The organism is Bradyrhizobium sp. ORS 278 (assembly GCF_000026145.1).
In the GTDB taxonomy this organism is placed as follows: Bacteria; Pseudomonadota; Alphaproteobacteria; order Rhizobiales; family Xanthobacteraceae; genus Bradyrhizobium.
This window is the reverse complement of the sequence record NC_009445.1, coordinates 4227632-4284475: the sequence shown is the minus strand read 5'-3', so window position 1 is coordinate 4284475 and position 56844 is coordinate 4227632. Positions and strand designations below refer to the sequence as shown.

Genomic DNA, 56844 nt, shown 5'->3' with positions numbered 1-56844 from the left:
GATGGCCTACAAGGCCGGCTACACGGCCGTGATGTCGCATCGCTCGGGCGAGACCGAGGATTCGACCATCGCCGACCTCGCGGTCGCGACCAATTGCGGACAGATCAAGACCGGCTCGCTGGCGCGCTCCGACCGCACCGCCAAGTACAACCAGCTGTTGCGCATCGAGCAGGAGCTGGACGCGCAGGCCAAATATGCCGGTCGGGCGGCGCTGAAGGCGCTGGCCTGAGCCGACGGCAAGACAAGCAACAGGGGAGGCACGCATGAGCGTCGAGACACAAGGCCTGCAGCTGCGGACGCTGATCAAGCGCAGCGGCGAGCTTGAGCTGTCGCTCGTGGATGTGCCGACGCCGGAGCCGGGGCCGGACGAGGTCGTGGTGCGCATCGAGGCGGCGCCGATCAATCCGTCCGATCTCGGCCTGCTCGTCGGCGCCGCTGATCTCTCGACCATGCAGGCATCCGGCAGCAAGGACCGCCCCGTAATCACGGCCAGCGTGCCGGAGGCGGGGATGCGGGCGATGGCCGGGCGGCTCGATGAGTCCCTGCCGATCGGTAACGAGGGCGCGGGTGTCGTGGTCAAGACGGGATCGTCGGACGCCGCCAAGGCGCTGATGGGCCGCACGGTCGCCGCGATCGGCGCCGCGATGTACAGCCAGTATCGCTGCCTGAAGATCTCCGAATGCCTGCCGCTGCCGGCCGGCACCACGCCGGAAGAGGGCGCCTCCTGCTTCGTCAATCCGCTGACCTCGCTCGGCATGACCGAGACCATGAAGCGCGAGGGCCATACCGCGCTGGTGCACACCGCAGCGGCGTCCAACCTCGGGCAGATGTTGAACAAGATCTGCCTCAAGGACGGCATTCCGCTGGTCAACATCGTGCGAAGCTCAGCGCAGGCCGAGCTGCTGCGCGGCATTGGCGCGAAGTACGTGGTGGATTCGACCTCGCCCGCCTTCATGGACGAGCTGATCGCGGCGCTGGTCGAGACCGGCGCGACCATCGCCTTCGATGCAATCGGCGGTGGCAAGCTCGCGGGCCAGATCCTCAATGCCATGGAGGCGGCGATCAACAAATCGGGCAAGCATCCCTACAGCCGCTACGGCTCGGCCGTGCACAAGCAGGTCTACATCTACGGCAGCCTGGATACGCGTCCGACCGAGATCACGCGCGGCTTCGGCATGACCTGGAGCGTGGGCGGCTGGCTGCTGTTTCCGTTCCTGATGAAGATCGGCCGGGCCGATAGCGAGCGGCTGCGCCAGCGCGTCGTCGACGAGCTCAAGACGACGTTCGCGAGCCGCTACACCAAGGTCGTCTCGCTGGCCGAGGCGCTCGATCCGGCGAACCTCGCCGTGTACGCCAAACGGGCCACTGGCGAAAAATTCCTTATCGACCCCAACAAAGATAAGTGACCTGACGCCGCTCCCCGGACGTTGCTGATGGGCTTGCGTTTGGCCCGCGGCTGGAGACAATCCGCCCCCGTTTCGTGGGGGCGGTGTCGGCCGCTGTTAGCACTGAGGAGAGACTTGTGATGAGCCAATTGGATCGCCGTCGATTTCTGGCCGGTGCGGCGCTTGCCGGCGCGGCGAGCACCCTGCCTTCGCTGACCGGCGGCCAGGCCCGGGCGGCCGTGGCGCCGGCCGGCGCTCAGGCGCCCGGCTTCTACCGCTACAAGGTCGGCGACTACGAATGCACATCGATCAACGACGGCGCGCGCACCTTCCCGATGCCGGACAAGTTCGTCGTCAACACGGCCAAGGACGACGCGCTGGCGGCGGCGGAAAGCGCCTACATGCCGAAGGGCATGATCACGATTCCCTTCAACCCGCAGCTGATCAACACCGGCTCCAAGCTGATCCTGATCGACACCGGCAACGGCGCTGGCGCGTTCGAGGCCAGCAAGGGCGCGGTCGGCCGCACGCTGCAGAACCTCGCCGCCGCCGGCGTTGATCCGAAGAGCATCGACGTCGTGGTGCTGTCGCACATGCATGGCGACCACATCAACGGCCTCAAGCTCGCCGACGGCTCGCTGGCGTTCCCGAACGCCGAGATCAAGGTGCCGTCGGTGGAGTGGGCGTTCTGGAACAGCGACGAGAACGCCGCCAAGGCGCAATCCGAGCTGATGAAGGGCAACTTCGCCAACTTCAAGAAGGTGTTCGGCGGGCTGGAGAGCAAGGTCACGCAGTACGATTGGGACAAGGAGGTCGCGCCCGGGATCACCGCGCTGTCGACCCCCGGTCACACGCCGGGCCACACCTCGTTCGCCGTCGCCTCGGGCAACGCGAAGGTCTTCATCCAGTCGGACGTCACCAACGTGCCGGAGCTGTTCCTGCGCAATCCCGACTGGCACGTGATGTTCGACACCGATGCGGCGCAGGCCCAGGAGACCCGGCACAAATTCTACGACATGGTCGCTGCGGAAAAGGCCAAGGTGATCGGCTTCCACTTCTCGTTCCCCTCGGTGGGCTATGTCGAGAAGGACGGCGCCAAGTACCGGCTGATCCCGGCGCCTTGGAATCCGGTGCTCTAGACGAGCGCGTCCTTGGAGCCGGCGGTGTTTCCGGGGCAGCTTTCGCCGAGTCCACTGCCGTCATGCTCCGCGAAAGCGGGGCATCCCGTACTCCGCAGCAGCAGAGATTGAACCGAGGTGTCACGGCGTACTGGATCGTCCGCCTTCGCGGACGATGACAGCCGGGTCTATATGTCCGGCGTGCCGTGATGCAGGAGAAATTGTGCCAGGCCGCCTCCGGGCGGCCTGTTCGTTTTTGCATACGCGAAATGCCGGCCTTTCCCCCGCTGCCGTGAACGCCTATGTCGGACGCCTCGCAATCCGCAGGGCTCCGCATGTCGACCGATCCGTCTCCCTCCAGCGCCGATCTCTCGAACTGGCGCAGCGCGCCGTTCAGCCGCTGGGCCTTTCACAACATCCGGTCCATCCTGCCGGTGGCCGGCGTCGCGAGCGCGCCGGGCAGCGCCTGGCCGCTGCCGGCGAGCCCGGTCTCGTTCGCGGATTTCAGCCTGAAGCTGCCGAAGGGCGGCACGCTCGATCTCGATGGTTTCCTGAGAGCGACCGCGACCGATGGGCTGCTGATCCTGCACGACGGCCGCATCGTGTTCGAGGCTTACGACGGCGGCACCGATCGCGACACGCCGCACATCCTGATGTCGGCGACCAAATCGATCACCGGCCTGATGCTCGGCATTCTCGCCGGTCGCGGCGAGATCAATCTCGACGCCGAGGTCACGCGCTACGTGCCGGAGGTAGCCGAGACCGCGTATCAGGGCGCCACGATCCGGCAGCTGACGGACATGCGCGCCGGCATCGTGTTCGACGCCGCGGGGCTGCAGGCCTACGCCGACGCCGCGGGCTGGGAGCCGGTGGCACCGGGCACGACGCCGAACCTGCACGACTTCTTCGCGACGATGCGCGCGCAGGCCAGGCCGCATGGCGGGCCGTTCAGCTACGTCTCGTCCAACACCGATCTGATCGGCTGGGCGATCGAGCGCGCCACCGGCCGCAGCTTTGCGAGCCTGGTCGGCACCCTGCTGTGGCAGCCGATGGGCGCGAGCGGCGAGGCCTTCATCACGCTCGACCGCAAGGGCGCGCCGCGCTGCACCGGCGGCTTCTGCGCGACGTTGCGCGATTTCGCCCGGCTGGGCCAGCTCGTGCTGTCGGGCGGACGCCGCGGCTCGCATGCGATCATTCCGCAAGCCTGGCTCGACGACATCAGGCAGAACGGCGACGCCGAGGCGTGGCGCGACGGCCAATGGCGCGACAGCTTTGCAGCCATCAGCCGCAACATGCACTACCGCGGCGGATGGTACGTCATCAACGACCAGCCGCAGCTGATGTTCGCGATGGGCATCCACGGCCAGAACCTGTTCATCGATGCCGCCAACGCGATCGTGATCGCCAAGGTCTCATCCTGGCCGCAGCCGGTCGACGGCCAGGCGATCTGGCTGACGCATCAGGCGGTGGCCGAATTCACCCGCTGCATCAGGGCGGCGCGCTGATCTCCGCGCGCGCGGCGAGGCGCGGCAACGTGCCGGCCTGTCCCGCCGTGAAACGCTGAGTTTCGCATCCCGCTATTTTCATGCACTTGCATGTTTCCGGCGGAGCGGTCTAACTGCCGCGCACACGTTCCCCTGCAAAGGATCTCCCCATGCCCGCCCCATATTCCATCGTCGCGCTCGTCGGCAGCCTCCGCAAGGAGAGCTTCACGCTCAAGATCGCCAAGGCGATGGCCAAGCTCGCTCCCGCCAGCCTCAAGATCGAGGTCGTGACGCCCGAAGGCCTGTCGTTCTTCAACCAGGACGTCGAGGCCAATCCCCCGGCCGAGTGGCTCGCCTTCCGCGACAAGCTCAGGGCTTCGAACGGTGTTTTGATCCTGACGCCGGAATACAACCGGTCGATCCCGGGCGTGCTGAAGAATGCCATCGACATCGCCTCGCGCCCTTACGGCCAGAGCTCGTTCCTCGGCAAACCGATCGGACTGATCTCCAACTCGCCAGGTCCGCTCGGCGGCGTCGCCGCGGCGAAGCACCTGCAGAACATCATGCCGGGCATCTCCGGTCCGGTGATGGGCCATCCGGAAATCTATCTGAACGGCGTCGGCGACGCCTTCGACGAGAAGGGCGAGCTGGTGAAGGACTCGCTCAAGACCGTGCTCCAGCAATATCTGGACGCGTTCGCGGCCTTCGTCGCCAAGCAGAACGGCTGACGAGTCTCTGCGCGACGGCCCGGCCCGGTCGTCTGCGGCATAACGGATATAGCGGGCAAGGCGTTGACGCGCCTTGCCCGATCGTTTTCAAGGCGTGTTCGGACATCTGCGCCCCGCTGCGCGACCCCAGGAAACCGCAATGGCCCACGCCTTCACGCCCGACAGCACGTCGACGTTGGGAGCGAACCAGCCGACGCTCGACTCGGAGGCGGTCTGGCAGGCCCGCGTCGATCTGGCCGCCTGCTTCCGCATGGCGGCGCGGCACGGGCTGGAGGAGGGCATCTGCAACCACTTCTCGGCGCTGGTGCCCGGCTATGACGACCTCTTCATCGTCAACCCCTATGGCTACGCCTTCCGCGAGCTGACCGCCTCGCGCCTGCTGGTGTGCGACTTCGACGGCAACGTCATCGCCGGCGAGGGCCGTCCGGAGGCCACCGCGTTCTACATCCACGCGCGCATCCACAAGGCGCTGCCGCGCGCCAAGGTCGCCTTCCACACCCACATGCCCTATGCCACCGCGCTGTCGATGACCGAGGGACCGCCGCTGATCTTCGCCGGCCAGACTGCTCTGAAGTTCTACGGCCGCACCGCCGTCGACGAGAACTATAACGGGCTGGCGCTCGACACGGCCGAGGGCGATCGCATCGCCGGCGCCGTCGGCGATGCCGACATCGTCTTCATGAAGCATCACGGCGTCATGGTGCTGGCGCCGAGCATCGCGGAAGCCTGGGACGATCTGTATTATCTGGAGCGTGCGTGCGAGGTGCAGTGCCTGGCGCTGTCGACCGGGCGCAAGGTTGTCCCGGTCGCGCCTGATATCGCCGAGGCGGCCTATCGACAGATGCGCGAGGGGGACGCGGAATCGGCGCGGCTGCATCTGGAGGCGATCAAGCGGACGCTGGATGCGGAGGAGCCCGCGTACCGGACGTGAGCGCGTCGCGGTCGGACGCGCAGGGTTAGCGATTCCTTAACCGGAGCGCCGCATCTTCCCCGTCATGGTCTCCCGCGCACGCCTGAAATCGTTCCTCACCGGGCTCGCCCTCTATACGATGGCGGCGGCCATCATCGGCTATTTCGGCATCAACGCCTACACCGGCCGCTACGGCCTCAACGCCCGGCAGGAGCTCGACCAGGAGATCGTGGCGTTGACGTCGGAGCTGGTGCGGCTGAAGCAGGAGCGGGCCGAGGGCGAGAAGCGGGTGTCGCTGCTGCGTTCCGACCGGGTCGATCCCGACATGCTCGACGAGCGCGCGCGCTTCCAGCTCGGCTATGCCAATCCGCACGATCTGATCCGGATCAATCGCCCGTAGTGAGGCGCAGGCGATGCGTCGTGGCGCGAGCGAGACCTGCCTAAAGTTTGGCTCTCGAGCCGCTTCGAGAATTTCAAAATCCCTCCTTCTCGCATTCGATTATTTCGCACGTTGCACTGCGGCAAAAGCAAAGTGAACCGCGGTTCACGGGGTCCTTTTACGTGCCGTGGAGTTGAGCTACAGAAAGCTACTTTTTCTCTCATCCGGAATTGCCATGGCCGCACCGAAGAAGACCGCCGCAAAGGAACAAGGGCAGGACAAGGACAACGGCCCGCCGCCGGAATTCACCAAGGAGCAAGAACTCGCAGCGCTGCGCGACATGCTGCTGATCCGCCGCTTTGAGGAAAAGGCGGGTCAGCTTTATGGCATGGGTGCGATCGGCGGCTTCTGCCATCTCTACATCGGCCAGGAGGCCGTGGTGGTCGGCATGCAGATGGCGCTGAAGCAGGGCGACCAGGTCATCACCGGCTATCGCGATCACGGCCACATGCTGGCGACCGGCATGGATGCCAAGGGCGTCATGGCCGAGCTCACCGGACGCCGCGGCGGTTACTCCAAGGGCAAGGGCGGCTCCATGCACATGTTCAGCATGGAGAAGAACTTCTTCGGCGGCCACGGCATCGTCGGCGCGCAGGTCTCCCTCGGCACGGGGCTCGCGCTCGCCAACCGCTATCGCGGCAATGATTCGGTCAGCGTCGCCTATTTCGGTGACGGCGCGGCCAACCAGGGCCAGGTCTATGAGAGCTTCAACATGGCGGAGCTCTGGAAGCTGCCGGTGATCTACGTGATCGAGAACAACCGCTATGCGATGGGCACGGCGGTGTCGCGCGCCTCGGCGCAGACCGACTTCTCCAAGCGCGGCCTCTCCTTCAACATTCCCGGCGAGCAGGTCGACGGCATGGACGTCCGCGCCGTGAAGGCCGCCGGCGAGAAGGCCGTGGCGTGGTGCCGCGAGGGCAAGGGGCCTTTCATCCTGGAAATGCAGACCTACCGCTATCGCGGCCATTCAATGTCGGATCCGGCGAAGTACCGCACCCGCGAGGAGGTCGAGAAGGTCCGCCACGACCAGGATCCGATCGAGCAGGTGCGCAACCGCCTGCTGGCGGCCAAGGTCAGCGAGCAGGATCTCAAGGCGATCGATGCCGACGTGCGCAAGATCGTCAACGAGGCCGCCGATTTCGCGCAGGCCGATCCCGAGCCGGATCCCGCCGAGCTCTACACCGACGTCTATCGCTAATCGCGCGCGCAAGCTGATTTCCCTGGAGCTGATATGCCTATTCAAGTTTTGATGCCTGCGCTGTCGCCCACGATGGAGAAGGGCAACCTCGCCAAATGGCTGAAGAAGGAAGGCGAGGCGATCAAGTCGGGTGACGTGATCGCCGAGATCGAGACCGACAAGGCGACGATGGAGGTCGAGGCGACCGACGAGGGCACGCTCGGCAAGATCCTGATCCCCGAAGGCACAGCCGACGTTGCGGTCAACACGCCGATCGCCACGATTCTCGCGGATGGCGAAACGGCGGCCGACCTCGGCAAGGCCTCGGCGCCCGCCGCCGAGATGAAGGCCGCGCAGTCGGCGCCGCCGGCTGACGCTGGTGTCTCCGTGCAGGCCTCGCCCGCGCCGACCGGCGTAGCGGCGCCGCAGAGCGTCGCCGAGCCCGATCCGGAAGTCCCCGCCGGCACCGAGATGGTGACGCAGACCATCCGCGAGGCGCTGCGCGACGCGATGGCCGAGGAGATGCGCCGCGACGGCGACGTCTTCATCTTGGGCGAGGAAGTCGCCGAATATCAGGGCGCCTACAAGGTGACCCAGGGCCTGTTGCAGGAGTTCGGCGCCCGCCGCGTGATGGACACGCCGATCACCGAGCACGGCTTCGCCGGCATCGGTGTCGGCGCGGCGATGGCCGGCCTGAAGCCGATCGTCGAGTTCATGACCTTCAACTTCGCCATGCAGGCGATCGACCAGATCATCAACTCCGCGGCCAAAACCTTGTACATGTCCGGCGGCCAGATGGGCTGCTCGATCGTGTTCCGCGGGCCTAACGGCGCCGCCGCCCGCGTCGCCGCGCAGCACAGCCAGGACTACTCGTCGTGGTATTCGCACATCCCCGGCCTCAAGGTCGTCGCGCCGTATTCCGCGGCCGATGCCAAAGGCTTGTTGAAGGCCGCGATCCGCGATCCCAACCCGGTGATCTTCCTCGAGAACGAGGTGCTGTATGGTCACTCCGGCGAGGTGCCGAAGCTCGACGACTACATCATCCCGATCGGCAAGGCGCGTATCGCCCGCACCGGCAAGGACGTCACGATCATCTCCTGGTCGAACGGCATGACCTACGCCTTGAAGGCCGCCGATGAGCTCGCCAAGGAGGGCATCGAGGCCGAGGTGATCGACCTGCGCACCCTGCGTCCGATGGACACCGACACCATCATCGCCTCGGTCAAGAAGACCGGGCGCGCGGTGACGGTGGAAGAGGGCTGGGCGCAGAGCGGCGTCGGCGCCGAGATCGCCGCGCGCATCATGGAGCACGCCTTCGACTATCTCGATGCGCCGGTCACGCGCGTGTCGGGCAAGGACGTGCCGATGCCGTATGCCGCGAACCTCGAGAAGCTCGCGCTGCCGTCGGCTGCGGAGGTCGTGCAGGCCGCCAAGTCCGTCTGCTACCGCTAAGGAAATCCCAGATGGCCGGACCCAAGGAGCAGCCGCTGCCGCCCGACGTCGTCGGCCGCGAGGACGCCACCGAAGTGTTGCGCGCCTTCGTGCTCGACGGCGGGCTCTCGATCGCCTTCCAGCGCGCGTTCGAGGAGCCCGACGTGTGGGGGCTGCTCCTGGTCGACGTCGCCCGACATGCTGCGCGCGCCTATGCGCGCGAGAGCGATTATTCCGAAGACGAGGCGCTGCAGCGCATCGTCGAGATGTTCGAAGCCGAGCTGGCTCGGCCGACTGATATGGGCACCACCAGCCCCAGGTCGAAACAAGGTCACTGATCATGCCGATCAACATTCTGATGCCCGCGCTGTCGCCGACGATGGAGAAGGGCAACCTCGCTCGTTGGCTCAAGAAGGAAGGCGACCAGGTCAAGTCGGGCGAGGTCATCGCCGAGATCGAGACCGACAAGGCCACGATGGAAGTCGAGGCGGTCGACGAAGGCACGCTCGCCAAGATCCTGGTGCCCGAGGGCACGCAGGACGTGCCGGTCAACGACGTGATCGCCGTGCTCGCCGGGGAGGGTGAGGACGTCAAGGCGGCGGGCAGCGCGCCGGCGACTGCTGCGCCGAAGGCTGAAGCCAAGCCGACGGCTTCTGCGGCTCCCGCTGCTGCGCCAGCGCCTGCTGCCGCGCCCGCGCCGAAGCCGGCTGCGGCTCCCGCACCGTCCGCTCCTGCGGCCGCTGCACCCCAGGTCAACGGCCACGCCCGCATCTTCTCGTCGCCGCTGGCGCGGCGCCTCGCCAAGGACGCCGGCATCGATCTCGGCCGTATCACTGGCACCGGCCCGCATGGCCGCGTCGTCGCCCGCGACGTCGAGGAGGCCAAGTCCGGCAAGGGCCTGAAGGCCGCGCCGTCGGCCGCTCCCGCTGCCGCAGGCGCGCCGGCCGTGGCGCCGTCGATGTCCGACAAGCAGATCCTCGCGCTGTTCGAGCCCGGCTCCTACGAAGTCATCCCGCATGACGGCATGCGTCGCACCATCGCGCAGCGCCTGACCGCCGCCACGCAGACCGTCCCGCATTTCTATCTCACGATCGACTGCGACATCGGCAAGCTCTTGGCCGCGCGCGAGGAGATCAATGCGGCAGCTCCAAAGGACAAGGAGAAGAAGCCGCTCTACAAGCTCTCGGTGAACGACTTCGTCATCAAGGCGATGGCGGTGGCGCTGCAGAAGATCCCCAACTGCAACGTCAGCTGGACTGAAGGCGGCATGGTCAAGCACAAGCATTCCGACGTCGGCGTTGCGGTTGCGATGCCGGGCGGACTGATCACCCCGATCATCCGCAAGGCCGAGACGAAGACGCTGTCGGCGATCTCGGGCGAGATGAAGGATTTTGCCGCGCGCGCCCGCTCCCGCAAGCTGAAGCCGGAGGAATATCAGGGCGGCACGACCGCCGTGTCGAACCTCGGCATGTACGGCATCACGCACTTCACGGCGGTGATCAATCCGCCGCATGCGACGATTCTGGCGGTCGGCACATCAGAAGAGCGGCCGGTCGTGCGCAACGGCAAGATCGAGATCGCCAGCATGATGAGCGTGACCCTGTCGTGCGACCACCGCGCCATCGACGGCGCGCTCGGCGCCGAGCTGATCGGCGCCTTCAAGCAGCTGATCGAGAACCCCGTGATGATGATGGTGTGAGCCGAAGGGCTCATGCCCGTCATCCCAATCGAACACTTGTAGGGTGGGCAAAGCGCAGCGTGCCCACCGACCACATCGCAAGCTCGTGAGACGGTGGGCACGGCGCTCCGCGCCTTTGCCCACCCTACGAGATGACAACTAAGTTGAGATCGGAGCCGTCATGGCCGACACATCCTTCGACGTCATCATCATCGGCTCGGGCCCGGGCGGCTACGTCACCGCGATCCGCGCCGCCCAGCTCGGCTTCAAGACCGCGATCATCGAGAAGACGCATCTCGGCGGCATCTGCCTGAACTGGGGCTGCATCCCGACCAAGGCGCTCCTACGCTCGGCCGAGATCTATCACTACATGCAGCATGCCAAGGACTACGGTCTCTCTGCTGAGAAGATCTCCTACGATCCGAAGGCGGTGGTGCAGCGCTCGCGCGGCGTGTCCAAGCGGCTTGCCGATGGCGTCGGCTTCCTCATGAAGAAGAACAAGGTGCAGGTGATCTGGGGCCGCGCCAACATCGATGCGCCAGGCAAGATCTCCGTGACCAAGGCCGACGTCGAGGCGCCGAAGGGCGCGCTGGGCGAGGGGAGCTACCAGGCCAAGCACATCATCGTCGCGACCGGCGCGCGGCCGCGCGTGCTGCCGGGCCTGGAGCCGGACAAGAAGCTGGTCTGGACCTATTTCGAGGCGATGGTGCCGGACAGGATGCCGAAGTCGCTGCTCGTCGTCGGCTCCGGCGCGATCGGCATCGAGTTCGCCTCGTTCTTCCGCACCATGGGGTCGGAGGTGACGGTGGTCGAGGTGCTGCCGCAGATCCTGCCCGTCGAGGACGCCGAGATCGCCGGCATTGCCCGCAAGCAGCTGGAAAAGCAGGGCCTCAAGATCATGACCGGCGCCAAGGTCACCAAGCTCGACAAGAAGAGCGACAGCGTGGTGGCGACGATCGACGACGGCAAGGGCAAGATCGAGACGACCGAGTTCGACCGCGTGATCTCCGCGGTCGGCGTGGTCGGCAACATCGAGAATCTCGGGCTCGAGAAGCTCGGGGTGAAGACCGACCGCGGCTGCATCGTGATCGACGGCTACGGCAAGACCAACGTGCCCGGCCTCTACGCGATCGGCGACGTCGCGGGACCGCCGATGCTCGCGCACAAGGCCGAGCATGAGGGCGTGGTCTGCATCGAGGCGATCAAGGGCCTGCATCCGCATCCGATGGACAAGAGCCTGATCCCGGGCTGCACCTATTGCCACCCGCAGGTCGCCTCCGTCGGCCTCACCGAAGCCAAGGCGAAGGAGCAGGGGCGAGACATCCGCGTCGGCCGCTTCCCCTTCGTCGGCAACGGCAAGGCGATCGCGCTCGGCGAGGACCAGGGCCTGGTCAAGGTGATCTTCGACAAGAAGACCGGCCAGCTGATCGGCGCGCACATGGTCGGCGCCGAAGTCACCGAATTGATCCAGGGCTATGTCGTCGCGATGAACCTCGAGACGACCGAGGAAGAGCTGATGCACACCATCTTCCCGCATCCGACGCTGTCGGAGATGATGAAGGAAGCCGTGCTCGACGCCTATGGGCGTGTGCTGAACATGTAGTTGCCCCGCCGTCATTGCGAGCGAAGCGAAGCAATCCAGGGGCCCAGGGTGAGACTCTGGATTGCTTCGTCGCTTCGCTCCTCGCAATGACGAACAACAAACTCCGATCGCTGCAGGAAAGAACAACAACATGAAATCCAGCGACAATCTCACCACCGAGCGCCCGACCTTCGTCACCCATCTCGAATGCGCGATGGTCGGCGACCATTATCCGGCGGACCAGGTCCACAACCTCTCAAAGGCCGGCAAGCCGCTGCTGGTGCGCTACGATCTCGCGGGCGTGAAACAGGCGCTGACCAAGGACGCGCTGGCGCAGCGGCCCGCGGACATGTGGCGCTATCGCGAGCTGCTGCCGGTGCGCAAATGCCAGGACATCGTCAGCCTCGGCGAGGTCATGACGCCGCTGATCAATCTGCCGAAGCTGGCGAAGACACTCGGCGGCGGCGAGATCATCGTCAAGGATGAGGGGCGGCTGCCGACCGGCTCGTTCAAGGCGCGCGGCCTCGTGATGGCGGTGTCGATGGGCAAGGCGCTCGGCATCACCCACATGGCGATGCCGACCAACGGCAATGCGGGGGCAGCGCTCGCGGCCTACGCGACGTCCTGCGGCATCAAGACCACGATCTTTTGCCCGGCCGATACGCCGGAGGTGAACGTCAGCGAGATCGAGCTGCAGGGCGCGACCGTCTATCGCGTCAACGGCCTCATTGATGATTGCGGCAAGATCGTCGGGGAGGGGAAGGCCAAGGTCGGCTGGTTCGATACCTCGACCCTGAAGGAGCCGTACCGGATCGAAGGCAAGAAGACGATGGGCCTGGAGCTCGCCGAGCAGCTCGGCTGGGACGTGCCCGACGTGATCTTCTATCCGACCGGCGGCGGCACCGGCCTGATCGGCATGTGGAAGGGGTTCGACGAGCTGGAGAAGATCGGCTTCATCGGTTCGAAGCGCCCGCGCATGGTCGCGGTGCAAGCCTCCGGCTGCGCGCCGATGGTGCGCGCCTACGAAGCCGGCGTCGAGCACGCGACGCGCTGGGAGGATGCGCATACGATCGCCTCGGGAATCCGCGTGCCGCAGGCGGTCGGCGACTTCCTCATCCTACGCGCCGTACGCGAGAGCGGCGGCTTTGCCATTGCGGTCGATGACGACGCGATTTCGGCCGGTCTCAACGAGGTCGCGCGCGAGGAGGGGCTGCTGCTCTGCCCCGAGGGCGCTGCGACCTACGCGGCCTACAAGCAGAGCCTCGCCGACGGGCGCGTGACGAAGACCGACCGCGTCATGCTGTTCAACTGCGCCACCGGACTCAAATATCCGCTGCCGAAGGTCGAGCGCACGCTCGATCGCCACCAGCCGATCGACTACACTCAGTTCTGACCGGACGGTCGGCATTGCGGCCTGGCGCCTGATCGTCTGACAACAAGGATCAGGCCGCGCGGGGAGGACGTCATGCGACGCCTGTTCGGCGCTGTGGCGATAGCGCTTGCCTTGCTTGTGGGATCCGCTGCCGCGGAAACCTATCCCTCGCGCGCCATCACGGTGATCGTGCCGTTCGCGGCCGGCGGTCCATCGGATGCGATGATGCGCATCCTCGCCGAGCACATGAAGCAGACGCTCGGCCAGCCCGTGCTGGTCGAGAACGTCACCGGTGCGGGTGGATCGATCGGCGTCGGGCGCGCGGTGCGCTCCAAACCGGATGGCTACACGATCAGCTTCGGTCATCTCGGTACTCACGTGGCCAACGGCGCGGTGTATCGGCTCGGCTATGATCTCGTCGCCGATCTCGAGCCTGTCGTGCTGCTGCCGAGCAACCCGATGATCATCGTCAGCAGGAGCAATGTGCCGGCGAAGTCGTTGTCCGAGCTCCTGGCCTGGCTGAAGGCACAGCCGAATCCTGCGTCCGCCGGCACGGCCGGTAATGGCTCCGGGAGCCACATCGCCGGGCTCTATTTCGCACAGGTCACCGGCATCAAGCTGCAATTCGTGCCTTATCGCGGCACGGGCCCCGCGATGAACGACCTTGTCGGCGGCCAGATCGATCTCATCGTCGACCAGACCTCGAACGCCATCAACCAGGTCCGCGCCGGCACGATTCGCGCCTACGCCGTCACCGACTCCAAACGACTCGATAGCGCGCCGGACATTCCGACGACCGACGAGGCAGGCCTCCCGGGCTTCCACATGACGCTCTGGTCGGGCCTCTGGCTGCCGAAAGGAGCACCGAAAGAGATCGGCGATACGCTCAATGCGGCCGCAGTCGCCGCCCTGCGGAACCCGAGTGTGGCGAATCAGTTGAGCAATCTTGGATTGCAGATCCCGGAGCCGGATCAGCAGACTCCGCAGGCGCTCGGAACCCTTCAACGGGCCGAAATCGCCAAATGGTGGCCGATGATCCGCGGGGCAGGAGTGGTGCCCGAGTAAGCGGGCGGTATAAATTTCCCACTCAAATGGTTGCGCAACGGCCACGAATGTTGCGGGCTCGCCACAGTTTACGAAGTTTTGGTAACAATCTCGGGCGCTCCGCAAACGCGCCGCTTTTTGGCCACACCGCGTCGTGAAATAGTTTGAACAGAAGAGTACCAGTGCGTGTGAGGTTGCCAGGAATCCACTTTCAGGATTTTAGCGTTCTCCGCAGCACCGGGAGGCCAGAACAGCGATGGACGCGAAGACCGACATCAAGCGCAGGCTGCCCAGCCGTCATGTGACGGAAGGGCCGGAGCGTGCGCCTCATCGGTCGTATCTCTACGCGATGGGCCTGACCACGGCCCAAATCCATCAGCCCTTCGTCGGCGTCGCCTCGTGCTGGAACGAGGCCGCGCCCTGCAACATCGCGCTGATGCGGCAGGCGCAAGCCGTGAAGAAGGGCGTGGCCCACGCCGGCGGCACGCCGCGCGAATTCTGCACCATCACCGTGACCGACGGCATCGCCATGGGCCATGACGGCATGCGCTCGTCGCTGCCGTCGCGCGAGGCGATTGCCGATTCGGTCGAGCTGACGATTCGCGGTCATGCCTACGACGCGCTGGTTGGCCTCGCCGGCTGCGATAAATCGCTGCCGGGCATGATGATGGCGATGGTCCGGCTCAACGTGCCGTCGATCTTCATTTATGGAGGCTCGATCCTGCCCGGCAATTTCCGCGGCCAGCAGGTCACCGTGCAGGACATGTTCGAGGCGGTCGGCAAGCATTCGGTCGGCGCGATGTCGGATGAGGATCTCGACGAGCTCGAGCGCGTCGCCTGTCCGTCGGCCGGTGCGTGCGGTGCTCAGTTCACGGCCAACACGATGGCGACCGTCTCCGAGGCGATCGGCCTGGCGCTGCCGTACTCGGCTGGCGCGCCCGCACCTTACGAGATCCGCGATTCCTTCTGCATGACCGCCGGCGAGAAGGTCATGGAGCTGATATCAGCCAACATCCGGCCGCGCGACATCGTGACGCGAGCAGCACTCGAGAATGCCGCTGCGGTTGTGGCGGCCTCCGGCGGCTCGACCAACGCGGCCCTGCATCTACCAGCGATTGCACACGAGGCCGGCATCAAGTTCGACTTATTCGATGTCGCCGAAATCTTCAAAAAGACACCTTATATCGCGGATTTGAAGCCGGGTGGCCGCTATGTCGCCAAAGACATGTTCGAGGCTGGTGGCATTCCGCTCTTGATGAAGACGTTGCTCGACCATGGCTATTTGAACGGCGACTGCCTCACAGTCACCGGCCGGACGATCGCCGAAAACCTCAAAGGCGTGAAGTGGAATCCGCACCAGGACGTGGTGAGGCCGGCCGACCAGCCGATCACTGCAACCGGAGGTGTCGTTGGTTTGAAAGGCAATCTCGCGCCAGAGGGTGCGATCGTGAAAGTCGCGGGCATGTCGAACTTGAAATTCACTGGGCCGGCCCGCTGCTTCGATCGGGAAGAGGATGCCTTTGAAGCCGTTCAGAAGCGGTCCTATCGCGAGGGCGAGGTCATCGTCATCCGCTATGAGGGCCCGCGCGGCGGTCCCGGCATGCGGGAAATGCTGCAGACCACGGCGGCGCTGACGGGGCAGGGCATGGGCGGCAAGATCGCGCTCATCACCGATGGCCGGTTCTCGGGCGCGACGCGCGGCTTCTGCATCGGCCATATCGGGCCGGAGGCGGCGGTCGGCGGACCGATCGCGCTGGTCGAGGATGGCGACATCATCGAGATCGACGCCGAGGCGGGCATCCTGAACGTCAAGTTGAGCGATGCCGAACTGACACAACGCAAGACCAAGTGGACGCCGCGTGAAACGCATCACACGTCAGGTGCACTTTGGAAATATGCCCAGCAGGTGGGACCCGCCGTGGCGGGGGCCGTCACCCACCCAGGTGGTGCGCAAGAGAAGTATTGCTATGCGGACATCTGATCGGATCATTTTCGCACTGTTGCTGGGGGTTGCCCCGCTCGCGCTGCCGACGCCGTCGTTCGCGTTCGATGGCGCGCCGGTCAACCAGGAGCCGGCGATCCCTGTGGCTGGCCCGCAGGCGGGTGCGGGCGCACTGCGCAAATCCGTGCCTGCGACCACGGCTGCGACCAACCCCACGCAGTCCCTCACCGCGCTGCAATATGCGGCGGAGGAGGGCCACCCGGTCGCGCAGTTCAAGCTCGGGCGCATGTATGCCGCCGGCGACGGCGTCGCGCGCGACGACATGCGCGCGTTCGACTATTTCAGCCGCATCGCCAATGCGCATGCCGAGGACAGCCCGTCGGCGCCGCAGGCCCAGATCGTCGCCAATGCCTTCGTCGCGCTCGGCCGCTATTATCTGAGCGGGATCCCGAACACGAAGGTGAAGGCGGATCCGGACCGCGCCCGCGAGATGTTCTCCTACGCGGCGTCCTATTTCGGCAATGCCGACGCCCAGTACGATCTGGCGCGGATGTATCTGAAGACGGCCGACGCCTCGCGCGACGATTTCCGCTATGGTGCGCGCTGGCTCGGGCTCGCCGCCCAGAAGGGCCAGCATCAGGCCCAGGCCTTGCTTGGCCAGATGCTGTTCAACGGTGACCGCCTGCCCCGGCAGCCGGCCCGCGGCTTGATGTGGCTCACCTTGGCGCGCGACAGCGCCGGTCCGGACGAAGCGTGGATCAAGGAGAGCTACAACCGCGCCTTTGCCAAGGCGTCGGACGACGACCGCGCCACCGCGCTGCAGATGCTCGAGAGCTGGGTGCAGGGCAAGCGCGAGTAAGCGGAGCGGAATGCATCGCGTTCCCTCCGCGCGACGGAGGGATTGAGATGATCATTCGCGATGCGACCCGCGACGACGCTTCGGCCGCCTGTGCCGTGCTACGCGCCTCCATCATCGAATTGTGCGAGGCGGATCACCGCGGCCATCCGGACATCCTCGGCCGTTGGCTCGCCAACAAGACACCGGAGATCGTTGCAAGCTGGGCCGACGGGCAGCGCCGTTCGCTGCTGGTCGCGGTCGAGGAGGGGACGATCCTCGCCGTCGGCGGGCTCGCTCATCCCGGCGAGATCACGGCGAACTACGTGTCGCCGCAGGCGCGCTTCCGCGGCGTGAGCTCGGCCATGGTGGCTGTGCTGGAGCAGCGCGCTGCCGCCCTCGGCGCCCGTGAGATCGAGCTGCTGAGCACCGAGACGGCGCACCGATTCTATCTTGCCCGCGGCTATCTCGACGTCGGCCCGCCCACGGGCAAGTTCGGCACCGCCGCATCCTATCCGATGCGCAAGATCCTGGCGGCCCCTTGAGTCGCGGCACTTCGCCGGCGGATCTCGGAAGGGCCGCTACGTCTGCCCAATGAATGGGCGAACGTCAGCTGATATTTTGATCAACGGCAGGCGCGCCGCTCCAAATCTGCGACATCTCGTGCACAAACGACGGCCCCGAGCCCGAATCGCGCTTGGCACGATTCGTGAGTGCAAAAGCCCGGCGACAGCAGAGGCGGCACGTTTGCGCAGCGTTCGGATCGGCCTGATCATTCCTCAGTGCGGCTCGGCAGGGTTGTGGGCACCCTCCGCCGAAGCCTGCGGTCGGCTCGCCGTGAGCGAGCTGAACCAGGCTGCGGGAATCCGCCGCAGGCCGGTGGAGCTGGTCGTCATCGATGCCGGCGCGAGCGGCGTCAGCGCGGCCCGGGCGGCGGCCGAGGCGGTCGACGAGCTCGCGGTCGACGGTCTCATCGGCATGTTGCCGAGCTATGCGCGCGATCCCGTCGCGGAGGCTGCGCGCGGCCGCGTGCCGTTCCTCTACACGCCGCAATTCGAGGGTCTGTCGCCGAGCAGCGACGTGATGACCACCGGCGAGACCGCGCCCGAACTGCTGGCGCCGGCGATCCAGTGGCTGTCGGACTGCAAGCGCGCCCGGCGCTTCTTCCTGTGCGGCAACGACTACATCTGGCCGCGCTCCTCGCTCGGCATCGCCAGGCGGCTGATCGCCCGGTTCGGCGGCGTCGTCACCGGCGAGCACTACGTGCCTGTGGGCGTGCACGATTTCGACGAGATGCTCGAGCGCATCAAGTCGACGCGCAGCGACGTCGTGCTGCCGGTGTTCCTCGGCTCCGACTGCATCGCTTTCAACCGCGCCTTTTGCGCCGCGGGCCTCAGCCGGCACGTGCTGCGGTTCTCCTCGGCGTTCGACGAGACCATCGTCTACGGCCTCGACAGCAGCGAAACCGAGAACGTCTACGTCGCCTCCAGCTACTTCGCCGCGCTGCGCTCGCGCAACAACGGCGCGTTTCTGGAGCGCTACTATACCGCCTATGGCGACAATCCGCCGCCGCCGAACGGCTATGGCGAGTCCTGCTACGAAGGCATTCATGCGCTCGCCGCGCTGATCGAGCGGGCCGAGAGTTTCGACGCGCGCGACATCAGGCGCGTCTTCGGGCGCACGCTGCAGGGCCGCACCGCGCGCGGCAACGAGGCGCAGCCGGTGGTCGGCGGCCGCCATCCGATTCATCTGGCGGAGCTCGACGGCTATGATTTCGCCGTGGTCGCGTCGCGCTAGAGCGGCCCGTCAAAAAGTACTTGCTTTTTCAAATATTGTAAATTTAAACTTCGCGCGGCTCGTGAACCAAGCATCACCAACCCATGGGGACCCCTAATGACTCTTTCCCGCCGTCGTTTCCTGCAACGCTCGGCCATCGCGACCTCGACGCTGATCGCGTCACCTGCCGTGTTCCGCGCGGGTGCGTTCGCGGCTGAGAACCCGATCACGGTCGGCAGCCTGCACGACCAGTCCGGTCCGATCGGCACCTCCGGCACGCCGATGGTCTATGCGCTGCAGCTCGCCGTCGACGAGATCAACGCCGCGGGCGGCCTGCTCGGACGTCCCTTGAAGGTGATCCATTACGACACCCAGTCGAACATCCAGCTGTACTCGCAATACGCCCAGCAGCTGGCGGTGAAGGACAAGGTCGACGTCGTGCATGGCGGCATCACCTCGGCCTCGCGCGAGGCGATCCGGCCGACCTTCGACCGCTTCAAGGTGCTGTACTTCTACAACACGCTGTACGAAGGCGGCGTCTGCGACCGCAACACCTTCTGCACCGGCACCACCCCGGCCCAGACGGTGGAGAAGCTGGTCCCGAGCGCGATGAAGAAGTCGGGCAAGAAGGCCTACATCATCGCCGCCGACTACAATTACGGTCAGATCACCGCGAAGTGGATGACGAAGTACTGCAAGGACAATGGCGGCGAGATTCTCTCGACCGACTTCTTCCCGCTCGACGTCACCAATTTCGGCTCCACCATCTCCAAGATCCAGGCGGCCAAGCCCGACCTCATCCTGTCGGCGCTGGTCGGCGGCAACCACACCGCCTTTTACCGGCAGTGGACCGCAGCCGGCATGAAATCGAAGATCCCGATCGCCTCGACCACTTTCGGTCTCGTCAACGAGCCTTCGACGCTGGACGCGGCGGAGAGCGATGCGGTCATCGGCGCCTACGGCTATTTCGAGGAGCTGACCACGCCGGCCTCCAAGAGCTTCGTCGAGAAGATCAAGAAGGCGCATCCGGACTCGCCCTATATCAGCGAGCTCGCCTCGTGCACCTATGAGGGCGTGATGCTCTGGGCCGAGGGCGTCAAGAAGGCCGGCAGCATCGACCGCATGAAGGTGATCGAGGCGCTGGAAAGCGGCCTCGTGTTCGACGGTCCGAGCGGCAAGGTCTCGCTGGACAAGCAGACCCATCACACCGTCCGCAACGCGTTCCTCGCCGAGGTGAAGGACCGCAAATGGTCGGTGCTGGAGACCTACACCGACGCCAAGCCGGCGGACACCGCGAGCGTCTGCGACCTCGTCAAGAACCCGAACGACGTCAAGCAGTACATCATCAATCTCTGACGCCTGCCGGGTCCCGCCATCCGGCGGGACCCGGATTCATTGGACTGCCCTGAAAGACCTGACGCATGGCGATCTACGTCATTCTCGCGCTCGACGTTCTCAACGGAATCTCCTCGCTGTTCCTGCTGTGCCTGGGACTGGCGATCATCTTCGGCATGATGAAGATCATCAACCTCGCCCATGGCGAGTTCATCATGCTCGGAGCCTATGCGACGGTGATCTCGGCCAATGCCGGGGTGAACATCTGGATCGCGATGCTGATCATCGCGCCCCTGTTCGTCGGCATCGTCGGTCTCGTTATCGAACGCTGCCTGATCCGCTTCCTGTACGGCCGCCTGGTCGATTCGATGCTCGCGACCTGGGGCCTGAGCCTCCTCATCATCGGCATCATCACCACGATCTACGGCAACACCCAGCAGGGCGTGCCGACACCGCTCGGCGGCTTCTCGATAGGGTCATACCAATCGAGTTACTATACGCTGTTCCTCGCCCTGATGGCGGCGGTCATGATGGCGATCATCTACGGCGTGATGCGCTACACCCGCTTCGGCCTGGTCGCCCGCGCCACGATGCAGAACCCGGCGATGGCCGCCACGCTCGGTGTCAACCCGGCCCGCGTCTACATGAGCACCTTCGCGCTCGGTGCGGCGGTCACGGGCCTCGCCGGCGGCCTGCTGGCGCCAGTGTCGGGCATCACCCCCGTGATGGGCGGCGCCTATGTCGCCAAGGCGTTCATGACGGTGGTCGGCGGCGGCGCAGCGATCCTCTCGGGTACGCTGTCGGCAGCGAGCCTGTTCGGCTCGGTCAATCAGGTCGGCGCCTATTTCACCACGCCTGTCTACGGCGAGGTTATCGTCTTCACCACCGCGATCGTGCTCATCCGTCTGCTGCCGCAGGGCATCTCCGGGCGCTTCTTCAAGGGGAACCTGTGATGGACAAGCGCCTTCGTCTCGCGCTCCAGGCCGCCGGAACCGTCGTTGCCGTCGGCGTCATTGCGATCGTGCCGAGCGTGATCGAGCTGTTCGGCCTGATGCAGCTGACCTTGTTCGCCGCGATGTCGGTGCTGGCCTTGAGCCTCGCCTTCATCTGGGGCTATGGCGGCATTCTCTCCTTCGGCCAGACCGCCTTCTTCGGCCTCGGCGGCTACGCCTATGCCATTGCCGCCGTGAACTTTCAGGACTCGACCCCGGCGATCCTGCTGGCGATCGTCGTCCCCGCGCTGTTCGCGGCCATCCTCGGCTATTTCATCTTCTTCGGCCGCATCTCCGACGTCTATCTCGGCGTCATCACGCTGACTGTCACTTTGATCCTGTTCAACTCGGTCAACTCGACCTCCGGCGACGCCTACAAGATCGGCAAAGCCTTGCTCGGCGGCTTCAACGGCATGCCGGCGGTGCCGACATTCAACGTGCCGTTCGATCCGTCGACCGTACTGTCGCCGGAACAGTCGTGGTGGACGACGGCCTATGTGCTGCTCGGGGTGTTCCTGCTGCTGCGGCTCCTGCTGGCGCTGCCCGCCGGGCGCATCATCGTCGCCGTGCGCGAGAACGAAGTTCGCGCGTCCCTGCTCGGCTACGATCCGCGGCTCGTGAAGTGCCTGACCTTCATCCTCGGCGGCGCCATCGCCGGTCTCGCCGGGGCGCTTTATGTCAACTGGGGCGCCTTCGTCAGCCCGACCATCTTCAGCCTGTCGCTGTCGGCGGAGATCATCATCTGGATCACGGTCGGCGGCCTCGGCACCTTGCTCGGGCCGATCATCGGCTGCGTCGTGATCGAATACATCGTCGCCTACATCGGCTCGCAGCAGCTCCTGAACTCCAATCTCGTGCTCGGCGGCGTGCTGGTGGTGTTCGTGCTCCTGCTGCCGAAGGGCATAGTGCCGACCGCGCGTGATCTCGTGATGCGGCTGATCCCGGACAGGAAGAAGACCAACGACCAGCCGGTGCAGTCAGCGGCGGCGCCGCATCCCGCAGGAGCCGAATGACATGGCGGACCTCGTTCCTCTGCTCAAGGCCGAGCACCTGACGATGCGTTTCGGCGGCGTGGTCGCCAACGACGACATCACCTTCACCCTCCAGGAGATGGAGCTGCGCTGCCTGATCGGCCCCAACGGCGCCGGCAAGAGCACCTTCTTCAAGACGCTCACCGGCCAGCTCGTACCGACCTCCGGCACCATCTCCTTCCGCGGCATGCCGATCGCGGGGAAGGCGTCGCACGAGATCGCGCGCATGGGCATCGGCATCAAGACCCAGGTCCCGAACGTCTTCAACGGCCTTTCGGTGCGCGAGAACATCTGGCTCGCCGTGCGCCGCAAGGCGACGCCGCGCCAGCAGGGCCCGGCCGTCGACGCCGTGCTGGAGATGATCCGGTTGACTGACTACGCCGACAGCATCGTCGCGACGCTCTCGCACGGCCAGCGGCAATGGGTCGAGATCGGCATGGTGCTCGCCGCCGAGCCGGAGCTAATCCTGCTCGACGAGCCCGCCGCGGGAATGACCGACGAGGAGACGTTCCATACGGCCGCGATCATCCGCGAGATCAACCAGACCCGCGCCATCGTCGTCGTCGAGCACGACATGGAGTTCATCAAGCAGATCGCCAAGCGCGTGACCGTGTTCCACCAGGGCCGCGTGCTGGTCGAGGACACCGTCGACAAGGTGCTCGCCGACCAGCGCGTGCGCGACGTCTATCTCGGCAAGAAGGTGGCGGCATGAGCACGCTTCTCGAGGTCAAGGGGCTCAAATCCGGCTATGGCCGGATCCCGATCCTGTTCGGCGTCGATCTCACCGTCGGCGATGGCGAGTATCTCGGCATCCTCGGCCATAACGGCATGGGCAAGACCACGGCGCTGCGCACCTTGATGGGACATCTGCCGACCACGGACGGCTCGGTCGTGTTCGCCGGCAAGACCATCACACATCTCAAGCCGCACGAGCGCTCGCGGCTCGGCATTGGCCTAGTGCCGCAGGGCCGTGAGATCTTTCCGGATCTGTCGGTGATGGAAAATCTCCGCATGGGCCTCGCCGCGGCGCCGAAGGAGGACCGCAGCGTCATCGAGGCCGTGTTGCAGGATTTCCCGCGCCTGGTGCGGCTGCTCGACCGTCGCGGCGGCGCGCTGTCCGGCGGCGAGCAGCAACTGCTGGCGCTCGCCCGCTGCCTCTGCACCAAGCCGAAGCTGATCCTGCTGGACGAGCCCACCGAAGGCATTCAGCCGTCGATCATCGAGGAGATCATCGAGACCCTGCTGGCGCTGAAGACGCGCTGGAAGATGTCCCTGATCGTCGTCGAGCAGAACCTGGAATTCATCACGTCGTTATCGGACCGCATCCTGCACATCCAGAAGGGACGCATCACCGAGGAACTCGACCGTGAGACGCTGCTCGCCCGGGAAGGTCAGATGGTCCCGAGCTAGACGAATTCCGGCGCGGCTGCGCCGGCGCAACTGAACTGCACACTCTTAGTCTCTGCTCCAGCTTGTCCTCACAAGAAAGGATGACTCATGTCAATCAAACGCCCGAATGCCGAGGAAGTCGCCGATCTCGCCGCCAGCCTGCACATGAATATGACGGTCGAGGAGGCCGCCGAATATCTGTCGCTGATGGGCGGCATGTTCGATCAATACGACATCATCGATGAACTGCCGAACCCGCTGCCGCCGGTGAAATATCCGCGCACGCCCGGCTATAAGCCGATGCCCAAGGAGAACAAGTACAACGCCTGGGCGATCAAGACCGAGGTCAAGGGCGCGTCCTCCGGCAAGCTCGCCGGCCGCACCGTCGTGCTGAAGGACAACGTCGCGCTCGCCGGCGTTCCGATGATGAACGGCTCGACCACGCTCGAAGGCTTCATCCCCGCCGCGGACGCGACCATCGTCACCCGCATCCTCGATGCCGGCGGTACCATCGTCGGCAAGGCCGTGTGCGAGCACTTCTGCCTCTCCGGCGGCAGCCACACCTCCGATCCGGCACCGGTGCACAATCCCCTGAAGATGGGCTACTCGGCCGGCGGCTCGTCCTCGGGCAGCGCCGCCCTCGTGGCGGCCGGCGAGGTCGATATGTCCATCGGCGGCGACCAGGGCGGCTCGATCCGCATCCCCGCGTCCTATTGCGGCATCTACGGCATGAAGGCGACGCACGGCCTCGTGCCCTACACCGGTGTGATGCCGATCGAGTCGACGATCGACCACACCGGCCCGATGACGGCCAACGTCAAGGACAACGCGCTGCTGCTCGAAGTGCTGGCCGGCGCCGACGGCCTCGATCCGCGGCAATACGCGCCGAAGGTCGCGGCCTACACCGAGTCGCTCGGCAAGGGCGTCAAGGGCCTGAAGATCGGTGTGCTCAAGGAAGGCTTCAGCGCGCCGAACATGGAACAGGGCGTGGTCAGCAAGGTCAAGGCCGGCGCCGAGCGCTTCGCCAAGATGGGCGCCTCGGTGTCGGAAGTCTCGATCCCCGAGCACATGCATGCGCTCGCGGCGTGGAATCCGATCACGCTGGAAGGCTTCCTGGTGCAGATGATGCTCGGCAACGGCATGGGCTTCAACTGGAAGGGCCTCTATGACGTCGGTCTGCTCGACGCGCATTCCGGCTGGCGCACCCGTGCGGACGATCTCTCGGTGACGTTGAAGCTGACCATGCTGGTCGGCCAGTGGGGCCTCGAGCATTATCGCGGCCGCTACTACGCCAAGTCGCGCAACATCGCGATCGCCGCCAAGGCGGCCTATGACGCGGTGTTCGGCTCCTACGACCTCTTGCTGATGCCGACCTTGCCCTGCGTCGCCACACCGATCCCGGCCAAGGACGCGCCGCTCGCCGAAGTCGTGCAGCGCGCCTTCGAGATGACCGCGACGACGAGCCCGTTCGACGTCACCGGTCATCCGGCGATGACCCTGCCGTGCGGCCTCTCCGACGGCCTGCCGGTCGGCCTGATGCTGATCGGCAAGGACTACGCCGAGGCCACGATCTACCAGGCGGCGGCGGCGTTCGAGGCCGACGGCGACTGGAAGACCTTCTGATGATCACCATCACCGCGGTCATCAGGGCCAAGGCGGGACACGAGGCCACGATGCGCGACGCTCTCGTCGCCGTCGCGGCCCATGTCGCGGCCAACGAGCCGGAGACGATCGGGTTCTTCATCTCGCAGAGCGAGACCGAGCCCGGTCTGTTCACCACCTATGAGCGCTTCGCCGACAAGGCCGCGATGGACCGCCACAACGGCTCCGCCGCGGTGGCGGCCTTCTTCGGCATCGCCAAGCCGATCCTCGACGGCGAGGTCATCCTGGTGACCTCGCAGGAGGTGTCGGCGACGATGCGGTAGGGCGGGGCGAGAGCTCAGCCCGCCAATCGTCCTTCGAGACGCCCGCCAAGTGGCGGGCTCCTCAGGACGAGGGCGGTGGGTGTGGCCAGATGAGCGTCCCTTGCGGAGTGAGCTCTGCAAGAACTCGTACGGGGCTTTCATCAACATCACATGCGAGCCCCGCCCACGATCTCAACCCTCATGGTGAGGAGCCCGCCACTTGGCGGGCGTCTCGAACCATGAGGCCCAATTCGAACGACGAGCGCTGAACGACGAGAGGAACCACGCCGATGCTTCGTCTGCACGGCATCCTGGGACGCGCCGACGATAAGGTCTACGCGCGGCAACTGCACGCGCTGGAGCATCGCGGCGGTATCGAGCTGTTGTTCGTGCCGCCGGCCGATGCCGGCCGTAAGCGTTTCCGCCTGACCACCGATCGCGGCACCGACTGTGCCGTCAGCCTCGATCGCGACGAGGAACTGGTCGACGGCGCGCTGCTGCATCTCGACGCGGAGCGCGCGATCATCGCCCGTTTCGGCGAGCAGCAGGTGCTGCGCCTCAAGCCGCGCGACGACGCGAGCGCGCTGAAGCTCGGCTGGCACGCCGGCAATCTGCACTGGCGCGTCCGCTTCGAAGTCGATGTCCTCGTAGTGCTGCTTGACGCGCCGCTCGCGACCTATCGCGCGCGGATCCAGCCGCTGCTCGACTCCGGCGAGGTGGCGGAGGACGCGAATGTTTGACCGCGGCGAGGCGCTGGCATTGCTGCAACTCGGCGACAGTGCCTTTCCCGCCGGCGGGTTTGCGTTTTCCTGGGGTATCGAGGGTCTTGCCGCCGATGGCCTGCTGTCCGATCGCAGCGATCTCGACGGTGTCGTCGCCGATCACCTCGCGCAACGCTGGGCCAGCATGGACCGCATTCTGCTGCGTCGCGCCTGGCAGGCGAGCGACAGCTCAGCGATCGCCGCTGTCGATCGCCTCGCGGAGGCCACTACGCCGTCGGCGGAGATGCGCGAAGGCTCGCGGCGTGCGGGCAGGGCTCTGCTCGGTGTCTGGGTCAAGCTCGCAGGTCCCTTGTCCACATCGTACCGCGCCCGCGTCTCGGCCGATCCGAGGCTTGGGCACCTCGCCGTCGTGCAAGCCATCACCGGCCGCGACGCCGGCCTCAGCCTCGACGCGGCCGAGCTCGTCTCGGGCTGGACGCTGATCGCCGGCCTCGTCAGCGCCGCCGTGCGGCTCGGTCTGATCGGCCACATCGACTCGCAGCAAAGTCTCGCGCGCGCCCGCGCTCTGCTGGCCGAACTGCTCGACGAGACGCCCGACGACGGCGCCTTACCGTCGAGCTTCACGCCCTTCATCGACATCGCCGTGTCGCGCGGGCCGCTGCGGCACGTGCGCATGTTCACGACCTGAGGTGCCCTGCCATGATGAACCTGTCACCGACGGAGCTCGATCGTCTCGTCATCTTCAACGCCGCGCAGATGGCGCGGCGCAATCGCTCGCTCGGCATCAAGCTCAGCCATCCCGAGGCGGTCGCCTATATCACCGATGAAGTCATGACCGCCGCGCGCCGCAATCTGCCCTATGCCGAGATCCGCGACATGGCGGGACGGCTGCTCACGACCGATGACGTCGAGCCCGGGGTCGCCCAGATGATTCCGATGCTCTATGTCGAGCTGATGTTCGCCGAGGGCACCAAGGTGATGGCGCTGTTCGAGCCGATCCAGCCCGCGGAAGGCGCTGCAACCGACGACGTCGTCCCCGGCGAGATCATCGCCGGCGGCGACGACATCGCGATGTTCACCGAACTGCCGGCGGTCACCATCGACGTCGTCAACACCGGCGACCGTGACATCCAGGTGCGCAGCCACACGCATTTCTTCGAGGTCAATCGCGCGCTGCGCTTCGACCGCGCCGCCGCCTGGGGCATGAAGATCGACCGCCCCGCGGGCTTAGGACTGCGGTTCGAGCCCGGTGTCTTCAAATCAGTTCGGCTCGTGCCGATCACAGGCGACCGGATCGTGCGCGGCCAGGCCGGGCTCGTCAACGGCCCGCTCGACGCGCCCGGCGCGCGCGATGCCGCGCTGAAGCTCGCGCAGTCGCGCGGCTATCTCGGAGCCTGAGCCATGGCAACACTGACACGGCAAGCCTATGCCGAGCTGTACGGTCCCACGAAAGGGGACCTCGTCCGGCTCGCCGACACCAGCCTGCTCGCCGAGATCGAACACGACTACACGACCTACGGCCATGAGCTCCTGGTCGGCGCCGGCAAGAACATCCGTGACGGCGAGGCCGTTGCCGCGCACCGGACGTCCACGCACAAGGTCCTCGACGTCGTCGTCAAGAACGCGACCATCGTCGACGCCGTCATCGGCATCGTGAAGGCCGACATCGGCATCCGCGACGGCCGCATCGTCGGCATCGGCAAGGCCGGCAATCCCGACATCATGCCGGACGTGCATCCCGACATGGTGGTCGGCCACACCACCGCGCCGATCGCCGGCGGTCCGTTCATCGTCACGGCGGGCGCGATCGAAAGCCACGCGCATCTGATCTCGCCGGAGCAGTCGGATCACGCGCTGGCCGGCGGCACCACGACGATGGTCGGCAACGGTTCGGGGCCGGTGTTCGACGTCGGCTCCGGATCGGGGCCGAACTTCGGCCATTTCCTCAAGTCGATCGAGTTCTCGCCGCTGAACTACGCGCTGTTCGGGCGCGGCGGCTCCGATCCAGCAGCTGTCGAGGAGGCCGTTGCGGCCGGCGGCATGTCGGTCAAGATCCACGAGGACTTTGGCGCGTCGCCCGACGTCATCGACAAGACCCTGATCGCGGCCGACCGCAACGATTTCGCGGTCCATCTCCACACCGATTCGATCAACGAATACGGCTTCTGCGAGGACACGATGGCGGCGGTCGATGGCCGCACCATCCACATGTACCACGTCGAGGGCGCCGGCGGCGGCCATGCGCCTGATCTCCTCAAGGTCGTGTCCTGGCCCAACGTCATTCCGTCCTCGACCAACCCGACCAATCCCTACACCTCCTATGGCATGGAGGAGGGCGTGCCGATGACGATGATCTGTCATCAGCTCAACTACAACGCGCCCGAGGATGTCATGTTCGGCGAAGCGCGGGTGCGCGCACAGTCGATGGCGGCGGAAGACTTTCTCCACGACATGGGCGCGATCTCGATCTTCGGCACGGACACGCAGGGCATGGGCCGGCTGGCCGAGAACGTCGCCAAATGCTGGCAGCTCGCCAGCGTGATGAAGGACCGCATCGGCCGGCTGCCGGAAGAGACCACCGCACGCGCCGACAATGAGCGCATCAAGCGCTACGTCGCCAAGCTCACGATCAATCCGGCGATTGCCGTCGGCATTAATCATGTCGTCGGCTCGATCGAGGTCGGCAAGATGGCCGATCTGGTGCTGTGGCCGCGCGCCTCGTTCGGGCTGAAGCCCTACATGGTGATCAAGAACGGCTTCCCGGTGTGGGCCGCGATGGGCGACGGCAATGGCAGCCTCGGTCTGTCCGAGCCGATGATCCAGAAGCGGATGTGGGGCGCGCTCGGCGCGGCGCCGCAGCGGCTCGGCGTCAACTTCATGTCCAAGCTCGCGGTCGACGCCAGGATCCGCGACAAGCTCGGACTCGGCCGCGAGACCGTGCAGATCAAGAACGTGCGCCGCCTGCGCAAGACCGACATGATCCGCAACGCGGCGATGCCGCAGGTCGAGGTCGATCCGCAGACCTTCGAGGTCCGCGCCGACGGCAAGCTGTTGATGTGTCCGCCCGCCACGACCGTGCCGCTCGCCAGGAGGTTCATGCTGCGATGAGCCGTCTCGCTCTCACCCGCGCCGATGCCCCGATGACCGCCGCGCGCGTCGGCATCGGCGGCCCTGTCGGCTCCGGCAAGACCGCGCTCGTCGAGCAGCTGATCCCGGCGCTGCAGGCGCGCGGCATCGACATCGCGGTCATCACCAACGATCTCGTCACCGCCGAGGATGCCGAGCGCGTGCGCCGCTCCGGCCTGATCGATCCTGAGCGCGTGTCGGCGGTCGAGGCGGGCGCCTGTCCGCACACCGTCATCCGCGAAGACCCGACGCTGAACATCGAGGCCGCCGACGAGCTGGAGCGCCGCTTTCCCGGCGTCGAGCTGATCTTGCTGGAGAGCGGCGGCGACAATCTCGCCTCGACCTTCTCGCGCGACCTCACCGATTTCTGGATGTTCGTGATCGACGTCGCTGGCGGCGACGACATCCCGCGCAAGCGCGGCCCCGGCGTGATCCGCGCCGATCTGCTGGTGATCAACAAGGTCGACCTCGCGCCTCACGTCGGCGTCGATCTCGCCCGCATGCAGCGCGAGGCCACCGACGTGCGCGGCGGCCGGCCGGTGTTGCTGACCAACTGCCGGCGCGGCGAGGGGATCGACGCGATCGTCGATCTGCTCGAACGCGAGGTGCTGTTCCGGACGTGAGCGATCTCAGCCCAGACAAGCCCCGGCTTGACCTGTCGTTCGTCCGCCGTGGCAGCCGCACCGTCATCGACCGGCGGCTGTTCGCCTGGCCGTTTGTGCTGACGCGCAGTTTCCACACCGACGCGGCGCGGCCGGATTGCCTCAGCGTCATCCTGCAAACCGGCAGCGGCGCCGTGCATGGCGAGGACCGGCTGACGCAGCGCCTCACGCTGCATGCGGGCGCGGCCGTGTGCGTGACCACGCAAGGCGCAACCTCGGTGCACCGCGCCGAACCGGGCGCGCGCGCCGTCGAGCATGTGCTGCTCCACGTCGAGGCGGGCGCATCGCTCGACTACCGACCCGAGCCGCGCATCCTGTTTCCTGACGCGGCGCTGTGCCAGGTGCTCGACCTGGAGTGCGCGGCCGATGCCGCGGCGCTCGTCACCGATGCGTTCACGATGCATGACCCGGACGGGCAGGGACGCCTGTTCCGCGAGCTCGATTCCAAGCTCATCGTGCGCCGGCAGGGCAAGGAGCCGCTGCTGATCGACCGCATGCATCTGCGCGATCCCGCGACCGCGCTGTTCAACGGCCGCCGTGCGTTCGGCTCAGCCGTGCTGATGCTGCCGCCGACGCACGACCGCGCCGCAATCCGTCTGCGCCTTGCCGACGCCTTCGCGCGCATCGATGATCTCTATGCGGCCGCGAGTCTGCTGCAAGATGGCGCCGGCATCGGCGTTCGGTTCGCCGCGCGCGAGGTCCGCCAACTGCGCGCCGGCTTCGACGCGGTCGCGGCCGTCGTTCGCGAGATCGATCTCGGCGCGCGCGCAGCTCAGGCGCCGAGGGCCGCCGCGACCGCGCGGCCGACGGCGGCGTGAGCGGCGTTGCGCTTCTCATCACTCGCCTTGGTTTCGGTCAGATAGCTCGTCACGATCACCGGCGCGCGCCCCGCCGGCCAGATCACCGCAACATCGTTGCTGCTGCCGTTCTCGCCGGAGCCGGTCTTGTCGCCGACGCGCCATGACGCGGGCAGGCCGGCGCGGAGCCTGGCCGCCCCGGTCTTGCAGCCGATCAGCCAGCCGTTCAGGACGTCGCGCGACGATGTCGACAACGCATTTCCGGTCGTCAGCTTCGCCAGGGTCTGCGCCATTGCGGCCGGCGTCGTGGTGTCGCGGGGATCATCTGGCACGCTTTCGTTCAGCGCGGGCTCGATGCGGTCGAGCCGGGTGATGGCGTCACCGAAGCCGCGGGTCGCGCGTGTGAGCCCAGCCGGGCCGTCAAGCGTGGCCAGCAGCAGGTTCGCTGCCGTGTTGTCGCTGAGCGTGACGGTCGCCTCGCAGAGTTCGCCGATCGAGAGGCCGGAGGTGCCGACATGCAGCTTGGTGACCGGCGCGTAGGACAGGATGTCGCCTTGCGTGATCGGAAGTCGCCGCGAGAGCTGCTCGGCACCGGCATCGACCTTGGTCAGGATCGCCGCCGCGAGCAGGGCCTTGAAGGTGCTGCACATCGGGAACCGCTCGTCGAGCCGGTGGCCGCTGAGTGCGCCGCTCGCGGTGTCCAGCAGGGCCACGCCGAGCCGCCCGGCGCTGTCGGCCTCGATGCCTGCGATGGTCTCCTGGAAGTCGGCAGCCAACGCCGGCTTCACGAACAGAGGTGCGAGCGCGAGCGGAAACACCTGCCGCCGTGTCACGAAGCTCATCGGACCTGCCTTGAACGTTACGCCGTCTCCAGATCGAAATCGGCCCACACCGGGACGTGATCGGACGGCTTCTCCCAAGCCCTGACATAGCTGTCGATGCCCACCTCGACCAGCCTGTCGCTGGCCTGCGGCGACAACAACAGGTGATCGATGCGAATCCCTGCGTTCTTCTGCCAGGCGCCGGCCTGGTAGTCCCAGAACGTGTACTGCCCCGGCGCGTCATTGACGGCGCGCAGCGCGTCGGTCAGCCCGAGGCCGAGCAGCGACTGAAAGCTTTCGCGTGTCTCGGGCCGGAACAGCGCGTCCTCGACCCAGGCCTCGGGATTGGAGACATCGGCCGCCGCGGGGATGACGTTGAAGTCGCCCGCGAGGATCAGCGGCTCCTCGGTCTTCAGCCGTTCACGCGCATAGTCACGAAGCCGCGACATCCATTTGAGCTTGTAGGGATATTTCTCGGTGTTTGGCGGGTTGCCGTTGGGCAGATAGAGGCAGGCGATGCGCACCACGCCGCTCTTGAGGCTGACCACGCCTTCGAGGAACCGCGCATGCACGTCCTCGGCGTCGCCGTCGAGCCCGGACTTGGTCTCGTCGAACGGCAGCTTCGACAGCAGCGCGACGCCGTTGAACGTCTTCTGCCCGTGGGTGACGACGTTGTAGCCGAGCGCTTCGATCTCCAGTCTGGGAAACGCGTCGTCGGTGCACTTGATCTCCTGCAGGCAGACGATGTCCGGCGAGCATTCCTTGAGCCAGGTCACGAGGTGCTCGATCCGTTGCCGGATCGAATTGACGTTCCAGGTGGCGATGCGCATCGGATGGTTCCAGGAAGCTCGGAGGGTTCGTCCGGTTAGATCAAGATGCGGCGCTCCGGGTCAAGGCGGTTGGCGGGGGGACTCACAGCCGCGCGCAACAATGCCATGCATGGTCTACCGTGGCGGCGGGCTGCCGGCCGGCGTATTCATCTTGCCGTCGCGATGCTGGTCCAGGAGACCACGACATCTGAGGAGATCATCATGGACCATCGACGTCTCGGCCATTCCGGCCTGCGCGTGCCCGCGCTCAGCTTCGGCACCGCCACCTTCGGCGGCGGCAACGACTTCTTCAAGGCCTGGGGCGCGACCGATACCGATGGCGCGAGCCGGCTGATCGACGTCTGCCTCGATCATGGCGTGTCGATGTTCGACAGCGCCGATGTGTATTCGAGCGGGCTTGCCGAGAGCATTCTCGGCCAGGCCATCAAAGGCAAGCGCAACCGGCTCCTGATCTCGACCAAGGGCACGTTTCCGAAGGGTGACGGTCCCAACGACTACGGCTCGTCGCGCCAGCATCTGATCGAGGCGGTGGAGGGCTCGCTCAAGCGCCTCGGCGTCGATCACATCGATCTCTATCAGCTGCACGGTCAGGACTACAACACGCCGGTCGAGGAGACGCTCTCGGCGCTCGACCAGCTCGTCCGCGACGGCAAGATCCGCTACATCGGCGGCTCGAATTTCTCCGGCTGGCACCTGATGAAGTCGCTGTCGGCCTCGGACCGCTACGGGTATCCGCGCTATGTCGCGCATCAGGCCTATTACTCGCTGCTCAACCGCGACTATGAGTGGGAGCTGATGCCGCTCGGCATCGACCAGGGCGTCGGCGCCGTCATCTGGAGCCCGCTCGGCTGGGGCAAGCTGACCGGCAAGATCCGCCGGGGCCAGCCGGCCAAGCCCGGCACCCGTGCCCACGACATCGCCGGCACCGGCCCGCAGTTCGAGGAGGAACGGCTGTATCGCGTGGTCGACGCGCTCGACGCCGTCGCCAAGCAAATCGGCAAGACCATTCCGCAGGTGGCGCTGAACTGGCTGCTGCAGCGCCCGACCGTGTCGACCATCATCGTCGGCGCCCGCGACGAGGCTCAACTGGTCGAGAACATCGGTGCCGTCGGCTGGAGCCTGACGGCGGAGCAGGTGGCATCGCTCGATGCCGCCAGCGACATTCCCGCCGCCTATCCGGTCTGGCACCAGCGCGGCTTCCCGATGCTGAACGAGCGGGGCTAGCAGATCGGCTTTGCAAGCGTCTGTGGATGCGTGGCGGCAGCGCCGCGCGTGCGGCGCTGATCCATTTGACGGCCGTCCAGCGCGAGCAGTAAACTCTCAGCTCGATCGTCACGTGGCCGCGCTCCGGTCATTCTGGAGCCGCCACAACGGGGGGCGTCGACCCCGGACCGATCGGCGGTTGAGCCTCACGACTGTGCCGGACCCGCAGTCTTCAATGTGACGATGTTTGGCTCACTAAGTCGTCCCGGCGAACCGCATCGGGGTTTCTGCTGCAACGATCGCGGTGCCAGTGAATGCGCCCTCTCCCCTTGCGGGAGAGGGCATGTAGGACAGCGCCGCGAGCTCGGTTGGGTGAGGGGTCTCTCTCCGCGAGCGACGAGCGTGGAGAGACCCCTCACCCAACCGCATCAGCGGATGGGCCGACGATGCCCTCTCCCACAAGGGGAGAGGGCGCTGTATCCGGCAGCTCGCTTGCTGCTCGAGGGAGAACCGAGATGCGTAGTGCCGTACCCACACTGCACCGCACTCAAATCGTCCATCCCTCCGCCGGATACGCCATCGCATCGGCGGGCAAAATCTCCGCCCCCAAGCCATTGCGAAACCGGCTGGCATAGAACGCCAGCGGCAGGCCGTCGCGATGCCGGCACCAGCGGACCTCGCCGATGAAAAGCGTGTGGTCTGCGATCTCCACCGCATTGACCACCTCGCAGCCGAATTGCGCGATCGCCTGCGGCAGCAGGAAGAAACCTTCGCGTGCCTCCAACGTGGGCGTGCCTTGCGCGAGCGGCGCCCCGGCAAAGTGCCTGCCGATCGCGACATCGTCCGCCGCGAGCACGTTGACCGCGTAGCGGCGCGTCGCGCTTACCGCCTGCCAGGTGCGGCCGCGCTTCAGCGAGACCAGCACCGTCGGCGGCTGCATCGAGACCGTGGTGAAGCTGTTGGCGGTCATGCCAACCGGCGCGCCGTCGTCACCGCTGCTCGTCACCACCGTGACGCCGGTGGAGAACCGCGAGGCCGCGGCGCGAAAACTCGCGGGGTCAGGATGATGGCTCATCAGCTTCTCCGTCTCACGCCGCAAGCGGCGTCCGCTCGTCGATCCAGGCATGGATGCGCCGGTCGCTCGCCAGCCGGTCCCATTGCCGCTCCGGATAGTTGAAATTGTCGGTGAACTCGTCGCAGAGCGTACGGTTCTGCGCCATCGTAAAGATCAGCCGGCCCATCGCCTCCGACGGCGGCTGCAGCATCAGATTGGTCCAGCGCGCCGCCGCGAGCACGCGGTTCTCGCGCGCGCGATCCACCGTCTCGACGAAGCGGTCGTCGAACGCGACGGCCTCGACGATCGCCTTTCCCAGCTCGAAGGCGGCATAGGAGGCCATGTTGGCGCCCTGGCCCATCATCGGATCGACCACCGAGTGCACATCGCCGAGTGCGATCGCGATTCTGCCGTCATCGAAGCTGACCGACGAGCGCCGCACGGTCGGCACCACGGCGCCTTGCAGCAGGTCCAGCGGCTGCAGATCGAAGCGGTGCGTGTCGATCTTGTTGTAGGTGTGCGGATGGTGCTTCTCAAGCTTGTCGAGCATGGTCTGCCGGAAGCCGGCGGGATCGGAATCGTAGTTCAGCGACACCAAATCGGCCATGTCCCCGCCGGGGATGTTTTCCATCAGCAGCGCCGTCTTCATGCCGCCGAAGGTGAGCGTCGGGATCACGATCATCTCGCCGTGCCCGGGCGACACCGACAGCGTCACGCCGCGCGGATCGTCGCCGTCGGGGCTGCCGTGGTCAACGCCGTCATAGAGGCCGACGCAGAGCAGCCGCTGCGGCTGGTTGTAGGGCGACAGCTCCGGCCGGTGGCTGAACATCCGCCCGAGCGCGCCCTTGCCGGTCGACACCACCAGCAGATCGAACCGCGCCACCAGCGCCGGAATGTCGTCATCCTGGATGCTGGCATATTCGATTGCGCCGCCGCGCTCCTCGAAGTCCTTCATCAGCGCCGGCAGATAAATCCGGTAGTCGACCGCGCGGCTCGGCTGCTTGAACGCGCCGCGGAAGAGCAGGGGGCTGCCCGGGAAATTGAAGACATGATCATGGTGGTAGTAGAAGACATCGGGATCGTCCCAATGGTTCACGCCGAGCTCGCTCTCGCGCGCCACCGTGATGCCGTGATGCGCCACGGTGTTCATCAGCCGCGTTGCAGCATACTGCTCCGGCTCGCGATCGGTCAGGACCGTCGCCCGGATGCCGTGCTTCTGCAGGTAGAGCGCGAGATGCAGTCCGCCGATGCCGGCGCCGACGATGCCAATCGACTTCTCCATGGGTCTCCCTCCGTGTGATTTTTTTGAGAGGCTAGACCACTCCTCCCGATCACGTATACGGAATGACAAGAATAAAACTCATTCCGGGGAGGAATGGATGGACCGGATCGACGCTTTGCAGACCTTCATCCGGGTCATGGAGGCCGGCAGCTTCACCCAAGCCGCGGCCGATCTCGGCCTCGGTCAGCCCGCGATCACCAAGCGCATCGCGCTCCTGGAGGAGCAGTTCGGCTGCCGCCTGTTCGTCCGCACCACCCGCAAGCTGCGCCCGACGCCTGAGGCCGATCGCGTTCTCAAGCTCGCCAAGGACATCGTGACCTTGTTCGAGAGCGCCGGCGTGCCGTCGCCAAGGCGCGTCGGTGCCCCCTCCGGCACCTTGCGCATGACGGTGCCGACCTCGTTCGGCCGCTATTTCTTCGCCGACATCTTTGCGGAGTACGGCCGCCGCTATCCCGATGTGCGGCTCGACATCCGCTTCACCGAGCAGGTCGTCGATCTCGTCGAGACCGGCACCGAGCTTGCCATCCGCATCGGCGTACTGTCATCGAGCTCGCTGGTCGCGCGCCGTGTCGGCACCGTCAAGCGGTTGCTGGCCGCCGCGCCATCGCTGCTCGCGCGGCATCGGCCGCCGCGTCTGCCGAACGATCTGCGCCAGCTACCCTGCGTGACCTATTCGCGGCTGTCGCCGAAGAATGAATGGAGCTTCGAGTCGGAGACCGGCCGACACGTCGTCGGCATCACGCCCACGCTCACCTGTGACGACGCAGACATCATGACTTTGGCCGCTCTCGAGGGCCTCGGCGCCGCCGTGCTGCCGGACTGGTGCGCCGTCGAGCACATCGCGTCGGGCAGGCTCATCCATCTGCTGCCCGACTACGACGTCCCCTCGCTGCCGCTTCACGTCGTTTATCCAGATCCACAATGGACGTCGCACCGGGCGCGCTTGTTTCGTGACCTGATCATCGAGCGCGCGGACGTCTTCGCGATCGGCGGATAACCAGGAGGGTGGGCAAGGCGCGCAGCGACGCGACAGCGTCGCGAGCACCGTGCCCACCGTCTCACCACGAACGTGCTGAACGATGGTGGGCACGGCGCGCGCGACCCCGCCACAAACTATGGCCTGCCACGCGCCTTTGCCCACCCTGCGTTTCCGCTATCTTCGTTCGCAGTGACGAGCATGGTAGTGTCGTGGCGAGGACGGGCGCAGCGCGAGGGAATGAGATATGCGGCTGGCGGTGATTTCTGACGTGCACGGCAACCTGCCGGCGCTGGAGGCTGTGCTCGCCGACATCAAGACGCGCGGCGTCGATGCGACCGTCAATCTCGGCGACTGCGTGACGAGCCCGCTGTGGCCGCGCGAGACCCTCGAGCTGCTGCAGTCGCTGTCGCTGCCCACCGTGCGCGGCAACCACGATCGCTGGATCGAGGAGCTTCCGGAGGAGAAGCTCTCGGCCGCCGGCCGCTTCGCGCGCGCCGCGCTGACGTCCGAGCAGCGCCGCGTGTTGCACGCCCTGCCGCCGCGACACACGCTGGAGCAGGGCATCCTCGCCGTCCACGGCACGCCCGACGACGACTGCGCGCTTCTGCTCGAAGAGATGCTCGACGACGGCCGTTATGTGCCGGCGCGCCGCGACGTGCTGGCGGCCCGTCTCGTCGATCTCGGTGGCGCCACCTTGGTGTTGTGCGGCCACAGCCATCGGCAGGCGATGGTTCAGGTGCCGCGCGGTCCACTGGTGGTCAATCCAGGGAGCGTGGGCTGTCCGGTGTTCGGCGACATTCCCATCGCAGCCCAGCTCGAATATCGCTCGCCGCATGCGCGCTATGCCGTGCTGACCGAGCGGCGCGGCCATTGGCAGGCCGAGCTGCTGGCGCTCGCCTATGACTGGGATCACGCCGCCGCACGCGCCACCGAGAATGGCTTTGTGCATTGGGCGGGTGCCTATGCCTCGGGCGCCGTGATCTGAATACTCATGAAAGACGGGAAGACGTCGGACTTTCCCGATGGGGAAGCAGACGTATCCGATCCGCCCACGGGAACTTTTCAGCCAACCGTTTCCACAATCGTCATGGCCGGGCTTGTCCCGGACAAGCCCGCTCATGACGGAGTCGGTCACGGACGGGATCGCCCGTCGCGACAATCCCGGATCTTCATAGTCCACTGCCCGTCGGCCAAATCGGTCTGCGCAACGGCGTGAGGGGGCGTGCATCGAGACGCGTTGCCGGCATCGCATGAGCTTGCGCGGGCCACGGATCTGGGCGGTCCTGACCAGGCGAAAGCGAGGGAAGGCGGTCGGTTCCGTAATTCTACGGGCGGGACAATTAACGCGGCTGAAGCCGCCGGTCAGGCATGGCAAGGGATCACAAGGAAGGTTCTGCGCGCTCATGAATTGGCCTGGGGATCCCGCGACCTCGAAGCGAGCCGGCAATGGCAGTCCGCTGGGGGCATTCTTCCTTTGGATCGGCGGTTTCAGCGCCATTGAAGAGCTCGATGACGACGCGCTCACCGAGCGCGATCGCCGGCGCATCCGTGCCCGGCAGATCGATGCCGTGGCGCGCCTCGTGCCGGTGACGATCGGCATCAATTTCGCCAACGCCGCCATCATCCTCGGCGTGTTCTGGAATATCGTTTCCAATGTCTTCCTCATCGCCTGGGGAACGGCGATCGTCGTGTCCGGCGGCATGGCGCTGCGCGGCTGGTGGCGCGCTCGCGAGTCGCGGCCGCAGGAGGCTTCCGAGCGCGCGATCCGGCGCATGATCGTGCAGGCGTTCTTTCTCGCTTGCATCTGGGGATCGCTCCCACTGATCGTGATGCCGCAGGTCGAGCCGCATCTGCAGATCATCGTCGGGTCGCTGATGACCGGAATGATCTCGGGCGGCGCATTCGCGATGTCGAGCGTCCCGCGCGGCGGGCTCGCCTACACCTGGACCCTGATGCTTTGCTCGGTCGGGGCGTTGTTCCTCTGCGGCGGCGCGACCTATCTCGTGCTCGTCGTCTTCCTCTGCCTCTATACCTCGTTCATGGTTCGTCATCTGGTGGCGCACGGCAACGTGTTCCTCGACAATCTGAAGGCGCAGATCCGCCACGAACGGCAGAACGAGACGATCTCGCTGCTCTTGAAGGAATTCCAGGAGAACGCAGCGAGCTGGCTGTGGCAGACCGATGCCGAGGGCCGCCTGATCGATGCGCCGCAGCGCTTCGCCGACGTGGCGCAGCTGCCACTCGATCAGCTCAAGGGCGAGCGTCTGATCGATACGCTGAAATATCTCTGCCCCACCGACACCGCGACGCTCAAGACCCTCGCCGATCGCATGGCGCAACGGCTCTCGATTCCGGAGATCCTGATCCATGTCGTGGTCGCGGGCGGCGAGCGCAGGCGGTGGGCGCTGACGGCCCGCCCGGCGCGCGATCACGAGGGCAAGTTTGCCGGCTATCGCGGCTTTGGCCGCGACGTCACCGAGCGTTGGCGCGCCGAGCAGGCGGAGGCCGAGAGCCGCGCCAAATCCGACTTCCTGGCGATGATGAGCCACGAGATCCGCACGCCGATGAACGGCGTTCTCGGCCTCGCCTCGACCCTGCTGGAAACCAAGCTCGACGATGAGCAGCGCCACGCGGTCATGACGATCCGCGAGTCCGGCGACAATCTGCAGCGCATCCTCAACGACATTCTCGATTTGTCGAAGCTCAACGCCGGCAAGCTCGAATTCGAAACGGTCGACTTCTCGCCGTCCGCGCTGGTGGAGGCGGTCACCGCGATCATCGGCGTCAACGCCAAGTCGAAGAGCCTCTTGGTCAATGCCGACATCGATCCGAAGCTGCCGCCGTCGCTGAAGGGCGACGTCGCGCGCATCCGCCAGGTCTTGATCAATCTCGCCTCGAACGCGGTGAAGTTCACCGAACGCGGCGGCGTGACCATCGCCGTGTCGTGCCGGACGCGCGATGATCACAAGGCCACGATCGAATGGCGCGTCTCCGACACCGGCATCGGCATTCCCGCGGATCGCGTCGGCAAGCTGTTCACGGATTTCGCGCAGGCCGACGCCTCGATCAACCGCCGCTTCGGCGGCACCGGGCTGGGGCTTGCGATCTCACGGCGCATCATCGAGCAGATGGGCGGCGCGATCGCGGTCTCATCCGTACAGGGCGAAGGCTCGACCTTCCGCTTCAGCCTGACCTTGCCGTGGAGCGACAAGCAGATCTCCGATCAGCGCGGCGACCGCGTCGGCGCTGGCGATCTCAAGGCGCGGATCGAGGCGCTGGGACGTCCGCTGCGCATCCTGATCGCCGAGGATGACGCCACCAACCGCATGGTGGTGTCGAAGATGCTGCAGGAATTTGCCGTCGACAAATGCATCGTGCCGGACGGTCTGCAGGCGGTGAACGCGGCTTCCGAGCAGGCGTTCGACCTGGTGTTGATGGACGTCCGCATGCCTGAGATGGACGGCATCACCGCGACGCGGACCATTCGTGCGAAGGGTGGACGGCTCGCCGAACTGCCGATCATCGCGCTCACCGCAAATGCCTTCCCCGACGACATCAAGCAGTGCCGAGAGGCGGGGATGACCGATTTCCTCGCCAAGCCGCTGCGCAAGCCGGCCATGGTGGCGGCGATGCTGAAGGCGATCGGCACGCCAGCTTCGACTGTCGAGGCGCCGCCGCTCGCGCCAGACGAGACGCCGGCCGCAACCGCCGAGGCCTGACGCGGAGGAGGGGAAATCGCGCTGGATCAGCGAGTACCGATGTCTCTCACCCCAAGCCGTCATTCCGGGGCAAACGTCCCATGCAGCGGCGCCGCAGCTGTGTGGGAAGATTGAACCCGCAATTTCGAAATGGCTGGAAAAGAATCCGAGCCGGCTCGAGATTCCGGGTTCAATGCCTTCGGCCTTGCTCCTGGAATGACGGTGGGCGTGGCGAGAAATCAGACCGAGAAGCTGGTGCCGCAGCCGCAGGAGGCGGTGGCGTTGGGATTGTTGATCCGGAACGAGGCGCCCATCAGGTCGTCGACGAAATCGACTTCCGAGCCGGCCAGGAACGGCACCGAGGCCGGATCGACCAGCACGACGGCCTTGTCGCGGGCGATCACCAGATCGTCCTCGGCCTTGGCGCGGTCGATGTCGAACTTGTACTGGAAGCCAGAGCAGCCGCCGCCCTCGACGGAGATGCGCAGCATCGCACCGGCGCTCTCCTTGCCGAGGATCTCGCCGATGCGGCGGGCGGCGCGCTCGCTGATGGTGACGGGGCCGGTCGAGGCATTGGTCATCGGAGCATCGGTCATCAAGGCATCGGTCATCGCGGAAGGTCTCCGAGTGCAAGTCATGCCCTATTCATTTGGTCTCGGGCGCTCCCCATAGTTAAGTGGGCCCGGTCGAGGAATCAAACCGCAAAAGGAACAATCGCCCGTGTCGGTCGGAATGGCTGCTCCCCGCGCTCCCTATTCCTGCGATCCCGACCGCAGCCGGGGCCGCCTGTTCGCCGAGCCGCCGTCGCGCACCCGCAGCCCGTTTCGCCGGGATTGCGACCGGGTGATCCACTCCACGGCCTTCCGCCGGCTGAAGCACAAGACGCAGGTGTTCGTCTTCCACGAAGGCGACCACTACCGCACCCGCCTGACCCATTCCCTGGAGGTCGCCCAGATCGCCCGCGCCCTGGCGCGCCAGCTCGGCCTCGACGAGGATCTGACGGAGACGCTGGCCCTGGCCCATGATCTCGGCCATCCGCCGTTCGGCCATGCCGGAGAGCGGGCGCTCAACCGCTGCATGGCGGACCATGGCGGCTTCGACCACAATGCCCAGACATTGCGCATCGTCACGGCGTTCGAGCAGCGCTATCCGGATTTCGATGGCCTGAACCTGACCTGGGAATCGCTCGAAGGCATCGTCAAGCACAACGGCCCGTTGCAGGGGCCGGTCCCCGCCGGGATTGCCGAGTTCAACGCGAGGTTCGACCTGGAGCTGTGGAGCTACGCCTCGCTCGAGGCACAGGTCGCAGCCCTCGCCGACGACATCGCCTATGATGCCCATGACATCGACGACGGGCTGCGTGCCGGCCTGTTCACGGTCGACGATCTCAAGGAGGTGCCGCTGCTCGCGGCCATCATTGCGGAGATCGACCGGCACTATCCGTCGCTCGACGATATCCGCCGCGGAGCGGAGCTGGTGCGCGAGCTGATTTCCTATCTGATCGCGGCCGTGGCCGGCGAGGCGGAGCGCCGAATCGAGCAGGCGAAGCCCGTCTCGCCGCATGACGTCAGGCGCCACGCCGGGCCGCTGGTGGCGTTTCCGGCGGATGTCGCCGAGCACGAAGCCACCATCAAGGCGTTCCTCTGGCAGCGGATGTATCGCCATGAGCGGGTGATGCGCGTGATGCGCGATGCCGAGCGGATCGTGGCCGACCTGTTCGGCCGCTATCAGCAGGACGGCGCGACCCTGCCGGCCGGCTGGCTCGATGGGTGCGGGGGAGAGGGCGAGCGGGCGCGCCGGATCAGCCACTTTATCGCCGGAATGACCGACCGTTTTGCGTTAACCGAACACCACCGGCTTTTTGACTCGACCCCGGATTTGCGTTAGGCGGCGGCATGGTTGAACAAGCGTCCACCCCCTATCTTTTTGCTGACATGCTGGCCCGCGTGCACGCCATCTGCGCCGCGCTGGCCAAGTCTGGCGGCTGGCCCGAAGGCATCGATTTTTCGCGCGTGGTGGTCGAGCCGCCGCGCGATCCGAGCCACGGCGACATGGCGACCAATGCCGCGATGGTGCTGGCCAAGGAGGCCAAGGCCAAGCCGCGCGATCTCGCCGAACAAATTGCCGAGCGGTTGCGCGCCGATGAGCTGGTGGCGAAGGTGGACGTCGCCGGTCCCGGCTTCATCAATCTCACCTTGCAGCCCTCCGTCTGGTCCAAGGCCCTCGCCACCATCCTGCGTGAAGGTGCCGCCTACGGCCGCGTCGCGCCCGTGCCGGGCGCGCCCAAGGTGAATGTCGAGTACGTCTCGGCGAACCCTACGGGACCGATGCATGTCGGCCACTGCCGCGGTGCCGTGTTCGGCGACGCGCTGTCGAGCCTGTTGCAGTTCGCAGGCCGCGACGTCACGCGCGAGTACTACATTAACGATGCCGGCGCGCAGGTCGACGTGCTCGCGCGCTCCGCGTATCTCCGCTATCGCGAGGCGCTCGGCGAGGACATCGGCGCGATCCCGGAAGGGCTCTATCCCGGCGACTATCTGAAGCCGGTCGGGCAGGCGCTCAAGACCGAGCACGGCGACAAGCTGAAGGCGATGCCTGACGCGCAGTGGCTGCCGATCGTGCGCGACAAGGCGATCGCGATGATGATGGACGAGATCAAGGATGATCTCGCCGCGCTCAACATCAGGCACGACGTGTTCTTCTCCGAGCGCTCGCTGATCACGGGCGGCAACAACAAGGTCGCCGAGACGATCGATTTCCTGCGTGAACGCGGTGACGTCTATGAAGGCCGCCTGCCGCCGCCCAAGGGTGCGCCGGTCGAGGACTGGGAGGACCGCGAGCAGCTGCTGTTCCGCGCCACCGCCTTTGGCGATGACGTCGATCGTCCGCTGATCAAGTCGGACGGGAGCTACACCTATTTCGCCTCCGACATTGCCAACCACCGGCACAAGTTCGAGCGCGGCTTTGCCGATCTCATCGACGTGTTCGGCGCCGATCATGGCGGCTATATCAAGCGCATGCAGGCCGCGGTGAAGGCGGTGACCGCGGCGCAGGCTACGCTCGACGTCAAGGTCGTGCAGCTCGTGAAGCTGCTGCGCAATGGCGAGCCGGTGAAGATGTCCAAGCGCTCCGGCGACTTCGTCACCTTGCGCGAAGTTGTTGATGAAGTAGGGCGCGATGCGGTCCGTTTCATGATGCTTTATCGCAAAAATGATGCGGTGCTCGATTTCGACCTCGCCAAGGTCATAGAGCAGTCGAAGGACAATCCCGTCTTCTACGTCCAATACGGGCACGCACGCGGGCATTCGATCTTCCGTAACGCCCGGGAGAGCTTGCCGGAACTGCCTGAGGAGGAGGGGGCGCGGATCGCCTTCCTGCGCGAGGCGAAGCTGGAAAGACTCGCCGACTCGGCCGAACACGACCTCTTGAAACGGCTGGCGCTGTACCCACGTACGGTGGAAAGCGCGGCGATGGCCCATGAGCCCCACCGGATCGCCTTCTACCTCTATGAACTTGCAAGCGAATTTCACGCCCTCTGGACGCGGGGCCGGGATTTGCCCTATTTACGCTTCATTATCGATGATGATGCAGAATTGACCAAGGCACGTTTGGCCATGGTTCAGGGCGTCGTCTCGGTTCTGGCGTCGGGACTTGCGATCTTGGGCGTTAATGCTCCTGATGCAATGCGCTGATTGGGGGAAACACGCGACTTCAGTTGGGGGCCTCAATCTGGCAGGGTCCGCCTTAGGACGCATATGCGGCTCACCCGCAGGGACGCTTCATCACGATGGCTGATCGTTACCAGGACAGACCCTTTCCCGCTGATGGTTTTGGCCGCGGTGGAAACCAGCAGGCCGATGCCGATCCGCTCGCCGAGCTCGCCCGCCTGATCGGGCAGAACGATCCTTTTGCCGCATCAGGCCGGGGAACCCCGCAGCCCCAGCAGCGGCCGATGGCCCGCCCCGCGGCACCTGCTCCGGAACAGGCCGCCGCCGGCATGCCGCCGGCCGGTGCTCCGGCGTGGATGCAGCGTGCCCAGCCCGCGGCGGCCAACCCATTTGCCGACATGGGGCGCGAGCCGCCGCAGCCGGCACCCGTTCCTCCGCCGTTTCCCGCGGGCTTCCAGGATCCGCGCGGTCAGCCAGGCTTCCCCGAGCAGGATTTCGCGCCCGCCGCGCCGCGGCAGCAGCCCGGTTTTCCGAACCCCGAATTTGCCGACCAGTTGTCCAAGCTCGACTACAGCGTGGGCGATTCGCGCCACGGCTTTGCCGAGAACGATCGCGATTACAACCGCGATGGCTTTGATGACAACGGGCAGGACTCCTCGCGCTACGACGATGCGCTGTTCGGCCAGATGGGCGGGGACCAGCAGGGTTTTCAAGGCGATAACGACTTCCAGGACGGTCAATACGGCTATCAGGACGGCTACGACGAGGGCGAGGAAGAGGAGCGGCCGCGGCGGCGCGGCGGCATGAGCACCGTGCTCGCGGTGCTGACCCTTGCGGTGGTCGGAACCGGCGGCGCCTATGGCTACAAGACCTACATCTCCTCCAGCCGCACGGGTGAGCCGCCGATCATCCGCGCTGATAACAGCCCGACCAAGATCATGGCGCAGCAGGACACGACACCGAAGGTGCCGGACCGGCTGCTTGGCAATGATGGCGGCGAGAAGTTGGTGTCCCGAGAGGAGGCACCGATGGATCTCAACACCACCCGTAGCGGCAGTCCGCGCGTGGTGTTTCCGCAGATGAACCAGAACGGCGGGACTCCGCCGGCCGCTGCCCCGAGCGTGACGCCGGCGCAGATCGCCAACGCCAACGGGATCCTGCCCAACAGCGATCCGCGGCCGATCAAGACACTGTCGGTCACCGGCGGCAACCAGGGCGCCGCAGCTGACCCGGCTGCCATGCCGCCGGCCAATCCGCCGCCGGCCAAGCAGGCGAAGGGCAAGAAGTCGCCGGCCAACGCGAATGCCTCTGCGGCTACCGACACCCCGATGCCGCTGACCTCGCAGGCTGCGCCCGCCGCAGCGCCGGCCCGCATCGCGGCTGCCGTTCCGGTCACCGAACAGACCAGCAGCGGCACCACGGGCGGCTATCTGGTCTCGATCTCGTCGCAGGCCAGTGAGGCTGAGGCGATGTCGTCTTACAAGGCGGTGCAGGACAAGTACGGCGCGGTGCTCGGCAAATACGAGCCGATCATCAAGCGGACGGATCTGGGCGACAAGGGTGGTGTCAAGTATCGCGCGGCTGTCGGTCCCTTCGCGACGAGGGAGGAGGCCAACAAGATGTGCGGAACGTTGAAAACCGCCGGCGGACAGTGTTTCCTGTTTAGCAATAATTAAGGCTCGCTTGACCGCCCCCGAGACGGGGTCTATGCGGCCCGCATGACCATGCGGGCTTTCATTACCGGCATTTCCGGCCCGGACCTCACCGAGGCCGAGCGCGCCTTCATCCGCGACGCGAAGCCCTGGGGCTTCATCCTGTTCAAGCGCAACGTCCAGTCACCCACCCAAGTGACTGCTCTCGTTAAGGATTTGAGGAGTTGCGCCGGCCGCGCCGACGCCCCGGTCCTGATCGATCAGGAGGGCGGCCGGGTGCAGCGGCTGGGGCCGCCGCACTGGCCGGCATACCCGGCAGGCGCCGTCTTCGACCGCCTTTACGACCTTGATTCGGCCTTGGGCCTGCGCGCCGCCTGGCTCAGCGCCCGCCTGATCGCCGACGATCTGACCCAGCTCGGGATCACCGTCGACTGCCTGCCGCTGGCCGACGTGCCCATCGCCGGCGCGGATGCGGTGATCGGAGATCGGGCCTATGGCACGACGCCGCACAAGGTGGCGGCCATTGCGAGGGCGGTGACGGAGGGGCTGGCGGAGGGCGGCGTGCTGCCGGTGCTCAAGCACATCCCCGGCCACGGCCGGGCCACCGCCGACAGCCACCACCGGCTGCCCGCGGTCGACACCCCGGAAACCGAGCTCGACGCCACCGATTTCGCCGCCTTCCGGCCGCTTGCCGACCTGCCGATGGCCATGACTGCACATGTTGTGTTTAGCGCCATCGACGCCGCCCATCCTGCCACGACTTCTGCGACAATGATCCAGCGGGTGATTCGCGAACGGATCGGGTTCCAAGGTTTGTTGATGAGTGATGACGTGTCCATGAACGCTTTGGCCGGAACGATCGCCGAGCGCACGCGCGCGATCGTCGCGGCCGGCTGCGACATGGTTCTGCATTGCAACGGCAAGCTCGACGAGATGCAGGCCGTCGCGGCCGACACGCCGGAGCTTGCCGGTCAGGCTCTGATCCGCGCCAATCGCGCGCTTGCGGCGCGCAAGGCACCCCAAGGGATCGACCGCAGCGCATTCAGCGCCGAGCTCGATGGCCTGATCAACCGGCTGGGACCCGCGAGCGCATGACCGCTGAAATTCTGTCGTTTGAAACCGGCCGTCCCACGACGGAGCTGGCCGAAGCCGAGCCGGCATTGGTCGTCGACGTCGAGGGCTATGAAGGCCCGCTCGACCTGCTGCTCGCGCTGGCGCGGCAGCAGAAGGTCGACCTTGCCAAGATCTCCATCCTGGCGCTTGCCGACCAGTACCTGCAGTTCATCGAAGCCGCGCGCAAGATCAGGCTCGAGCTCGCCGCCGACTATCTCGTGATGGCGGCCTGGCTCGCCTTCCTGAAGTCGCGCCTGCTGCTGCCGGAGCCACCGGCCCAGGAGGGGCCGAGCGCCGAGGAGATGGCGACCGCGCTCGCCAACCGGCTGCGCCGGCTGGAGGCAATCCGCGAGGCCGCCAACCGCCTGATGAACCGGCCGCAGTTCCAGCGCGACGTGTTCCCGCGCGGCAATCCGGAGGCGATCGCCGAGGTCCGGAAGCCGAAATTCACGGCGACGCTGTTCGACCTGCTCTCGGCCTACGCCATCCAGCGCCAGGCGCGGGTTGTGACATCGGTGCACATGGCCAAGCGCACCGTCTGGTCGCTCGCCGAGGCGCGCGCGACGCTCGAGCGGCTGGTCGGCATGACCGAGGTCTCCGACGACTGGGGATGCCTCGACGACTACCTGCTGAGCTACGTCCCCGAGCCCACGCAAAAGGCCACCGTCTTCGCCTCGAGCTTCGCGGCCGTGCTCGAGCTGGTCCGCGAAGGCAAGCTCGAGTTGAACCAGAAGCAGGCGTTCGCGCCGCTGTATTTTCGGAAGCGTCCACCGAACCAGCCCGGCGCGATGGCTGCGCCGGACTTGACGGTTGAGTAACGAAGAAGGAGACCCTGCCATGGCTAGCTTGGCGGAACTGCGCATGGAAGAGCCCGACGAGATCGCGACGAGCGAGCCCGAGGTGCGCCCCGAAGCGTTGCGCATCCTGGAAGCCCTTCTGTTTGCCTCGGCCGAGCCGCTGGAGCAGGCCACGCTTGCCAAGCGTATGCCTGATGGTGTCGACATCAAGGCCGCGCTGGCGCAACTGCAGGCGGATTACGCCAATCGCGGCGTGAATCTCGTACGCGTCGCCAACAAATGGAGCTTCCGCACCGCCGGCGATCTCGCCTGGCTGATGACGCGCGAGAGCACCGAGACGCGCAAGCTGTCGCGGGCGGCCATCGAGGTGCTGGCGATCGTCGCCTACCACCAGCCGGTGACGCGCGCCGAAATCGAAGAGATCCGCGGCGTGGTGACGTCAAAGGGCACCCTCGACGTTCTCCTGGAGACCGGCTGGATTAAGCCGCGCGGCCGCCGCAAAACCCCGGGTCGGCCGCTCACCTTCGGTACGACGGATGCGTTCCTCACCCAGTTCAGCCTGGAAACCCTGGGCGATCTGCCGGGTCTCGAAGAGCTGAAAGGCACGGGCCTGCTGGATTCGCGGCTGCCCACCGGCTTCACCGTCCCAACGCCATCGGATGATCCGACCTTGCGTGAGGACGAGGAGCCACTGGATCCGGGTGATCTCGATCTGGCGCTGGCACCGGCGGTCGAGGCTGAGGCGGGTGAGGCGGACGCCGCCGAGGCGGAGGCATCCGAGGACGAGCCGGCCGTCGCCGGGACGAGCCTGGTCGAAAGCGGTGTGATCGAAACGCTGGCCGGTACGGGCGAGGCGGACGTCGGAGAGGCCGAGGCTGCCGTTCTGGATGACGAACACGCGTCGCGGCTCGCCGTCGGCGATCTGACGATCTCGGACACGCAGGCGGACGCCGACGCAGCAAGCCTCGAGGTCGAGGAGCTCGAGGACGAGGAACTCGTCGAGCAGATGGAGGACGAGGAGCTCGCCGCCGAGCAGGACGGCGAGACCGTCGCCGAATTGGCCGGGGTTTCTGCCGAGGACGAGACGGAGTTCGATGTCGCCGAGGTCGAGTCCGACGAGGTTGAGTCCGACGAGCACGACCGCGATACCGACGACGATGGCTCCGAGCACCGGGAGGGGTAACGGCCCGCGCGGCCGTTAACACTCGCGTTATTACGTAGCTCCGGCCGCGATTTGGCGGAGCCGAAGTGCTTGTTTTTGCGGGCGCCGACGCCTACCTTCCGCCCAGATCGGGCTGCCTGCGCCCCGTTTCTGGCTCCGCCGCAATGTGTTCGTCTTGCCGTTTCGCAGTCGAATGCTAGAAGCGAAGTGTCGCGGGCAAGTCCATGGATTTGGCGCGGTTTCGGCGGTAGCGTCGACGGGCAGTCGGGTGAAGGCTGCGCCGGTGTTTGGAGGGTTGCAGGATGGGTTCGCTTAGCATTTGGCACTGGATCGTGGTGATCGCGGTCGTCCTGCTGTTGTTCGGGCGCGGCAAGATCTCCGACCTGATGGGCGACGTCGCGCAGGGAATCAAGGCCTTCAAGAAGGGCATGCAGGACGACGACAAGGCGCCGGAGAAGACCGAGCCGGTCAAGTCGATCGATCACGGCGCGACGCCGTCGGCCACCCGCACGGACGTTGGCAGCAAGGCCGTTTGATCTGCTGTTGATGCGGCGCGGGCGGCGCGCGCTCCCGCAACTGCGGACCTGCTCGGATGGAGCAGGGCGGGATCAGAGGCGTCGTCGCGTAGGCGGATTGTTAGATGTTCGATATCGGCTGGAGTGAACTGCTCGTCATTGGGGTCGTCGCGCTGATTGCGATCGGCCCCAAGGAGCTTCCCGGCGTTCTGCGCATGGTCGGGCAGTGGATGGGCAAGGCCCGCCGGATGGCCTCGGAGTTTCAGGGCCAGTTCCAGGAGGCCATGCGCGAGGCCGAGATGGCCGATCTCAAGAAGAGTTTTGACGAGGTCAAGGAAGCGGCGAGCGGCTTCTCCCCGGCGGGCATGATGTCGTCGCTGCAGCGCGACGTCGACAAGGCGCTGGACATCGAGGGTGTCGACAAGCCCGCCGAGCCGGTCATTGCGACATCGCCGGAGCCGGTTGCTTCGGTCGAAACTCCCGTCACTCCGACGACCCCCGAGCCTCCGCACGCCGAGACCTTCGTGGAGGCCGAAGCTCATCAGGCCGTCGGCGAGCCGCTGGCCATTGTGCGCGAGATCAAACCCGAGCCGCAGCCGCAGCCCGCCGATGGCGCCGCGCCGGCCGAGCCCGAACGCCTGAAGGACGCCAAAGCGTCATGACCGTCGAAGATATCGAGGCCAGCAAGGCCCCGCTGATGGACCACCTGATCGAGCTGCGCTCGCGGCTGATCAAGGCGCTGCTCGGCTTCGGCGTGGCCTTCATCTTCTGCTTCTTCTTCGCCAAGCAGATCTACAACATCCTGGTGCTGCCGTTCGTCTGGGTCGCCGGCGCGGAGAACAGCAAGTTCATCTACACGCAGCTGCTCGAATATTTCATCACGCAGCTCAAGCTCGCGATGTTCGGCGCAGGCTTCATCTCGTTCCCGATCGTGGCGACGCAGATCTACAAGTTCGTTGCGCCGGGTCTTTACAGGCACGAGCGCAATGCATTCCTGCCCTATCTGATCGCGACACCCGTCTTTTTCGTGCTCGGCGCCATGCTGGTCTATTTTGCGGTTTGGCCGATGATCGTGCGCTTCTCGCTCGGCATGCAGCAGCTCGGCGGCCCCGAGACGGCGCAGATCGCGCTGATGCCCAAGGTGGGCGAATATCTGTCGCTGATGATGTCGCTGATCTTCGCGTTCGGCATCGCGTTCCAGCTGCCCGTCATCCTGACGCTGCTCGGCCGCATCGGCATCGTGACCTCGCAGATGCTGAAGGAGAAGCGGCGCTACTTCATCGTCATCGCCTTCATCATTGCCGCGGTGCTGACCCCGCCGGACGTGCTGAGCCAGGCGTCGCTGGCGCTGCCGCTGCTGGCGCTCTACGAGGGCGCGATCATCGCGGTCGGGATCGTCGAGAAGCAGGCGGCTGCGGCCAGGTCCGGATCGTCGTCCGGCTCCGGCAGCCTGCCGACCAACCCGTCCGAATAGGGCGCTCCTGTCGCCCGGGCTTACTCCTGGGCCTTGCCTGTTCCCAACCGCTGCCATTCGCGGTAGTGCAAGCCGACCTGCGACCCAGGGCGACTCGCGAGCACCATTTCGTTCCCAGGACCGAACGACCATGCACGACATCAAATCGATCCGCGACAATCCGCAAGATTTCGATGCAGCGCTGACTCGCCGGGGTCTGTCGCCGCTGTCGTCGCAGCTGCTCGCCATCGACGAGCGCCGCCGCGCGGCGATCCTGGCGTCGGAGCAGGCGCAGGCGCGGCGCAACGCGGCCTCCAGGGAGATCGGCGAGGCCAAGAAGGCCAAGGACGAGGGACGCGCGTCCGCGCTGATGGAGGAGGTCGCCAAGCTCAAGACCACGATGCCGGAGCTCGAGGCGGCTGCGAAGCAGGCCGACGAGGAGCTGGCGCGCGAGCTGTCGGCGATCCCCAATCTTCCGCTCGACGAGGTGCCGGACGGCAAGGACGAGCATGACAACGTCGAGCGTCATGTGTTTGGCGCCCGCCGCAACTACGCCTTCGCGCCCAAGGCGCATGACGATATCGGGACGGCTCTTGGCATGGACTTCGAGTCGGCGGCGAAGCTGTCCGGCGCGCGCTTCGTCGTGCTGAAGAAGGGGCTCGCGCGACTCGAGCGCGCGATCGGGCAGTTCATGCTCGACCTCCACACCACCGAGCATGGCTACACCGAGGTCAACCCGCCGCTCCTGGTGCGCAACGACGTCATGTTCGGCACCGGCCAATTGCCGAAGTTCGAGGACGACCAGTTCTGGGCGGTCAGGGGCGAGCTGCTGATCGCGCCCGATGAGCGTCTGAAGGCCGAACGGCTCGGTCTCATTCCCACCGCCGAGGTCGCGCTCACAAACCTCGTGCGCGAATCGATCGTCGACGAAAAGGAGCTGCCGATGCGGCTCACCGCGCTCACGCCGTGCTTCCGCGCCGAGGCCGGCGCGGCTGGGCGCGACACCCGCGGCATGATCCGGCAGCATCAGTTCACCAAGGTGGAGCTGGTCTCGATCACGACGCCGGAGACGAGCAAGGACGAGCACGAGCGGATGCTGGCCTGCGCCGAGGAGGTGCTGCGCCGGCTCGATCTGCACTACCGCGTGATCACGCTGTGCACCGGCGACATGGGCTTCTCGTCGCAGAAGACCTACGACATCGAGGTCTGGATGCCCGGGCAGGGCGACGGCGGCGCCTTCCGCGAGATCTCCAGCTGTTCGGTCTGCGGCGACTTCCAGGCCCGCCGCATGGATGCGCGCTATCGCGCCAGCGACGGCAAGCCGCGCTTCGTGCACACATTGAACGGCTCGGGCACGGCCGTCGGTCGCGCGTTGATCGCTGTGATGGAGACCTATCAGCAGGCCGACGGCTCGATCGCCGTGCCGGACGTGTTGCAGCCCTACATGGGGGGCCTCAAGGTCGTTGCCGCGGATTCATAGAGGAGCGGCAAATTGCATCCATGCCGGTCGCCGCAATTGCGCCGCGACCGGCAGATCGTATCCTGCGGTTCCGCCAGCACGCGCGTTTCAGAACCGGCAACATGGCCCTGCATCGGGATATCTTCTGGATCGGACGGCAATGGGCCGTGACCGGCTCCGGCATCCAGGCGGTCGACCAGCGACTCAAAGGCGTATTTGACGTCGATCGTGCGGCCGTGTGGGACGATGGCCTCACCGACGCGCTGCGTGGCGAGGCCTGGTTCAATGCAGCGGATTTCGAGAAGGCGCTGAGTGTCGCCCGGACGAGGTTCCCGGCCCCGCCGCGTCCGCAGCCCGAGCCGCCGGCGCCTCAGCCGTCCGAAGTGAGCTGCCCGCCAGCTCCTGCAGCATCCGGCACGCCCGGCCCCCTGCGCCTGGGCACCGGTGGCAAGCTCGCGCGATTCCTGCCGCAGTGGCGCATCCGGCCTTGAACGGCTGACGCGGCCGGGTTTGCCTCGGTGCTGTGCAGCAGATAAGACACCCCGGCAATCGACCTGAACGGAATGGAAGGCTGGCCATGCGGATTCTCTGCACCAATGACGACGGAATCCATGCTCCGGGTCTCAAGGTCATCGAGGAGATCGCGCGCGCGTTGTCCGACGATGTCTGGATCGTCGCGCCCGAGCTCGACCAATCCGGCGTGTCGCATTCGCTGTCGCTCAATGATCCCTTGCGGCTGCGCGAGGTTGGGCCGCGGCATTTCGCGGTCCGCGGTACGCCGACGGACTGCGTCATCATGGGTGCCCGTCATATCCTGGGCGAGAAGCGGCCGGATCTGGTGCTGTCAGGCGTGAACAAGGGCCGCAACGTCGCCGAGGACGTCGTTTATTCCGGTACCATCGCGGGAGCGCTCGAGGGCACCATTCTTGGCCTGCCGTCCTTCGCATTGTCGCAGGAGTTCAGCATCGCAACGCGCGACAAGCCGTCCTGGGACACTGCGCTCAAATTCGGCCCGCAGATCGTGCGCAAGGTGCTCGACGCTGGCGTGCCGAAGAACACCGTCATCAACGTCAACTTCCCGTCCTGCGCGCCCGATCAGGTCAAGGGGATCGTCGTGACCCGCCAGGGCAAGCGCAATCTCGGATTTCTGAAGGTCGACGAGCGGCGCGACGGGCGCGGCAATCCGTATTTCTGGATCGGCTTCGACCGCGCCGCGGCCCTCGATGTGCCCGAAGAGGGGACCGATCTTGCCGCGCTCGCCGCGCATTACGTCTCGGTGACCCCGCTGCGTCTCGACCGCACCGACGAAGCCTTCTCCGGCAAGCTCGGCAGCATTCTCGCCTGAGTTGTCTTCAGTCTAGCTCTGGGGCTCGGCGGTGCGCAGGGCGTGCTCGATGGCTTTGCCGAGCGTTTCGAGCTGAAATGGCTTCTGCAGGGCCGGCCGGTCCCGATACTCTTCCGGCAGTCCCGACGAACCGTAGCCCGTGGCGAAGATGAACGGCCGGTTGCGACCCTTGATCACATCAGCCACCGGCGAGATGACCTTGCCGTTGACGTTGACGTCGAGGATCGCGACGTCGAAATAGGTACTCTCGGCGAGCTTCATTGCTTCGCCGATTTCGCCGGCCTCTGCGGCGACGGTGTAGCCGAGCTCTTCGAGCATGTCGGCCACCATCATCCTGATCATGACTTCGTCTTCAACCAGAAACACAGAGCCGCGCGGCGGCCGCGGTGCAGTCATGATGTCAGTCCTTGCCCATATCCGGTTTGACGGTCGCAAATAACGGCTTATGGCGCAACGTCAACAACGTCGTCTCTGCATGCCGTAACCCTGCGGCGTGGGCAAAACTGCCCCGAAGGTGAACGAATTTGAGCGATCTTGGTTCCTCGGCAGAACGGTTTTCGCGGACAGGGCCCGCAGCGCAATCTGCCATCAACGGGACGGCACCGAGGTTTGCTGATGAAAAGTCGGTGCGCAACGCTGGGGCGCCGTTTACATTGGCGCCACGCCAACCACCGACATCGCGATGCCCCCGACCGCTCCGCCCGAAAAGATGATGTTTCAGCTGATCTTGCGTCGGCGGGGTATCAGCGATCAGGCGGTGCTGCGCGCCATGGAGGAGGTCCCCCGGGAAGAGTTCGTGCTGCCGGCCGACCGCGCCGACGCCTATCGTGACAGTGCAATGGCGATCGCCTGCGGCCAGACCATCAGCCAACCCTTCGTGGTCGCCTACATGACTGAGCAGCTCAAGCTGCAGAAGAGCCATCGCGTGCTCGAAATCGGGACCGGCTCAGGCTACCAGGCCGCGGTCCTGGCTCGGCTGACCGACCATGTGCTGACAGTCGAGCGTTTCCGGACGCTTGCCGATCGGGCGAGAGAGCGACTGGAGAAGCTGAACTGCTTCAACGTCGAGGTGATGCTCGGCGACGGCTACGCGTTACCGGCCGGGGCCGGCCAATTCGACCGCATCATTGTGACCGCGGCCATGGAAGACATCCCGCAGAGCCTGCTCGACCGGCTGGAGCCGGACGGTATCCTGATCGCGCCTGTCGGACCTCACCACGGTGTCCAGCGGCTCGTGCGGGTGACCCGGACGGGCGATCGCTTCGACCGCAAGGAGCTCGTCGACGTGCGATTTGTGCCCGCAATTCCGGGGATTGCGCGCGAACTTTGAACGAGCGGATCAGCAAGTCTCCCAACGCTTTATTCGGGGCTTAAGCGCTTATTTACCGCGGCTGTGTTTACTCGAATTCGTTGTTTGTTGCGTACGAGTGAGTAACCATGCCCGTGACCGACGAGTTGCTTCGCTCGCGCCGCCTGCCGCAAGTCGCGGCGCTGGCGCTGATGTCGTTCGGCGTCGCCGGCTGCAGCGCCGACATGTCGACGCGGCTGTCCCAGACGCAAAATCCGTTCTCCAACCCGTTCGCCTCCGACTCCACCGGTTCGGTGCAGGCCCAGCCGCCGCGGCAACAGCAATACAGCCAGCCCTATACCCCGGCACCCGCGCCGGCTCCGGCGTATTCGTCATCCGCGCTGCCTCCGCCCGCGGTCGGGGCGCCGCAATCCTATCCCTCCGGCGGGGGCGCCGGCGTCTCCGGCGGCGGTCGTGGCGTCGCTTCATACGCGCCGCCCGCAGCCATCCCAGCGCCGCAGGCCTATGCGCCGCCGGCCACGCACGCCTACGCGCCGCCCGCGCAACCGCAGCTCGAGACCACCGGCGCGGTGCCGCCGCGCTCGATCGCCGCGGCGCGGCCCTCCGGCGGCACAAAGATCATCGTCGGCACCAGCGATACGCTTGATGTGCTGGCCAAGCGCTACCGGGTCACGCCGGCGGAAATCCTGGCGGCCAATGGCTACAAGGGGCCGCGTGCGCTGTCGCCGGGCCAGCAGCTGATCATTCCGCATCCGGGCGCTGTCGCGGCCGCGCCGGCCGTCCAGCCGGTCGCGGCGCCGGTGGCTGCAGCTCCCATGGTTGCGCCCAAGCCGGTTGCGATGGCCGCTCCCGCCGCTCCCGCGACCTTCCACTTCGTCAACCGCGGCGACACGCTGGCGGGCATCGCACGTCAGAATCACGTCTCGACGGCTGAGCTCGCACGCGCCAACAATCTCGACCAAACGTCTCCGTTGAAGCTCGGTGCCAGGCTGACCGTCCCTGGCAAGGTCGCGGCGGTGGCCGCGCCCGTGGCCCCGGTCGCAGCCGTTCCCCAGGCGGTTGCGACCGTGCCCGCGCCGGCGCCGACGACGCGGGTCGCGACAGCCGCCGGTCCGGTGCAGAGCGCGCGTCTCGCCCAGGCCAATCCGGCACCCGAGAAGGAGGAGGAGCCGGCGCGTCCGGCCGAGACCACCAGCTCGCTGCCGACCTTCCGCTGGCCGGCGCGCGGCAAGGTGATCACGAGCTACGGCGCCAAGACCAACGGCAAAGCCAATGACGGCATCAACATCGCGGTGCCTGAGGGCACGCCGGTGAAGGCCGCCGAGGACGGCGTGGTCGCTTACGCCGGCAATGAATTGAAGGGCTATGGCAATCTGGTCCTGGTGCGGCATTCCAACGGCTATGTCACCGCCTATGCCCATGCGAGTGAGCTGATGGTAAAGCGCGGTGATCCGATCAAGCGTGGCCAGGTCATTGCCAAGTCCGGTCAATCCGGAGAAGTCGGATCGCCACAGCTCCACTTCGAGATCCGCAAGGGATCGTCCCCGGTCGACCCGCTGCAATTCCTCAACGGGGCGTGAGTTGAGCAATCATCGACACTGACGAGCTGTCGCTCCATGAAAGCCGTCATCGCCCGCGCAGGCGG

55 protein-coding genes (1 of these 55 running past the window's edge) are annotated in these 56844 nt (G+C 66.1%); 49 read left to right on the top strand and 6 right to left on the bottom strand.

The features are described 5' to 3' along the window. From eno to BRADO_RS18925, 31 genes are all read left to right on the top strand, one after another. Nucleotides 1-229: the end of a phosphopyruvate hydratase gene (eno, locus tag BRADO_RS19075; protein ID WP_011926976.1), read on the top strand. It extends 1055 nt beyond the left edge of the window; only the last 229 of its 1284 coding nucleotides appear in the window; the start codon falls outside the window, past its left edge; it ends in the stop codon at nt 227-229. 34 nt (nt 230-263) lie between these two features. Next, nucleotides 264-1406, top strand: coding sequence for a zinc-binding dehydrogenase (locus tag BRADO_RS19070; RefSeq protein ID WP_011926975.1), 1143 nt, complete (start codon nt 264-266; stop codon nt 1404-1406). Nucleotides 1407-1525: 119 nt separating this feature from the next. Beyond that, nucleotides 1526-2524, top strand: a complete 999-nt coding sequence (locus BRADO_RS19065) for an MBL fold metallo-hydrolase (protein ID WP_011926974.1) — start codon at nt 1526-1528, stop codon at nt 2522-2524. A gap of 314 nt (nt 2525-2838) precedes the next feature. Further along, nucleotides 2839-4008, top strand: a complete 1170-nt coding sequence (locus BRADO_RS19060; RefSeq protein ID WP_011926973.1) for a serine hydrolase — start codon at nt 2839-2841, stop codon at nt 4006-4008. A 149-nt stretch (nt 4009-4157) separates the two neighbouring features. Beyond that, entirely contained in the window at nt 4158-4715 is a 558-nt protein-coding gene (locus tag BRADO_RS19055) for an NADPH-dependent FMN reductase (protein ID WP_011926972.1), read from the top strand. 139 nt (nt 4716-4854) lie between these two features. Next, a complete protein-coding gene (locus BRADO_RS19050; protein ID WP_011926971.1) occupies nt 4855-5646 on the top strand; it encodes an aldolase in 792 nt (263 codons plus the stop codon). A 64-nt stretch (nt 5647-5710) separates the two neighbouring features. Continuing rightward, a complete protein-coding gene (locus BRADO_RS19045; protein WP_009028679.1) occupies nt 5711-6025 on the top strand; it encodes a septum formation initiator family protein in 315 nt (104 codons plus the stop codon). Nucleotides 6026-6239: 214 nt separating this feature from the next. After that, nucleotides 6240-7262 (top strand): pyruvate dehydrogenase (acetyl-transferring) E1 component subunit alpha, encoded by a 1023-nt coding sequence (gene pdhA, locus BRADO_RS19040; RefSeq protein ID WP_011926970.1) that lies wholly within the window; start codon nt 6240-6242, stop codon nt 7260-7262. A 33-nt stretch (nt 7263-7295) separates the two neighbouring features. Beyond that, entirely contained in the window at nt 7296-8693 is a 1398-nt protein-coding gene (locus BRADO_RS19035) for a pyruvate dehydrogenase complex E1 component subunit beta (protein ID WP_011926969.1), read from the top strand. A gap of 11 nt (nt 8694-8704) precedes the next feature. Further along, entirely contained in the window at nt 8705-9010 is a 306-nt protein-coding gene (locus BRADO_RS19030; protein WP_008963957.1) for a DUF5076 domain-containing protein, read from the top strand. 2 nt (nt 9011-9012) lie between these two features. Then, entirely contained in the window at nt 9013-10371 is a 1359-nt protein-coding gene (locus BRADO_RS19025; protein WP_011926968.1) for a pyruvate dehydrogenase complex dihydrolipoamide acetyltransferase, read from the top strand. 160 nt (nt 10372-10531) lie between these two features. Next, nucleotides 10532-11953, top strand: coding sequence for a dihydrolipoyl dehydrogenase (lpdA, locus tag BRADO_RS19020; RefSeq protein WP_011926967.1), 1422 nt, complete (start codon nt 10532-10534; stop codon nt 11951-11953). Nucleotides 11954-12083: 130 nt separating this feature from the next. Then, entirely contained in the window at nt 12084-13325 is a 1242-nt protein-coding gene (locus BRADO_RS19015; protein WP_011926966.1) for a threonine synthase, read from the top strand. Nucleotides 13326-13397: 72 nt separating this feature from the next. Further along, on the top strand, nt 13398-14369 hold the full coding sequence (locus BRADO_RS19010; RefSeq protein WP_011926965.1) for a tripartite tricarboxylate transporter substrate binding protein BugD: 972 nt from the start codon (nt 13398-13400) through the stop codon (nt 14367-14369). Nucleotides 14370-14604: 235 nt separating this feature from the next. Then, nucleotides 14605-16329 (top strand): dihydroxy-acid dehydratase, encoded by a 1725-nt coding sequence (gene ilvD / locus BRADO_RS19005; protein ID WP_011926964.1) that lies wholly within the window; start codon nt 14605-14607, stop codon nt 16327-16329. Beyond that, nucleotides 16316-17149, top strand: coding sequence for a tetratricopeptide repeat protein (locus BRADO_RS19000; RefSeq protein ID WP_041756719.1), 834 nt, complete (start codon nt 16316-16318; stop codon nt 17147-17149). The genes ilvD and BRADO_RS19000 overlap by 14 nt, the downstream gene beginning before the upstream one ends. Nucleotides 17150-17196: 47 nt before the next feature. Beyond that, complete coding sequence (locus BRADO_RS18995) at nt 17197-17670, top strand: GNAT family N-acetyltransferase (protein WP_011926962.1); 474 nt, start codon at nt 17197-17199, stop codon at nt 17668-17670. A 202-nt stretch (nt 17671-17872) separates the two neighbouring features. Beyond that, nucleotides 17873-18922 carry a substrate-binding domain-containing protein gene (locus tag BRADO_RS18990; protein ID WP_041756718.1) on the top strand — a complete coding sequence of 350 codons (1050 nt, stop codon included), beginning with the start codon at nt 17873-17875 and terminating at the stop codon, nt 18920-18922. Between the two features lie 96 nt (nt 18923-19018). Beyond that, nucleotides 19019-20257 (top strand): ABC transporter substrate-binding protein, encoded by a 1239-nt coding sequence (locus tag BRADO_RS18985; RefSeq protein WP_011926960.1) that lies wholly within the window; start codon nt 19019-19021, stop codon nt 20255-20257. Between the two features lie 65 nt (nt 20258-20322). Then, nucleotides 20323-21189 (top strand): branched-chain amino acid ABC transporter permease, encoded by an 867-nt coding sequence (locus BRADO_RS18980; protein WP_006614376.1) that lies wholly within the window; start codon nt 20323-20325, stop codon nt 21187-21189. Further along, nucleotides 21189-22241, top strand: a complete 1053-nt coding sequence (locus BRADO_RS18975) for a branched-chain amino acid ABC transporter permease (RefSeq protein ID WP_011926959.1) — start codon at nt 21189-21191, stop codon at nt 22239-22241. The genes BRADO_RS18980 and BRADO_RS18975 overlap by 1 nt, the downstream gene beginning before the upstream one ends. A gap of 1 nt (nt 22242) precedes the next feature. Further along, nucleotides 22243-22971, top strand: a complete 729-nt coding sequence (locus BRADO_RS18970; RefSeq protein WP_011926958.1) for an ATP-binding cassette domain-containing protein — start codon at nt 22243-22245, stop codon at nt 22969-22971. Continuing rightward, the gene (locus BRADO_RS18965; protein WP_011926957.1) at nt 22968-23669 is read left to right on the top strand and encodes an ABC transporter ATP-binding protein; all 702 of its coding nucleotides are present in this window, start codon (nt 22968-22970) and stop codon (nt 23667-23669) included. Before BRADO_RS18970 ends, BRADO_RS18965 begins: the two co-directional genes overlap by 4 nt. An 87-nt stretch (nt 23670-23756) precedes the next feature. Continuing rightward, nucleotides 23757-25271, top strand: coding sequence for an amidase (locus BRADO_RS18960; protein ID WP_011926956.1), 1515 nt, complete (start codon nt 23757-23759; stop codon nt 25269-25271). After that, nucleotides 25271-25573: a putative quinol monooxygenase gene (locus BRADO_RS18955; protein WP_011926955.1), complete on the top strand. Its 303-nt coding sequence runs from the start codon at nt 25271-25273 to the stop codon at nt 25571-25573. The genes BRADO_RS18960 and BRADO_RS18955 overlap by 1 nt, the downstream gene beginning before the upstream one ends. Nucleotides 25574-25842: 269 nt before the next feature. After that, the gene (gene ureE / locus BRADO_RS18950) at nt 25843-26292 is read left to right on the top strand and encodes an urease accessory protein UreE (RefSeq protein WP_011926954.1); all 450 of its coding nucleotides are present in this window, start codon (nt 25843-25845) and stop codon (nt 26290-26292) included. Beyond that, a complete protein-coding gene (locus BRADO_RS18945; RefSeq protein ID WP_011926953.1) occupies nt 26285-26962 on the top strand; it encodes an urease accessory protein UreF in 678 nt (225 codons plus the stop codon). Before ureE ends, BRADO_RS18945 begins: the two co-directional genes overlap by 8 nt. Nucleotides 26963-26973: 11 nt before the next feature. Next, nucleotides 26974-27672: an urease subunit beta gene (gene ureB, locus BRADO_RS18940; RefSeq protein ID WP_011926952.1), complete on the top strand. Its 699-nt coding sequence runs from the start codon at nt 26974-26976 to the stop codon at nt 27670-27672. Nucleotides 27673-27675: 3 nt separating this feature from the next. Further along, on the top strand, nt 27676-29382 hold the full coding sequence (gene ureC / locus BRADO_RS18935) for an urease subunit alpha (RefSeq protein WP_011926951.1): 1707 nt from the start codon (nt 27676-27678) through the stop codon (nt 29380-29382). After that, complete coding sequence (gene ureG / locus BRADO_RS18930) at nt 29379-30023, top strand: urease accessory protein UreG (RefSeq protein ID WP_041756716.1); 645 nt, start codon at nt 29379-29381, stop codon at nt 30021-30023. Before ureC ends, ureG begins: the two co-directional genes overlap by 4 nt. Beyond that, the gene (locus tag BRADO_RS18925) at nt 30020-30880 is read left to right on the top strand and encodes an urease accessory protein UreD (protein ID WP_011926949.1); all 861 of its coding nucleotides are present in this window, start codon (nt 30020-30022) and stop codon (nt 30878-30880) included. The genes ureG and BRADO_RS18925 overlap by 4 nt, the downstream gene beginning before the upstream one ends. On the opposite strand, the gene bla is transcribed toward BRADO_RS18925, so the two are convergent. Further along, nucleotides 30835-31701, bottom strand: coding sequence for a class A beta-lactamase (gene bla, locus BRADO_RS18920; protein ID WP_041756715.1), 867 nt, complete (start codon nt 31699-31701; stop codon nt 30835-30837). The genes BRADO_RS18925 and bla overlap by 46 nt on opposite strands. 17 nt (nt 31702-31718) lie before the next feature. After that, nucleotides 31719-32510, bottom strand: a complete 792-nt coding sequence (xth, locus tag BRADO_RS18915) for an exodeoxyribonuclease III (protein ID WP_011926947.1) — start codon at nt 32508-32510, stop codon at nt 31719-31721. A gap of 201 nt (nt 32511-32711) precedes the next feature. On the opposite strand from xth, the gene BRADO_RS18910 reads away from it, so the two are divergent. Continuing rightward, nucleotides 32712-33734, top strand: coding sequence for an aldo/keto reductase (locus BRADO_RS18910; RefSeq protein WP_041757603.1), 1023 nt, complete (start codon nt 32712-32714; stop codon nt 33732-33734). Between the two features lie 526 nt (nt 33735-34260). Here the strand turns inward: BRADO_RS18910 and BRADO_RS18905 are convergent. Beyond that, a complete protein-coding gene (locus BRADO_RS18905; protein WP_011926945.1) occupies nt 34261-34788 on the bottom strand; it encodes a flavin reductase family protein in 528 nt (175 codons plus the stop codon). 13 nt (nt 34789-34801) lie between these two features. After that, the gene (gene styA / locus BRADO_RS18900) at nt 34802-36049 is read right to left on the bottom strand and encodes a styrene monooxygenase subunit StyA (protein ID WP_011926944.1); all 1248 of its coding nucleotides are present in this window, start codon (nt 36047-36049) and stop codon (nt 34802-34804) included. A gap of 97 nt (nt 36050-36146) precedes the next feature. Between styA and BRADO_RS18895 the strand changes: the two genes are divergently transcribed. The 3 genes from BRADO_RS18895 (at nt 36147) to BRADO_RS18885 (ending at nt 40747) form a co-directional block, all read left to right on the top strand. Further along, entirely contained in the window at nt 36147-37046 is a 900-nt protein-coding gene (locus tag BRADO_RS18895; RefSeq protein ID WP_011926943.1) for a LysR family transcriptional regulator, read from the top strand. A gap of 226 nt (nt 37047-37272) precedes the next feature. Then, a complete protein-coding gene (locus BRADO_RS18890) occupies nt 37273-38013 on the top strand; it encodes a metallophosphoesterase (protein WP_011926942.1) in 741 nt (246 codons plus the stop codon). A gap of 418 nt (nt 38014-38431) precedes the next feature. After that, entirely contained in the window at nt 38432-40747 is a 2316-nt protein-coding gene (locus BRADO_RS18885; protein WP_011926941.1) for a PAS domain-containing sensor histidine kinase, read from the top strand. Nucleotides 40748-40965: 218 nt separating this feature from the next. Here the strand turns inward: BRADO_RS18885 and erpA are convergent, their stop codons facing one another. Further along, a complete protein-coding gene (gene erpA, locus BRADO_RS18880; protein ID WP_011926940.1) occupies nt 40966-41307 on the bottom strand; it encodes an iron-sulfur cluster insertion protein ErpA in 342 nt (113 codons plus the stop codon). A gap of 139 nt (nt 41308-41446) precedes the next feature. On the opposite strand from erpA, the gene BRADO_RS18875 reads away from it, so the two are divergent. The 12 genes from BRADO_RS18875 (at nt 41447) to surE (ending at nt 53890) form a co-directional block, all read left to right on the top strand. Further along, the gene (locus BRADO_RS18875; RefSeq protein ID WP_011926938.1) at nt 41447-42613 is read left to right on the top strand and encodes a deoxyguanosinetriphosphate triphosphohydrolase; all 1167 of its coding nucleotides are present in this window, start codon (nt 41447-41449) and stop codon (nt 42611-42613) included. Between the two features lie 8 nt (nt 42614-42621). Beyond that, nucleotides 42622-44418: an arginine--tRNA ligase gene (argS, locus tag BRADO_RS18870; protein WP_011926937.1), complete on the top strand. Its 1797-nt coding sequence runs from the start codon at nt 42622-42624 to the stop codon at nt 44416-44418. Between the two features lie 95 nt (nt 44419-44513). After that, the gene (locus BRADO_RS18865; RefSeq protein WP_011926936.1) at nt 44514-46070 is read left to right on the top strand and encodes an SPOR domain-containing protein; all 1557 of its coding nucleotides are present in this window, start codon (nt 44514-44516) and stop codon (nt 46068-46070) included. A gap of 42 nt (nt 46071-46112) precedes the next feature. Then, nucleotides 46113-47141 carry a beta-N-acetylhexosaminidase gene (gene nagZ / locus BRADO_RS18860; RefSeq protein WP_011926935.1) on the top strand — a complete coding sequence of 343 codons (1029 nt, stop codon included), beginning with the start codon at nt 46113-46115 and terminating at the stop codon, nt 47139-47141. Continuing rightward, entirely contained in the window at nt 47138-47977 is an 840-nt protein-coding gene (locus BRADO_RS18855; RefSeq protein WP_011926934.1) for a ScpA family protein, read from the top strand. Before nagZ ends, BRADO_RS18855 begins: the two co-directional genes overlap by 4 nt. A gap of 19 nt (nt 47978-47996) precedes the next feature. Further along, nucleotides 47997-49139 (top strand): SMC-Scp complex subunit ScpB, encoded by a 1143-nt coding sequence (scpB, locus tag BRADO_RS18850; RefSeq protein ID WP_041756711.1) that lies wholly within the window; start codon nt 47997-47999, stop codon nt 49137-49139. Nucleotides 49140-49420: 281 nt separating this feature from the next. Next, the gene (locus tag BRADO_RS18845) at nt 49421-49654 is read left to right on the top strand and encodes a twin-arginine translocase TatA/TatE family subunit (protein WP_006614346.1); all 234 of its coding nucleotides are present in this window, start codon (nt 49421-49423) and stop codon (nt 49652-49654) included. A 104-nt stretch (nt 49655-49758) separates the two neighbouring features. Further along, a complete protein-coding gene (gene tatB / locus BRADO_RS18840; protein ID WP_011926932.1) occupies nt 49759-50295 on the top strand; it encodes a Sec-independent protein translocase protein TatB in 537 nt (178 codons plus the stop codon). After that, the gene (gene tatC / locus BRADO_RS18835) at nt 50292-51107 is read left to right on the top strand and encodes a twin-arginine translocase subunit TatC (RefSeq protein WP_011926931.1); all 816 of its coding nucleotides are present in this window, start codon (nt 50292-50294) and stop codon (nt 51105-51107) included. The genes tatB and tatC overlap by 4 nt, the downstream gene beginning before the upstream one ends. Before the next feature lie 130 nt (nt 51108-51237). Further along, the gene (gene serS / locus BRADO_RS18830) at nt 51238-52566 is read left to right on the top strand and encodes a serine--tRNA ligase (RefSeq protein ID WP_011926930.1); all 1329 of its coding nucleotides are present in this window, start codon (nt 51238-51240) and stop codon (nt 52564-52566) included. A 101-nt stretch (nt 52567-52667) separates the two neighbouring features. Further along, nucleotides 52668-53036 carry a hypothetical protein gene (locus BRADO_RS35300; RefSeq protein WP_011926929.1) on the top strand — a complete coding sequence of 123 codons (369 nt, stop codon included), beginning with the start codon at nt 52668-52670 and terminating at the stop codon, nt 53034-53036. A gap of 86 nt (nt 53037-53122) precedes the next feature. Next, nucleotides 53123-53890 carry a 5'/3'-nucleotidase SurE gene (gene surE, locus BRADO_RS18820; RefSeq protein WP_011926928.1) on the top strand — a complete coding sequence of 256 codons (768 nt, stop codon included), beginning with the start codon at nt 53123-53125 and terminating at the stop codon, nt 53888-53890. Between the two features lie 12 nt (nt 53891-53902). On the opposite strand, the gene BRADO_RS18815 is transcribed toward surE, so the two are convergent. Further along, entirely contained in the window at nt 53903-54286 is a 384-nt protein-coding gene (locus tag BRADO_RS18815; protein ID WP_011926927.1) for a response regulator, read from the bottom strand. Nucleotides 54287-54572: 286 nt separating this feature from the next. On the opposite strand from BRADO_RS18815, the gene BRADO_RS18810 reads away from it, so the two are divergent. After that, a complete protein-coding gene (locus tag BRADO_RS18810; RefSeq protein ID WP_011926926.1) occupies nt 54573-55220 on the top strand; it encodes a protein-L-isoaspartate(D-aspartate) O-methyltransferase in 648 nt (215 codons plus the stop codon). A 107-nt stretch (nt 55221-55327) separates the two neighbouring features. Further along, a complete protein-coding gene (locus BRADO_RS18805) occupies nt 55328-56779 on the top strand; it encodes a LysM peptidoglycan-binding domain-containing M23 family metallopeptidase (protein ID WP_011926925.1) in 1452 nt (483 codons plus the stop codon). Nucleotides 56780-56844 lie beyond the last annotated feature (65 nt).

Excerpts from the sequence above, each read along its gene's own strand:
- erpA (WP_011926940.1), bottom strand. The coding sequence starts at position 41,307 with ATGACCAATGCCTCGACCGGCCCCGTCACCATCAGCGAGCGCGCCGCC.
- BRADO_RS19050 (WP_011926971.1), top strand. The coding sequence starts at position 4,855 with ATGGCCCACGCCTTCACGCCCGACAGCACGTCGACGTTGGGAGCGAAC.
- BRADO_RS18845 (WP_006614346.1), top strand. The coding sequence starts at position 49,421 with ATGGGTTCGCTTAGCATTTGGCACTGGATCGTGGTGATCGCGGTCGTC.
- BRADO_RS18955 (WP_011926955.1), top strand. The coding sequence starts at position 25,271 with ATGATCACCATCACCGCGGTCATCAGGGCCAAGGCGGGACACGAGGCC.
- BRADO_RS19000 (WP_041756719.1), top strand. The coding sequence starts at position 16,316 with ATGCGGACATCTGATCGGATCATTTTCGCACTGTTGCTGGGGGTTGCC.
- BRADO_RS18810 (WP_011926926.1), top strand. The coding sequence starts at position 54,573 with ATGCCCCCGACCGCTCCGCCCGAAAAGATGATGTTTCAGCTGATCTTG.
- BRADO_RS19070 (WP_011926975.1), top strand. The coding sequence starts at position 264 with ATGAGCGTCGAGACACAAGGCCTGCAGCTGCGGACGCTGATCAAGCGC.
- ureE (WP_011926954.1), top strand. The coding sequence starts at position 25,843 with ATGCTTCGTCTGCACGGCATCCTGGGACGCGCCGACGATAAGGTCTAC.
- BRADO_RS18995 (WP_011926962.1), top strand. The coding sequence starts at position 17,197 with ATGATCATTCGCGATGCGACCCGCGACGACGCTTCGGCCGCCTGTGCC.
- xth (WP_011926947.1), bottom strand. The coding sequence starts at position 32,510 with ATGCGCATCGCCACCTGGAACGTCAATTCGATCCGGCAACGGATCGAG.
- scpB (WP_041756711.1), top strand. The coding sequence starts at position 47,997 with ATGGCTAGCTTGGCGGAACTGCGCATGGAAGAGCCCGACGAGATCGCG.
- BRADO_RS18975 (WP_011926959.1), top strand. The coding sequence starts at position 21,189 with ATGGACAAGCGCCTTCGTCTCGCGCTCCAGGCCGCCGGAACCGTCGTT.
- BRADO_RS19030 (WP_008963957.1), top strand. The coding sequence starts at position 8,705 with ATGGCCGGACCCAAGGAGCAGCCGCTGCCGCCCGACGTCGTCGGCCGC.
- nagZ (WP_011926935.1), top strand. The coding sequence starts at position 46,113 with ATGACCATGCGGGCTTTCATTACCGGCATTTCCGGCCCGGACCTCACC.
- serS (WP_011926930.1), top strand. The coding sequence starts at position 51,238 with ATGCACGACATCAAATCGATCCGCGACAATCCGCAAGATTTCGATGCA.
- BRADO_RS18815 (WP_011926927.1), bottom strand. The coding sequence starts at position 54,286 with ATGACTGCACCGCGGCCGCCGCGCGGCTCTGTGTTTCTGGTTGAAGAC.
- BRADO_RS19015 (WP_011926966.1), top strand. The coding sequence starts at position 12,084 with ATGAAATCCAGCGACAATCTCACCACCGAGCGCCCGACCTTCGTCACC.
- styA (WP_011926944.1), bottom strand. The coding sequence starts at position 36,049 with ATGGAGAAGTCGATTGGCATCGTCGGCGCCGGCATCGGCGGACTGCAT.
- BRADO_RS18985 (WP_011926960.1), top strand. The coding sequence starts at position 19,019 with ATGACTCTTTCCCGCCGTCGTTTCCTGCAACGCTCGGCCATCGCGACC.
- BRADO_RS18965 (WP_011926957.1), top strand. The coding sequence starts at position 22,968 with ATGAGCACGCTTCTCGAGGTCAAGGGGCTCAAATCCGGCTATGGCCGG.
- surE (WP_011926928.1), top strand. The coding sequence starts at position 53,123 with ATGCGGATTCTCTGCACCAATGACGACGGAATCCATGCTCCGGGTCTC.
- BRADO_RS19060 (WP_011926973.1), top strand. The coding sequence starts at position 2,839 with ATGTCGACCGATCCGTCTCCCTCCAGCGCCGATCTCTCGAACTGGCGC.
- BRADO_RS18855 (WP_011926934.1), top strand. The coding sequence starts at position 47,138 with ATGACCGCTGAAATTCTGTCGTTTGAAACCGGCCGTCCCACGACGGAG.
- ureC (WP_011926951.1), top strand. The coding sequence starts at position 27,676 with ATGGCAACACTGACACGGCAAGCCTATGCCGAGCTGTACGGTCCCACG.
- BRADO_RS18960 (WP_011926956.1), top strand. The coding sequence starts at position 23,757 with ATGTCAATCAAACGCCCGAATGCCGAGGAAGTCGCCGATCTCGCCGCC.
- BRADO_RS18865 (WP_011926936.1), top strand. The coding sequence starts at position 44,514 with ATGGCTGATCGTTACCAGGACAGACCCTTTCCCGCTGATGGTTTTGGC.
- BRADO_RS18905 (WP_011926945.1), bottom strand. The coding sequence starts at position 34,788 with ATGAGCCATCATCCTGACCCCGCGAGTTTTCGCGCCGCGGCCTCGCGG.
- pdhA (WP_011926970.1), top strand. The coding sequence starts at position 6,240 with ATGGCCGCACCGAAGAAGACCGCCGCAAAGGAACAAGGGCAGGACAAG.
- BRADO_RS18885 (WP_011926941.1), top strand. The coding sequence starts at position 38,432 with ATGAATTGGCCTGGGGATCCCGCGACCTCGAAGCGAGCCGGCAATGGC.
- ilvD (WP_011926964.1), top strand. The coding sequence starts at position 14,605 with ATGGACGCGAAGACCGACATCAAGCGCAGGCTGCCCAGCCGTCATGTG.
- argS (WP_011926937.1), top strand. The coding sequence starts at position 42,622 with ATGGTTGAACAAGCGTCCACCCCCTATCTTTTTGCTGACATGCTGGCC.
- BRADO_RS18980 (WP_006614376.1), top strand. The coding sequence starts at position 20,323 with ATGGCGATCTACGTCATTCTCGCGCTCGACGTTCTCAACGGAATCTCC.
- tatC (WP_011926931.1), top strand. The coding sequence starts at position 50,292 with ATGACCGTCGAAGATATCGAGGCCAGCAAGGCCCCGCTGATGGACCAC.
- ureB (WP_011926952.1), top strand. The coding sequence starts at position 26,974 with ATGATGAACCTGTCACCGACGGAGCTCGATCGTCTCGTCATCTTCAAC.
- BRADO_RS18805 (WP_011926925.1), top strand. The coding sequence starts at position 55,328 with ATGCCCGTGACCGACGAGTTGCTTCGCTCGCGCCGCCTGCCGCAAGTC.
- tatB (WP_011926932.1), top strand. The coding sequence starts at position 49,759 with ATGTTCGATATCGGCTGGAGTGAACTGCTCGTCATTGGGGTCGTCGCG.
- BRADO_RS19035 (WP_011926969.1), top strand. The coding sequence starts at position 7,296 with ATGCCTATTCAAGTTTTGATGCCTGCGCTGTCGCCCACGATGGAGAAG.
- BRADO_RS19045 (WP_009028679.1), top strand. The coding sequence starts at position 5,711 with ATGGTCTCCCGCGCACGCCTGAAATCGTTCCTCACCGGGCTCGCCCTC.
- BRADO_RS18890 (WP_011926942.1), top strand. The coding sequence starts at position 37,273 with ATGCGGCTGGCGGTGATTTCTGACGTGCACGGCAACCTGCCGGCGCTG.
- BRADO_RS18970 (WP_011926958.1), top strand. The coding sequence starts at position 22,243 with ATGGCGGACCTCGTTCCTCTGCTCAAGGCCGAGCACCTGACGATGCGT.
- BRADO_RS19010 (WP_011926965.1), top strand. The coding sequence starts at position 13,398 with ATGCGACGCCTGTTCGGCGCTGTGGCGATAGCGCTTGCCTTGCTTGTG.
- BRADO_RS18910 (WP_041757603.1), top strand. The coding sequence starts at position 32,712 with ATGGACCATCGACGTCTCGGCCATTCCGGCCTGCGCGTGCCCGCGCTC.
- BRADO_RS18895 (WP_011926943.1), top strand. The coding sequence starts at position 36,147 with ATGGACCGGATCGACGCTTTGCAGACCTTCATCCGGGTCATGGAGGCC.
- BRADO_RS35300 (WP_011926929.1), top strand. The coding sequence starts at position 52,668 with ATGGCCCTGCATCGGGATATCTTCTGGATCGGACGGCAATGGGCCGTG.
- bla (WP_041756715.1), bottom strand. The coding sequence starts at position 31,701 with ATGAGCTTCGTGACACGGCGGCAGGTGTTTCCGCTCGCGCTCGCACCT.
- BRADO_RS19025 (WP_011926968.1), top strand. The coding sequence starts at position 9,013 with ATGCCGATCAACATTCTGATGCCCGCGCTGTCGCCGACGATGGAGAAG.
- BRADO_RS19055 (WP_011926972.1), top strand. The coding sequence starts at position 4,158 with ATGCCCGCCCCATATTCCATCGTCGCGCTCGTCGGCAGCCTCCGCAAG.
- lpdA (WP_011926967.1), top strand. The coding sequence starts at position 10,532 with ATGGCCGACACATCCTTCGACGTCATCATCATCGGCTCGGGCCCGGGC.
- ureG (WP_041756716.1), top strand. The coding sequence starts at position 29,379 with ATGAGCCGTCTCGCTCTCACCCGCGCCGATGCCCCGATGACCGCCGCG.
- BRADO_RS18945 (WP_011926953.1), top strand. The coding sequence starts at position 26,285 with ATGTTTGACCGCGGCGAGGCGCTGGCATTGCTGCAACTCGGCGACAGT.
- BRADO_RS19065 (WP_011926974.1), top strand. The coding sequence starts at position 1,526 with ATGAGCCAATTGGATCGCCGTCGATTTCTGGCCGGTGCGGCGCTTGCC.